The 53058-nt window shown below is 66.2% G+C and carries 46 protein-coding genes (1 of these 46 running past the window's edge); 18 read left to right on the top strand and 28 right to left on the bottom strand.

Annotated elements, in window-relative coordinates; translation table 11 throughout:
- The 4 genes from FM104_RS08895 to FM104_RS08910 form a co-directional block, all read right to left on the bottom strand.
- Positions 1-683: the 5' portion of a DUF808 family protein gene (locus tag FM104_RS08895; RefSeq protein ID WP_087131481.1), read on the bottom strand. The gene continues 235 nt to the left of window position 1, outside the view; the window shows 683 of its 918 coding nt (coding positions 1-683); the start codon lies at positions 681-683; its stop codon lies off the left edge, out of view.
- Between the two features lie 106 nt (positions 684-789).
- On the bottom strand, positions 790-2568 hold the full coding sequence (locus FM104_RS08900) for a thioredoxin domain-containing protein (protein ID WP_087131483.1): 1779 nt from the start codon (positions 2566-2568) through the stop codon (positions 790-792).
- 166 nt (positions 2569-2734) lie between these two features.
- Entirely contained in the window at positions 2735-3571 is an 837-nt protein-coding gene (locus FM104_RS08905; RefSeq protein WP_087131486.1) for an aldo/keto reductase, read from the bottom strand.
- Entirely contained in the window at positions 3568-5010 is a 1443-nt protein-coding gene (locus tag FM104_RS08910; protein WP_256971589.1) for a DUF1624 domain-containing protein, read from the bottom strand. The genes FM104_RS08905 and FM104_RS08910 overlap by 4 nt, the downstream gene beginning before the upstream one ends.
- A gap of 50 nt (positions 5011-5060) precedes the next feature.
- Between FM104_RS08910 and hrpA the strand changes: the two genes are divergently transcribed.
- The 5 genes from hrpA (at position 5061) to FM104_RS08935 (ending at position 13604) form a co-directional block, all read left to right on the top strand.
- Positions 5061-9134 carry an ATP-dependent RNA helicase HrpA gene (gene hrpA, locus FM104_RS08915; RefSeq protein WP_087131488.1) on the top strand — a complete coding sequence of 1358 codons (4074 nt, stop codon included), beginning with the start codon at positions 5061-5063 and terminating at the stop codon, positions 9132-9134.
- Positions 9135-9158: 24 nt separating this feature from the next.
- Positions 9159-10103 (top strand): quinone oxidoreductase family protein, encoded by a 945-nt coding sequence (locus tag FM104_RS08920; RefSeq protein WP_087131490.1) that lies wholly within the window; start codon positions 9159-9161, stop codon positions 10101-10103.
- A gap of 144 nt (positions 10104-10247) precedes the next feature.
- Positions 10248-11564 carry an O-acetylhomoserine aminocarboxypropyltransferase/cysteine synthase family protein gene (locus FM104_RS08925; protein ID WP_087131493.1) on the top strand — a complete coding sequence of 439 codons (1317 nt, stop codon included), beginning with the start codon at positions 10248-10250 and terminating at the stop codon, positions 11562-11564.
- On the top strand, positions 11561-12553 hold the full coding sequence (locus FM104_RS08930) for a Gfo/Idh/MocA family protein (protein WP_087131496.1): 993 nt from the start codon (positions 11561-11563) through the stop codon (positions 12551-12553). Before FM104_RS08925 ends, FM104_RS08930 begins: the two co-directional genes overlap by 4 nt.
- Positions 12554-12578: 25 nt before the next feature.
- Complete coding sequence (locus tag FM104_RS08935) at positions 12579-13604, top strand: NYN domain-containing protein (protein ID WP_087131499.1); 1026 nt, start codon at positions 12579-12581, stop codon at positions 13602-13604.
- 29 nt (positions 13605-13633) lie between these two features.
- Here FM104_RS08935 and FM104_RS08940 read toward each other — a convergent pair whose 3' ends face one another.
- Genes FM104_RS08940 through FM104_RS08975 form a run of 8 tightly spaced genes read right to left on the bottom strand, consistent with a single transcriptional unit; the run spans position 13634 to position 22707 of the window.
- Positions 13634-14887, bottom strand: a complete 1254-nt coding sequence (locus tag FM104_RS08940) for an MFS transporter (RefSeq protein WP_179206733.1) — start codon at positions 14885-14887, stop codon at positions 13634-13636.
- A gap of 46 nt (positions 14888-14933) precedes the next feature.
- Positions 14934-15941: a sugar phosphate isomerase/epimerase family protein gene (locus FM104_RS08945; RefSeq protein WP_087131504.1), complete on the bottom strand. Its 1008-nt coding sequence runs from the start codon at positions 15939-15941 to the stop codon at positions 14934-14936.
- Positions 15942-15959: 18 nt separating this feature from the next.
- A complete protein-coding gene (locus tag FM104_RS08950; protein ID WP_087131506.1) occupies positions 15960-16904 on the bottom strand; it encodes a sugar phosphate isomerase/epimerase family protein in 945 nt (314 codons plus the stop codon).
- An 18-nt stretch (positions 16905-16922) separates the two neighbouring features.
- Positions 16923-17750: a carbohydrate ABC transporter permease gene (locus FM104_RS08955; RefSeq protein ID WP_256971590.1), complete on the bottom strand. Its 828-nt coding sequence runs from the start codon at positions 17748-17750 to the stop codon at positions 16923-16925.
- The gene (locus FM104_RS08960) at positions 17747-18700 is read right to left on the bottom strand and encodes a carbohydrate ABC transporter permease (protein ID WP_087131509.1); all 954 of its coding nucleotides are present in this window, start codon (positions 18698-18700) and stop codon (positions 17747-17749) included. The genes FM104_RS08955 and FM104_RS08960 overlap by 4 nt, the downstream gene beginning before the upstream one ends.
- Before the next feature lie 4 nt (positions 18701-18704).
- The gene (locus FM104_RS08965) at positions 18705-20021 is read right to left on the bottom strand and encodes a sugar ABC transporter substrate-binding protein (protein ID WP_179206734.1); all 1317 of its coding nucleotides are present in this window, start codon (positions 20019-20021) and stop codon (positions 18705-18707) included.
- A gap of 50 nt (positions 20022-20071) precedes the next feature.
- A complete protein-coding gene (locus FM104_RS08970; RefSeq protein ID WP_179206735.1) occupies positions 20072-21565 on the bottom strand; it encodes a GMC oxidoreductase in 1494 nt (497 codons plus the stop codon).
- A 29-nt stretch (positions 21566-21594) separates the two neighbouring features.
- Entirely contained in the window at positions 21595-22707 is a 1113-nt protein-coding gene (locus FM104_RS08975; RefSeq protein ID WP_087131517.1) for a Gfo/Idh/MocA family protein, read from the bottom strand.
- Between the two features lie 116 nt (positions 22708-22823).
- Here FM104_RS08975 and FM104_RS08980 point away from each other — a divergent pair, with 116 nt between their 5' ends.
- Genes FM104_RS08980 through FM104_RS08990 form a run of 3 tightly spaced genes read left to right on the top strand, consistent with a single transcriptional unit; the run spans position 22824 to position 25659 of the window.
- Positions 22824-24029 carry an ROK family transcriptional regulator gene (locus FM104_RS08980; protein WP_087131519.1) on the top strand — a complete coding sequence of 402 codons (1206 nt, stop codon included), beginning with the start codon at positions 22824-22826 and terminating at the stop codon, positions 24027-24029.
- Positions 24030-24088: 59 nt separating this feature from the next.
- On the top strand, positions 24089-24706 hold the full coding sequence (locus FM104_RS08985) for a DUF4166 domain-containing protein (protein ID WP_087131522.1): 618 nt from the start codon (positions 24089-24091) through the stop codon (positions 24704-24706).
- A complete protein-coding gene (locus FM104_RS08990; protein ID WP_179206736.1) occupies positions 24706-25659 on the top strand; it encodes an epimerase in 954 nt (317 codons plus the stop codon). The genes FM104_RS08985 and FM104_RS08990 overlap by 1 nt, the downstream gene beginning before the upstream one ends.
- Here the strand turns inward: FM104_RS08990 and FM104_RS08995 are convergent.
- From FM104_RS08995 to FM104_RS09005, 3 genes are read right to left on the bottom strand one after another with little or no spacing between them, the layout of a single operon-like run.
- Entirely contained in the window at positions 25656-26045 is a 390-nt protein-coding gene (locus tag FM104_RS08995) for a PLD nuclease N-terminal domain-containing protein (protein ID WP_087131527.1), read from the bottom strand. The genes FM104_RS08990 and FM104_RS08995 overlap by 4 nt on opposite strands.
- Positions 26046-26088: 43 nt before the next feature.
- A complete protein-coding gene (locus FM104_RS09000; protein ID WP_087131530.1) occupies positions 26089-26925 on the bottom strand; it encodes a sulfurtransferase in 837 nt (278 codons plus the stop codon).
- Positions 26922-27851, bottom strand: coding sequence for an aldo/keto reductase (locus FM104_RS09005; RefSeq protein WP_087131532.1), 930 nt, complete (start codon positions 27849-27851; stop codon positions 26922-26924). The genes FM104_RS09000 and FM104_RS09005 overlap by 4 nt, the downstream gene beginning before the upstream one ends.
- A 34-nt stretch (positions 27852-27885) precedes the next feature.
- Between FM104_RS09005 and FM104_RS09010 the strand changes: the two genes are divergently transcribed.
- Together FM104_RS09010 and pgi are read left to right on the top strand one after the other, a co-directional pair.
- Positions 27886-28488, top strand: coding sequence for a GNAT family N-acetyltransferase (locus FM104_RS09010; RefSeq protein ID WP_087131535.1), 603 nt, complete (start codon positions 27886-27888; stop codon positions 28486-28488).
- A gap of 26 nt (positions 28489-28514) precedes the next feature.
- Entirely contained in the window at positions 28515-30194 is a 1680-nt protein-coding gene (gene pgi, locus FM104_RS09015; RefSeq protein ID WP_179206737.1) for a glucose-6-phosphate isomerase, read from the top strand.
- Positions 30195-30326: 132 nt separating this feature from the next.
- On the opposite strand, the gene FM104_RS09020 is transcribed toward pgi, so the two are convergent.
- A complete protein-coding gene (locus FM104_RS09020) occupies positions 30327-31439 on the bottom strand; it encodes a fatty acid desaturase family protein (protein ID WP_256971592.1) in 1113 nt (370 codons plus the stop codon).
- 222 nt (positions 31440-31661) lie between these two features.
- On the opposite strand from FM104_RS09020, the gene FM104_RS09025 reads away from it, so the two are divergent.
- Positions 31662-32237 carry a hypothetical protein gene (locus tag FM104_RS09025; protein ID WP_087131540.1) on the top strand — a complete coding sequence of 192 codons (576 nt, stop codon included), beginning with the start codon at positions 31662-31664 and terminating at the stop codon, positions 32235-32237.
- A 45-nt stretch (positions 32238-32282) separates the two neighbouring features.
- Here the strand turns inward: FM104_RS09025 and FM104_RS09030 are convergent, their stop codons facing one another.
- The 5 genes from FM104_RS09030 to nrdH form a co-directional block, all read right to left on the bottom strand.
- Positions 32283-33914: an FAD-dependent oxidoreductase gene (locus FM104_RS09030; RefSeq protein WP_087131543.1), complete on the bottom strand. Its 1632-nt coding sequence runs from the start codon at positions 33912-33914 to the stop codon at positions 32283-32285.
- Positions 33915-34091: 177 nt separating this feature from the next.
- Positions 34092-35072 carry a class 1b ribonucleoside-diphosphate reductase subunit beta gene (gene nrdF / locus FM104_RS09035; RefSeq protein WP_087131547.1) on the bottom strand — a complete coding sequence of 327 codons (981 nt, stop codon included), beginning with the start codon at positions 35070-35072 and terminating at the stop codon, positions 34092-34094.
- Positions 35073-35108: 36 nt separating this feature from the next.
- Complete coding sequence (gene nrdE, locus FM104_RS09040; RefSeq protein WP_087131550.1) at positions 35109-37268, bottom strand: class 1b ribonucleoside-diphosphate reductase subunit alpha; 2160 nt, start codon at positions 37266-37268, stop codon at positions 35109-35111.
- Positions 37250-37684, bottom strand: a complete 435-nt coding sequence (nrdI, locus tag FM104_RS09045) for a class Ib ribonucleoside-diphosphate reductase assembly flavoprotein NrdI (RefSeq protein ID WP_087131552.1) — start codon at positions 37682-37684, stop codon at positions 37250-37252. Before nrdI ends, nrdE begins: the two co-directional genes overlap by 19 nt.
- A 45-nt stretch (positions 37685-37729) precedes the next feature.
- Positions 37730-37963 carry a glutaredoxin-like protein NrdH gene (gene nrdH, locus FM104_RS09050; RefSeq protein ID WP_087131555.1) on the bottom strand — a complete coding sequence of 78 codons (234 nt, stop codon included), beginning with the start codon at positions 37961-37963 and terminating at the stop codon, positions 37730-37732.
- Positions 37964-38338: 375 nt separating this feature from the next.
- Here nrdH and FM104_RS09055 point away from each other — a divergent pair, with 375 nt between their 5' ends.
- Genes FM104_RS09055 through FM104_RS09065 form a run of 3 tightly spaced genes read left to right on the top strand, consistent with a single transcriptional unit; the run spans position 38339 to position 41505 of the window.
- Positions 38339-39547 (top strand): MFS transporter, encoded by a 1209-nt coding sequence (locus FM104_RS09055; RefSeq protein WP_179206738.1) that lies wholly within the window; start codon positions 38339-38341, stop codon positions 39545-39547.
- A 27-nt stretch (positions 39548-39574) separates the two neighbouring features.
- Complete coding sequence (locus FM104_RS09060; RefSeq protein WP_087131561.1) at positions 39575-40348, top strand: alpha/beta fold hydrolase; 774 nt, start codon at positions 39575-39577, stop codon at positions 40346-40348.
- A complete protein-coding gene (locus FM104_RS09065; protein ID WP_087131564.1) occupies positions 40345-41505 on the top strand; it encodes an acyl-CoA dehydrogenase family protein in 1161 nt (386 codons plus the stop codon). Before FM104_RS09060 ends, FM104_RS09065 begins: the two co-directional genes overlap by 4 nt.
- 6 nt (positions 41506-41511) lie before the next feature.
- Here FM104_RS09065 and FM104_RS09070 read toward each other — a convergent pair whose 3' ends face one another.
- On the bottom strand, positions 41512-41784 hold the full coding sequence (locus tag FM104_RS09070) for a metal-sensitive transcriptional regulator (RefSeq protein ID WP_087131626.1): 273 nt from the start codon (positions 41782-41784) through the stop codon (positions 41512-41514).
- Between the two features lie 34 nt (positions 41785-41818).
- Here FM104_RS09070 and FM104_RS09075 point away from each other — a divergent pair, with 34 nt between their 5' ends.
- Positions 41819-43096, top strand: coding sequence for a DUF445 domain-containing protein (locus FM104_RS09075; RefSeq protein WP_087131567.1), 1278 nt, complete (start codon positions 41819-41821; stop codon positions 43094-43096).
- Between the two features lies 1 nt (position 43097).
- A complete protein-coding gene (locus tag FM104_RS09080; RefSeq protein ID WP_087131570.1) occupies positions 43098-43991 on the top strand; it encodes an agmatinase family protein in 894 nt (297 codons plus the stop codon).
- A gap of 28 nt (positions 43992-44019) precedes the next feature.
- Here FM104_RS09080 and FM104_RS09085 read toward each other — a convergent pair whose 3' ends face one another.
- Positions 44020-44697, bottom strand: a complete 678-nt coding sequence (locus tag FM104_RS09085) for a response regulator transcription factor (protein WP_087131572.1) — start codon at positions 44695-44697, stop codon at positions 44020-44022.
- Positions 44684-45853: a sensor histidine kinase gene (locus FM104_RS09090; protein ID WP_179206739.1), complete on the bottom strand. Its 1170-nt coding sequence runs from the start codon at positions 45851-45853 to the stop codon at positions 44684-44686. The genes FM104_RS09085 and FM104_RS09090 overlap by 14 nt, the downstream gene beginning before the upstream one ends.
- A 193-nt stretch (positions 45854-46046) precedes the next feature.
- On the opposite strand from FM104_RS09090, the gene FM104_RS09095 reads away from it, so the two are divergent.
- Positions 46047-46685 carry a hypothetical protein gene (locus FM104_RS09095; RefSeq protein WP_143738308.1) on the top strand — a complete coding sequence of 213 codons (639 nt, stop codon included), beginning with the start codon at positions 46047-46049 and terminating at the stop codon, positions 46683-46685.
- Here FM104_RS09095 and FM104_RS09100 read toward each other — a convergent pair.
- From FM104_RS09100 to hutH, 4 genes are read right to left on the bottom strand one after another with little or no spacing between them, the layout of a single operon-like run.
- Positions 46642-47286, bottom strand: coding sequence for an SDR family oxidoreductase (locus tag FM104_RS09100; protein WP_087131579.1), 645 nt, complete (start codon positions 47284-47286; stop codon positions 46642-46644). The genes FM104_RS09095 and FM104_RS09100 overlap by 44 nt on opposite strands.
- A gap of 45 nt (positions 47287-47331) precedes the next feature.
- A complete protein-coding gene (hutI, locus tag FM104_RS09105) occupies positions 47332-48507 on the bottom strand; it encodes an imidazolonepropionase (protein WP_087131582.1) in 1176 nt (391 codons plus the stop codon).
- Positions 48508-48557: 50 nt separating this feature from the next.
- A complete protein-coding gene (gene hutU, locus FM104_RS09110) occupies positions 48558-50225 on the bottom strand; it encodes a urocanate hydratase (RefSeq protein ID WP_087131584.1) in 1668 nt (555 codons plus the stop codon).
- The gene (hutH, locus tag FM104_RS09115) at positions 50218-51813 is read right to left on the bottom strand and encodes a histidine ammonia-lyase (protein WP_087131587.1); all 1596 of its coding nucleotides are present in this window, start codon (positions 51811-51813) and stop codon (positions 50218-50220) included. The genes hutU and hutH overlap by 8 nt, the downstream gene beginning before the upstream one ends.
- Positions 51814-51882: 69 nt before the next feature.
- Here hutH and FM104_RS09120 point away from each other — a divergent pair, with 69 nt between their 5' ends.
- Positions 51883-52659 carry an IclR family transcriptional regulator gene (locus tag FM104_RS09120; protein WP_087131590.1) on the top strand — a complete coding sequence of 259 codons (777 nt, stop codon included), beginning with the start codon at positions 51883-51885 and terminating at the stop codon, positions 52657-52659.
- The last annotated feature ends 399 nt before the right edge of the window (positions 52660-53058 follow it).

Genomic DNA, 53058 nt, shown 5'->3' on the forward strand with positions numbered 1-53058 from the left:
ACGATCACGAGGTGTCCGCCGACCCACAGCATCGCGACGGTGCCGATGACGCTGATCACGCGGAACACCGCTGGCATCGAGCGCACGATGCGCGTGCCCGTGTGGCGCACCCGTCGCACCGGGCTCTTGGCCATCTTCAGACCGACATCGTCGATCTTCACCAGCAGCGCGACGACGCCGTACACGGCCGCAGTCATCAGCACAGCGATCACCGAGAGCACGCCCAGCGTCTGCCAGAACCCCATGTTCCGGTCGAGGCTCGCCATGGAGATGAGCATGATCTCGGTCGAGAGGATCAGGTCGGTGCGGATCGCGCCCCAGACGAGCCGCTTCTCGTCGCGCGCGCCGGCTTCGGCGTGTCCATGACTGAAGCCGAACCACTCCAGCACTTTTTCGGCGCCCTCGAAGCACAGATACGTGCCACCCACGATCAGCAGGAACGGCAGCGCCCACGGGGCGAATGCGGTCAGCAGCAGCGCGATCGGGATGATGATGAGGAACTTGTTCGCAATCGAGCCGAGCGCGATCCTGCCGACCACCGGCAGCTCTCGGGCTGGCGACAACCCCTGCACATACTGAGGCGTGACCGCCGCATCGTCGATGACGACACCGCCGGCCTTTGCCGACGCCTTCATCGCGGCGCTCAGGATGTCGTCGACGACCGCCAACAGACCAACCGACATGCGCTCTCCCCCGTGTCTGCATCCGTCGCTCGGCGAGCGGATCGGATGAGGCTTGCGGATGCCGTCGATGCGCCGGCCCCGTCAGGCAACGCTACTGGGTACGAGGTCAGCGCGTTCGCTGCACAGCCGCAGCATCCGACACCGGCAGCTGACACACGAACGCACGGCAGTCGTACACGGCGCCGTCGACGGCATCCTTCCCGTCGAACAGTTCGAATCCGGCATCGGCGAAGCCTTTGGCCTGCATCGGCGTCACCACGGTCACGATGTCGGCTTCGACTTTTCGCGCGACCTCAGCGAGTGTGCTTGTCGGGTCGGATGTCACGGCTATGACCTGCCGCGGCGGCTCGGCGATCCCGGCCAACACGCGCAGCAGCGCGCCGAACGCCAGCGGCTGCGCGAGCGCCCGCGACGCGAGCCCCGCCGCGATGTCTTCGGCCTGCACCCGATGCGCATCGCCCGCTCCGAGTCGCCAGGCTGTCAGATGCGCGGATGCCCGGGCTGCCGCACCCGAGGGCAGATCGCCATCGCTGTCATCGCCGGCCTGCGGGATGCCGTGCGCCACCAGCACCGGGTCAGGCGTGACGTCTTCAGCCAGCAAGCTGACCGCAGTCGATGCCCACGACACGTCACCGGTGGCGAGCGCGAGTGCCAGCAGTCCTTCTGCGAACAGCCCCAGGTCGGCCACGGTCGCGACAGCCGTCGCCGCGACTCCATCCAGTGACGAGCGCACCAGCGATCCGTCCGCACCGCGATTCCTTGTCAGCACGGCGTTGGCTGCTGCGGCGGCAGCATCCACCCACTCCGTCTCACCCAGCTGCGCACCCGCCCGCGCGAGCGCACCGATCGCCATGCCGTTCCAGCCGGTGAGCACCTTGCCGTCAACCGTCGGCGGCTCCAGTTCCGCACGTCCGGCAGCATCCCGCCGGTAGTACCCGCCCTCGTTTCGCTCCCCGTCGATCCACGACTCCGAGTCCTGTGCCGCACCGAAGCCGCCGCCGTCGCGGCGGAGAACCGTGAGCAGGAAGCCGGCGATGCCGCGCACGATGTCCTCGCCCCCGGCGTCGAGCGCAACGTCCATCAGTTGCGCGTTGTCGGTCAGCATCCGCTCATAGTGCGGCACGGTCCAGTCGCGCTGGGTCGCGTAGCGGAAGAACCCGCCGTCGACGTCGTCGCGCAGCTCTGCATCGGCCATGGCGGTGAGGGCACGGCTGGCGGCGTCAGCAGCCCCCGCGAGCGGATGCTGCAGAAACCGCAGCGTCGTCGCCATCGGGAACTTCGGAGCGCCGCCGAACCCGCCGAACTGACGATCCTCGCGATCAGTGATCGACGCGGCCGCGGTCTGCAGCAGCTCCGCGTCCGGCAGCGGAGAGACGGTGCGGATCGCCGCTTCCTGCAGAGCCTCGGCGACAGCATCCGCCGAGGCGAGCACCTCATCGTGACGTGCTGTCCACGCGTCGCGCACGGCCGCGAGCACCTCACCGAACGCGGGCATCCCGCCGCGGGCCTCCGGCGGCCAGTAGGTTCCGGCATAGAAAGCGCGACCCGCAGGCGTCGTGAAGACGGTCAGCGGCCAGCCCAGGCTCGGAGTGAAGGCGGATGCCGCCGCCATGAACGCAGCATCCACATCGGGGTGCTCTTCGCGATCAATCTTCACCGGCACGAAGCCGGCGTTGATCTCTGCTGCCGTTGCCGGATCGGAGAACGACTCGCGCGCCATCACGTGACACCAGTGACAGGTGGAATAGCCGATGGAGATGAGCAGCGGCACGCCGCGCTCACGCGCCTCGTCGAAGGCCGCCTGCCCCCACGGATGCCAGTCGACAGGATTGTCGGCGTGCGCGCGGAGGTAGGGACTGAGCGTCTGTGCCAGCCGGTTCGTCATGCCTTCACGCTACCCGGCGGGTCCGACACTCGACACGACGCCCACACCCCTACTTAGCGCCGAGACCCCCAGCTACGGGCGTCCCCATCCGGGGGTGTCGACGACAGCTGGGGGTCTCGGCGAAGGGGGTCTCGTCGAAGGAGGCCTCCGCGAAAGCGGCGTGGGCTCAGTTGAACTCGTTCGGGTGCGTGCCGACGCGGCCCGAACCGTCGAGCGGGTCGAGTGCGTCGATCGCCGCGATCTCGGCATCCGTCAGCGTGAAGCCGAACACGTCGAGGTTCTCGCGCAGACGCTCGGTATGCACCGACTTCGGGAACACGATGTTGCCCTTCTGCAGGTGCCAGCGCAGCACGACCTGCGCGGGGGTCTGACCGTGGGCGGATGCCGCGTCAGCGACCGCGGGGGTGCCGAACAGGTCGTACTTGCCCTGCCCGAGGGGGCCCCAGGCCTCAGTGCGCACGCCGTGCTCGGTGCCCCAGGCGACGACCTCGCGCTGCTGGTAGGCCGGGTGCAGTTCGATCTGGTTGACCGTTGGCACGACGCCGGTCTCGGCGACGATGCGCTCCAGGTGCTCGACGAGGTGGTTCGAGACGCCGATGCTCTTGGTGAGGCCGGCCTCGCGCAGCTCGATGAGCTTCGACCAGGCGTGCACGTAGTTGTCCTTCGCGGGAGTGGGCCAGTGCACGAGGTACAGGTCCACCTGCTCCAGGCCGAGCTTCTGCAGGCTCTCGGCGATCGCCGCACGCGGCTCATCGCCGTCGTGGCGGTCGTTCCACAGCTTCGTGGTGATGAACAGCTCTTCGCGCGCGATACCGCTCTTGGCGATCGCGGCGCCGACGCCTTCTTCATTGCCGTAGATCGCGGCCGTGTCGATGTGCCGATAACCGACTTCGAGCGCTTCGCTGACCGCGCGCTCAGCGTCGTCAGCGGGCACGAGGAAGACGCCGTAGCCGAGCTGAGGGATGCTGTTTCCGTCGTTGAGTTCGAGAGTGGGGATCGTCATGTATCCACCCTAGAGCCTGTCATGACAGGCGTGGGCCCCGAGTCGCCGCTTGGGCGCGGCTCCGCCGCCCGGCGCGCGGCTGACGCGGCCACTTGCTCCAACGGCCCCTTCCCGATCAGCATCGACCACACTGTGGCCAGCACGACGAAAGCGATGGCCGACCACGCCCACAACTCCCCCGAGGCCGGCATGGAACCAATCGGCCCGACGAGCACCCAGTACGAGATGACATGAAGGCTGTACACGGTCAGCGGCATCGATCCGACCGCAGCCAGTGGCAGCAATAGAGCGCGAAGTGGGCGAGCGGCCAGCAGGCACAGCCCGATGACGGCGATGGCGAAACCTCCCGAACCCACGATCTCCGCTGATCCACCGGAGTGCGGCTGCACGCTCACGACGGCGTCGAGCATGCCCGCCAATGGCTCGAAGCCACGCACCTGCTCGAGATACGACTCCCATCCGCCCTCGGGATCGGCATCGTCCCAGGACCCCTCGTTATCGCTGCCAGGAATCACGCCGTCCTCGGGATAGCAGGTGATGTACCCGTCGCGGAAGTCATCGCAAACCATGCCGCTGAAGTCAATGTCATCAGATGGAACGCCCAGATCAGCGGCACTGCCGCCGTTTCCGCTGGCAGAGGCAATCGACGACGATGACCATGACGATGACCAGGACCCCTCGTCACCCATACCCCCGAGTGCGGCAGTTGCAGCGGAGCCGGCTCCGTATCCGACTGCGGCGAGCGCGATGCCGATCAGCAGCAGCAGCGCAGCGGTGCGCACCTCGGTGAGTCGCATTCTGCCGATGACCAGCCCGGCCAGCATGAGCGCGAACCACACGGTGATCGGATAGGTGCCGAACAGCACGAGGGTGACGCCGGGCCCCTGTGGTCCGAGCAGAACCGCGTAGAGGCCCGCAAGAACGACCGGCGCCACGAGCGCAACGGCGCCGGCGACGATGAGAATCCGGGTGGTGCTCCAACGCACACAGGGCACGGCCACGATGTAAAGAATCCCGTACAGGGTGAGCACGACCGCTATCGGCGTGTTCAGCAGCTCGAGAAGCAGCCCGATGGCGAAGATCACTCCGCCGCGTCCGAGCAGCTGCAGCCGGATTCGCGGGAGCGACTCCGCTGCTGCGCGGGCACGGCCTGTCATCAACGAGATCGACACCCCGGCGAGTACGGCGAACAGCAATGAGGAGCGACCGTGCACGAGAGCGCCCCACGTCTCAGGTCGCAGGAGCTCCAACTCCGAAGCTGCACCGAAATGTGCCGCCATCATGCCGAACACGGCGAGGGCGCGAGCGACGTCGATGCCCATCAGCCGCGGCGCGCGACCGAAGTCGCGCCACCACGCGCGCGCACGCAAAAGCGCTGGCGGGTTGCGCCGATCCGAGCGAGGGATGCCAGTCGCACCGGGTGCGGCGTCAGTCTTCACGGATAGATCCTAAGCTCATCCCCGCGCGCAGACACGTACGATGAAGGGCTATGTCTTCGCCGGTCATCACCTACCCGCCCGAGCTGCCAGTATCCGCCGCTCGCGGCGAGATCGCCGACGCCATCCGTGATCACCAGGTCGTGATCGTCGCCGGCGCCACGGGATCGGGCAAGACCACGCAGCTGCCGAAGATCTGCCTCGAACTCGGGCGCACGAACATCGCGCACACGCAGCCGCGCCGACTCGCCGCCCGCACGATCGCCGAGCGCGTGGCGGAAGAGCTGCACGTCGAACTGGGCGGGCTCGTCGGCTACAAGGTGCGCTTCACCGACCAGGTATCGGCCGACACGAAGATCGCGCTGATGACCGACGGCATCCTGCTCAATGAGGTCCATCGCGACCGGCTGCTGCGCCGCTACGACACGATCATCATCGACGAGGCGCACGAGCGCTCACTCAACGTCGACTTCCTGCTCGGCTACCTGCGGCGCATCTTGCCGGAGCGCCCGGAGCTGAAGGTCATCATCACCTCGGCCACCATCGATCCGGCGAGCTTCGCGGCGCACTTCGCCGACGCCGATGGTGAACCGGCACCGATCATCGAGGTCTCCGGCCGTACCTTCCCGGTCGAGATCCGCTACCGTCCGCTGATCGACGATGACGCTGGGCCGAAGGGTGCCGGGTCGAAGCATGCTGGACCGGTGAGCCCGTCGAACGGACCCGAAGACGAGGTCTCAGCGATCGTCGCAGCGCTGCGCGAACTCGACCGCGAAGCACCGGGCGATGTGCTCGTGTTCCTACCCGGAGAGGCCGAGATCCGGGATGCCGCCGACGCGGTACGCGGCGCCTATCCGTCGACGACTGCGCCGGTCGAGGTGCTTCCCCTCTACGGCCGTCTCTCGGCCGCCGAACAGCATCGTGTGTTCGAGCGCCCGTCGAAGGGACAGGGCAGTCTGCGCTCATCCCGTCGCGTGGTGCTGGCCACCAACGTCGCCGAGACCAGCCTCACCGTGCCCGGCATCAAGTACGTCATCGACACCGGAACCGCCCGGATCTCGCGCTACAGCAGTCGCTCCAAAGTGCAGCGACTGCCGATCGAGCCGGTCTCGCAGGCGTCGGCGAATCAGCGGTCGGGCCGCGCCGGACGCACGAGCGACGGCATCGCGATCCGGCTCTACAGCGAAGACGACTTCGAACGCCGCCTGGAGTTCACCGAGCCGGAAGTGCTGCGCACATCACTGGCATCCGTCGTGCTGCAGATGCTCTCGCTCGGTTTCGGCGACATCAGCGAGTTCCCGTTCCTCACCCCACCGGACTCACGCGGCATCAAGGCCGCATTCGACCTGCTCGGCGAACTCGGCGCAGTCACGATGCAGCGCGGCGCGGGCTCGAAGCTCACCCGCATCGGGCGCGACCTGGTGCGGATGCCGATGGACCCGCGTTTCGCGCGCATGCTGGTGGAGGCGGCTCGTCCTTCGGCTGGCACAGGCACCCACGGCGGCGGTCAGGTGCTGGAAGACGTCATGGCGATCGTCGCGGGGCTGTCGATTCAAGATGTCCGCGAGCGCCCCTCGGCCGAAGCACCCCAGTCGGTGCGTGATGAGGCCGAACGCTCGCATGCGCGGTTCACCGACCCGACCAGCGACTTCCTGGCACTGCTGAACCTCTGGAACCACCTCCGCGAGCAGCAGCGCGATCTGGGTTCCAGCGCCTTTCGACGGATGTGCCGCAGCGAGCATCTGAACTACGTGCGCGTGCGCGAATGGTTCGACGTGCATCGCCAGTTGCGCTCGCTCACCAAGGGGCTCGGCGAGAAGCGCGACAAGAGCGAGAAGCAGGACAAAAGCGAGAAGAGCGGCGACGCGCGCTCCTCCGGCGCCGCGGATCCGGATGCCATCCATCGCTCGATCCTGGCCGGGCTGCTCTCGCAGATCGGCATCCTCGACGAGCGCACCACGGCGAAGGGCGTGAACAAGACGCCCTCCAAGGAGCAGAAGCGACGCATCGCCGAGTATCGGGGCGCGCGCGGCATCCGCTTCTCGATTTTCCCGGGTTCCGGGCTGCGCAAGAAGTCTCCACAGGCGGTGATGGCCGCCGAGATCGTCGAGACCTCGCGCACGTTCGCGCGCACGGTCGCAGCGATCGACCCGGCCTGGGCCGAAGCGCTTGCCGGCGACCTTGCCAAGCGTCAGGTCACCGAGCCGCACTGGTCGAAGGATGCCAGCGCCGCTGTCGCCTACGAGAAGGTGACGCTGTTCGGGGTGGAGATCATTCCCAAGCGCCGCGTGCAGTTTGCACGAATCGACCGGCCGGGCGCACGCGAGCTGTTTCTGCGTCACGCCCTCGTCGAAGGCGAGTGGGACCCGCAGCGCATCGACAAGCGCGTCAGCGCGTTCTGGCGCGCCAATGCCGAACTGCGCCGCCGGCTGGAGAAGCTCGAGGAGCGCGAGCGCCGTCGAGATATCCTCGCCGGCGACGAAGCGGTGTTCGCGTTCTACGACGAGCGCATCCCGCACGAGGTGTTCGACGTGCGCTCGTTCGAGAAGTGGTGGCGGGATGCTCTGCAGCAGACCCCGAAACTGCTCATCATGCGCGAGAGCGACCTCATCGACGATGAGGGGCGGGCAGACCAGAGCGAGTTCCCCACGCGCTGGACCCAGGGCGATCAGGTGCTCGGCCTTGCATACCGGTTCGAACCCGGCGCGGAGGACGACGGCGTCAGCGTGGTGATGCCGTTGGCCCTGCTGCAGCAGGTGCGCGACACCGGCTTCGACTGGCAGGTGCCGGGGCTGCGCGCCGAGCTCGTCACCGCGCTGCTGCGCGCTCTGCCCAAGGCCATCCGCCGTCATGTCGTGCCCGCGGCCGACTGGGCGGACCGGTTCGGTCAGGAGCTCGCCGACGAAGGTCCGGAACGACACGGTGGCGTGCCAGCGCTATCACTGAAAGAGGCACTGGCAAAGCGCATCCAGCCGCTGGCCAACCAGCGCGTCTCCGCCGACGATTTCGATGACGAACGGGTGCCCGGTCACCTGCGCGTCAACTTCCGCGCGGTGGATGAGCGCGGCCGCGTGGCGGGGTCGGCCCGCGATCTCACCGAGCTGCAGCAGACCCTGTCGGGTCGCTCGCGCGAGAGCGTCGCGCGGTCGCTGCGGCCGTCGCTCTCTGGCGCTCCTGCCGCGAACCCGCTGCAGGGCCCGGCTAAGCTCGCGGAGCTGCGCGCGCCGAAGGGCCCCGCCCTCGAACAGGACGACCTCACCGACTGGACGTTCGGCGACCTCCCCGAGCTCCTCGACACGAAGGTCGCCGGCGGAACCGTGCGCGGCTACCCGGCGATCGTCGACCGCGGCAAGACCGTCTCGGTGCGGGTGGAGGCGACGGCGGATGCTGCCGCATCCGCCACCCGTGACGGTGTGCTGCGCCTGGTGCTGCTGAACGTCCCCTCACCCTCGTCATACGTGCAGAGCCACCTCACAGCTCCCGAGAAGCTCGCATTGGCGGCATCGCCCTACGCAAATGTCGCAACTCTTATCGAAGATGCCCGCACCGCGGTGGTGCGCGCACTGATCGAGGAGGCGGCGGGCCCTTCGACGAGCGCAGCGACCCAGGTGCGCACCCGAGCCGACTTCGAGCGGGTGCGCGATGCCGTCAGCACCGCACTCGTCGATCGCCTGTTCGCCTATGTCTCGCTGGTCGCCCGCATCCTCACGAAGAGCCGCGACGTGGAGCGCGGCATCAAGTCGCAGAACTCGCTCGCGCTGCTCGGCCCGCTGAACGACATCCGCACGCAGCTCGGCGGTCTCATCCGTCCCGGCTTCATCTCGGCCACCGGAACCGAGCGCCTCGCGCATCTCCCCCGCTATCTGGACGGCATACTCGACCGGCTGAAGACGCTGGAGAACGATCCGGGCAAGGACCGCACGCGGATGACCGAGTACGAGCGCATGGCGACGGCGTTCGCGGATGCCGGAGGCACGATCCCCCTCGCCCCCGATGCTCCCGCATATCTGGTCGACGTGCGCTGGCTGCTGGAGGAATACCGGGTGAGCATGTTCGCGCAACGACTCGGCACCGCTCAGCCCGTCTCGCCGCAGCGCATCATGAAAGCCCTCGCGGCCCGCGCCTGACACGGATGCCGATAGCCTGGCCGCATGGCTCGCGCAATTGCTTATACAGAAATCGGGACGCCTGACGTCCTCCAGCTCATCAACATTCCCGTGCCGGTTGCCGGCCCGGGTGAGGTCGTCGTGGGCATCAACGCTGCGGGCGTCAACCCGCTCGATGCGAAGCTGCGCCGCGGCGCACGTCCCTCAGCGCCGATCACGGAGCCCCGCCGCGTCGGATTCGACGGCGCCGGAGTGGTGACCGAGCTCGGCGAAGGCGTCACCGGCTTCGCGATCGGCGACCGCGTCGCGATCAACAACGTTCTGGGCACCTACGCCACGGCCCTCGCCGTGCCCGTGGAGCGTCTGGTCAGGCTCAGCGACGGCGTGACGATGGCCGAGGGCGCCGCTCTCGGCATCCCGATCGGCACGGCCTATCAGTGCCTGCGCTCGCTGAACGTGAGCAAGGGCGACACCCTGCTCGTGCACGCCGGCTCCGGGGCGGTCGGCCAGGCTGCCGTGCAGTACGCCACGCTGTGGGGCGCGACGGTCATCGCTACGGGCAGCCCCGCGCGTTTCGAGCAGCTGCGCGCACTCGGCGCCATTCCGGTCGCTTACGGCGACGGCCTCGCCGACCGGGTCCGCGAAGCCGCCCCGGAAGGCGTCACAGTCGCGCTGGACTGCATCGGCACGGACGAGGCCATCCAGGCCTCGCTCGAGCTCGTCGAGGACCGCGACCGCATCGCCACGATCGTGCGCGGCCCGGATGCTGCCGAATTCGGCATCCGCGCTTTCTCCGGCGGCAGCCCGATCCCCCTCACCGATGAGGAAGTCGCATGGCGCGACGAGGCGATCGCTCTCACCGTCAACCTCATCGAGGCGGGCGATTTCCAGATCGAACTCGGTCCGGAGCTGCCGCTCGCCGAAGCCGCACGCGCTCACGAGCTGATCGAGCAGAACGGGGCCCGCGGGAAGATCGTTCTGGTTCCCTGAGTAGCGGGCGCGAGCCGCGGGCACGCGGGGAAACACGGCGCAACAGTTCGACACATCCGACGCATCGACTCGCGAGCATCCGCATGATGGTCACATGTCCTTTGCTCCTGATGATCTGTACGCCGTCGCCTGCGGCTCACGCGCATGACCGGCTTCGCAACGGCGCAGGTGCAGGCCGGTCACAGCGTCTCCTCGGCAGCGATCGGCGCCATCCCGCCGATCCATCAGACGGCGGCGTACGAGTTCGCCTCTCTCGCCGAGGCCGCTGACCTGTTCTCGCTACGCAAGCCGGGCATCATCTACGGCCGCAACGCCAATCCCACGCAGCAGATCCTCGAAGAGCGCGTCGCCCGTCTGGAAGGCGGCGCGAGCGCGGTTGCCGTGGCCTCGGGGCAGGCAGCGGTCGCGATGACGCTGCTTGCGCTGGCGCACCGCGGTGGGCACATCGTCGCCGCACGCCAGCTCTACGGGGGCACGGTCGATCTGCTGCAGGAGACACTCGACGACTTCGGCATCGGAGTCACCTTCGTCGACCAGGACGACATCGATGCCTGGCGCACCGCGATCACTCCGCAGACGCGCGCATTCTTCGCCGAGTCCATCGCGAATCCGATCGCGCAGGTGCTCGACATCCGCGCGGTCGCCGACATCGCGCATGGCGCCGGCGTGCCGCTGGTGATCGACAGCACCGTCGGCACTCCGTATCTGATCCGGCCGGGCGAGCACGGCGCCGACTTCGTCGTGCACTCGGCGACGAAGTTCCTCGCCGGGCACGGCAGCTCGCTCGGCGGTGTCGTCGTTGATCAGGGGACGTTCGATTTCGGAGCGGATGCTACCCGCTGGCCTCAGTTCACGCAGCCGTACACGCGCTTCGGCGATCTGGTGCTCTGGGAGCGCTTCGGTCAGGGGCAGGCGTTCGCCGTGCTGGTGAAATCGAAGTACGTGCACGACCTCGGCCCATCGATTTCGCCGTTCAACGCCTGGCAGATCCTGCAGGGCATCGAAACCCTCGATCTGCGGGTCGCCAGGCAGAGCGCCACGGCGCTGCGCATCGCGGAGCATCTTGCGCAGCATCCGGCCGTCTCCCGCGTGCACCATCCTGCACTCGCTGGCAACCCTTGGCACGACCTCGCCGCACGGTACCTGCCCCGCGGCGCGCCGTCGGTGTTCTCCTTCGATCTCGCCGGCCCCGACGACACCGCCTTCGAGCGTGTGGCGGCGGTCGTCGATCGACTTGAGGTTTTCCGCTTGGTGGCGAATATCGGCGATGCGCGCAGTCTCGTCGCACACCCTGCATCCATGACTCATTCGCACTTCACGGCGACTCAGCGGGCCGACGCCGGGATCTCGCTGAGCACGATTCGCCTGTCGGCTGGTCTCGAAGACCCGGCCGATCTCCTCGCAGACCTCGACCATGCGCTCGCGCACGCTGACGTTCGCCCCGATACGCTGGAGACATGACCGGACTTCGCTGGGGCATCCTCGCCACGGGCGGCATCGCCGCTTCTTTCGCATCAGATCTGCGCACCGCTGGTCTCGACCTCGTCGCCGTGGGCTCGCGATCGCAGGAAGCTGCGGATGAGTTCGCCGCCCGGTTCGACATTCCGCGCGCGCACGGCTCGTACGAAGACCTGGTCGAAGACCCTGAGGTCGACATCATCTACGTGTCAACCCCGCATCCGATGCACCACGAAGGCGCCCGTCTCGCCCTGCAGAACGGCAAGCATGCACTGGTTGAGAAGGCTTTCACTCTCAACCAGGCCCAGGCCGAAGACCTGCAGCAGCTCGCGAAGAAGAACGGCCTGCTGGTGATGGAGGCGATGTGGACGCGCTACTTGCCGCATATGATGCGCCTGCGCGAAATCATCGCCGAAGGAGTGCTCGGCGAGATCCGCGCCGTGACGGCCGATCACACCCAGCTGCTCCCCTCTGACCCGACGCATCGCCTGAACGCACTGGATCTCGGTGGCGGCGCACTGCTCGACCTGGGCATCTACCCGATCTCGTTCATCTGGGACGTACTGGGAGCACCGACGTCGGTCCAAGCCACCGCCCGGATCATCGAGACCGGAGCCGATTCCGAGGTCGCCACGGTGATGATGCACGAGGGCGGGGCGATCTCCACGAGCCTGTCGTCGTCGAGGGCCGCGGGGCCCAACACCGCCACCGTGATCGGCACGAAGGCGCGGGTGGAAATCGATCGCTTCTTCTGGGCGCCGAGCGTGCTCCGTGTATTCGACCCCGACGGTGAACTCGTCGAAGAGTTCGATGGACGGATGCGTGACGGAGAGGCTCGAGGCATGCACCTCGAGGCGCTCGCGGCAGAGCGTCTGGTGCGCAATGGCGTCCTCGAAGGTGACATCCTGCCCATCGCAGAGAGCGTCGCGATCATGGGCACCCTCGACGAGATCCGCCGCCAGATCGGCGTCGTCTACCCCAGCGAGAGCTGATCATTTTTCACGTGAGGAAGCACTGATGACCGAGAGCAACACGGGCCGCGTCGCCGTCTACCTCGACTTCGACAACATCGTCATCTCCTGGTACGACCGAGTGCACGGCCGAAACGCCTACGGCAAGGATCGCCAGCGGATCACGGACAACCCGCATGACACCGAGGTCGCCGAGCGGCTGAGCCGAGCGATGATCGAGGTCGGCGCGATCATCGACTACGCCTCCTCGTTCGGCACGCTGGTGCTGACTCGGGCGTATGCCGACTGGTCTTCGCCGGTGAACGCCGTGTATCGCTCGCAGCTGGTCGCCCGCGCCGTCGATCTGGTGCAGCTGTTTCCCGCTGCGGCTTACGCGAAGAACGGCGCCGACATCCGGCTTGCGGTGGATGCCGTGGAAGACATGTTCCGTCTGCCCGACCTCACGCACGTGGTGATCGTCGCCGGCGACAGTGACTATGTCCCGCTCGCGCAGCGCTGCAAGCGACTCGGCCGCTACGTGATCGGCGTGGGCGTCGCGGGGTCGACGGCGAAGTCGCTGGCTGCCGCATGCGACGAATTCGAATCTTACGATTCACTGCCGGGTGTCGTGCGTCCGCCGAAGCAGCAAGCTGCGGCACCGGCAGTCGCCGCGACTGCACCCCCGGCCAAAGCGCCCAAGGACTCCCCCGAGACCAAGGATGCCAAGGACACCAAGGACAAGCCGGAGCCGAAGCGCGCGACCAAGACTCGCAAAGCACCGACCGCGAAGGCCGAAGAGAGCAAAGCAGACGAGAGCAGGCCGGACGACAGCAAGGCGGACGAGGCTTCCACCGAGCAGAGCGAAGCGACGCAGCTGCTGGAGCGCGCCCTGCGCCTCGGCCACGACAAAGCAGGCGCCGACGAGTGGTTGCACGCCTCTGCGGTGAAGACCCAGATGCGCCGGATGGACCCGTCGTTCAGCGAGAAGGCGCTCGCCTACCGGTCGTTCAACGACTTCCTGCGCTCACGCGATGAGATCGCGGAGCTTGAGGAGAGCGGGCACGAGCGGCTCGTCCGGCTGCGCGAGACCTGAGTGTAGTTGTACATCACAACGAGCGTGGGTCACCGCGAGCGGAGTGTTCGCCATGAGATCGAGACTACGAACGCCGTGCAGACTCCGACGATGCCGTAAGCGAAGCGTGGATCTGTGGCATCGGCAAGAATCCCGGTGAGCAGGCCGGTGATGACGCTGGACCCGGGCAGCGCCATCGCCCAGATACCCATGACGCGCCCGCGGATGCCGTTCGGCGTTGTCAACATGACGAAGGCGTTTGCCCGAGCGATGAACCACATCGATGCGCCGCCGACCAGGGCCATTCCAGCGAAAAGCAGAGGTAGCGTTGGCGCAGCCGCGGCGGCGATGACGGCGATCGCCAACCCGACCGCGAGCGCTCGCACTTCACCGGCACGTGGCACCAGCGGCCCGGTCGCGGAGAAGACGGCACCGGGCAGCGCGCCAAGCCCGAAAGCTACCGCCAACGCGCCGTACGTGCCTCCATCAGCATGAAACACATCGGCCACTACCAGCGGGATCACAACCGCTATGTTGAACGATGCGGCGGCGCCCACCGCCAGCAGGAGCGTTGACCGGACCGCACCGGTGCGCACGACGAACTGCCACGGGCTCAGAAGTTCGGTTGCAGGGGCCCGATGCGCGTCAGCACCAGCACCAGCTCCTGGGGTGTGGAACGGGCTACTCACCGCACTTGCGGGCTCCTGCACGTTCGGCAGATAACGCAGCCTGGTGAGCACGACCATCGACGGAATGAACATCAGTGCGTTGAAGGCGAAGCACCAGCCAGGGCCAGCGACGACCAGCAGAGCGCCCGCGACGGCCGGGCCGAGCACGCGGGAGCCGTTGATGATGACCTCGTTCATGCTGACCGCACTGGTGATGCGGGCACGCCCGACGAGGTCCAGCACGAACAGCTGACGAGCCGGATTATCGACGGAGAACGCCAGCCCGTGTGCTAAGGAGAGAGCGAAGAGCAGAACTAGAGTCTCCGCCCCGGCGAGGGTCACCGCGGCGAGCGTGGTCGCCACAGCCATCTGCGTGGTCGCCGTCACCAGTAGCACCGACCGACGTGAGAACCGATCCACAAAGGTTCCGGCGAAAGAGCCCAGCAGCAGCGTGGGCAGCATCATCGCCGATGTGACCACTCCCAGCGCAAGGCCGTCACCGCCGAGATCGACCACCAGCCAGGCCAGCGCGACGATCGAGGCCGCCCCTCCCGAACCGGAAAGCAGCTGCGCGAGACTCCACTGCCGGTACGGCACGATCTGAAGGGAGCGGAACGAGCGTGTCAACGCTTCCACCGAGAATCGCGATCGCAGCTCGCGCCGCCACCCGTCGGGCTCTGAGCTACTGATTGCTGAATGCCGCGTCGAAGGACGCTGTCGGCTTAGGCCACAGCAGTGAGCGAACGTATTCGACAGCCTGGCCAGCGCCATGCAGGCGGTCCATTCCGGCGTCTTCCCATTCGATCGAGATGGGACCGGAATAGCCGATCGCATCCAGTGCGCGGAAGGCGTCTTCCCAGGGCACGTCGCCGTGTCCGGTCGAGACGAAGTCCCATCCGCGTCGCGGGTCACCCCACGGCAGGTGCGATCCGAGCACTCCGGCGCGGCCGTTCTGCGGGCGCATCCGTGTGTCCTTGCAATCAACGTGGTAGATGCGGTCCTTGAAGTCCCAGATGAATCCGACCGGATCGATGTTCTGCCACATCATGTGCGAGGGATCCCAGTTGAATCCGAAGGCCTCACGATGGTCGATCGCTTCAAGTGCACGGATGCTGGACCAGTAGTCGTAAGCGATCTCGGACGGGTGCACCTCATGCGCGAACCGCACGCCCTCACCGTCGAAGACGTCGAGGATGGGGTTCCAGCGTGCAGCGAAGTCGTCGAAGCCGTCCTCGATGACAGATGCCGGAACCGGCGGGAACATCGCGATGTACTGCCAGATCGAAGAACCCGTGAAGCCGACGACCGTCTCGACGCCCAGCTTGCGGGCGACCCGCGCTGATCGCTTCATGTCCTCCGCAGCACGCTGGCGCACGCCTTCGGCGTCGCCATCGCCCCACACATAGTCGCGCACGATCGCCCGGTGCCGGAAGTCGATCGGCGAATCGCACACCGCTTGCCCGGCGAGGTGGTTGGAGATCGCGAAAACCTGCAGGCCGTGCCGGTCGAGGATCTCTCTCCTGGACGCGACGTAGGCATCGTCTTCATCGGCACGCTTCAGATCGAGATGGTCGCCGGATGCTGCGATCTCCAACCCGTCGTAGCCCCATGAGGCGGCGAGCCTGGCCACTTCCTCAAACGGAAGGTCGGCCCACTGGCCGGTGAAAAGCGTGACGGGATGGGTGCTCATGTCGTGCTCCTTCGCGATCTATGCCGTGACTTCGGAGAGCCAGCGGGCGGTGTGCTGCGCGCTGGCGACCGGGTCCATGCTGGCACGGTCCACCTCGATGATGACCCATCCGTCAAATCCATCGGGCAATGCCTGGAGCGTGCCGACTAGATCGAGGTGGCCGAGTCCAGGCTCGAGGTACAATCCGAGGTCAGTCGCCTGCGCATAGGTAAGACCCTCCTGGCGGGTACGGCGGGCGATATCCAGGTCGAGGTCCTTCAGGTGCAGGTCCTGCACGCGATCGGACCATTTGGTGATGGCATCGATCGCGCTGATGCCCGCCCACTCCAGATGTCCGATATCGAAGGACGCGCCCAGCCGTTCGGCGCCGATGCTGTTGAGGACATGCTCGTACTCGTGCTCGGTCTCGATCCAGGTGCCGACGTGGTTGTGCAGGCCGGGGCGGACGCCTTCGACGTTGAGCACGTCGACGGCTTCGTCGATCAGGTCAGTCAGCTCGTCCAGCCGGGCCTCCGAGAAGTCGTGTCCGATCGCTGGCTTCTCCCAACGGCTGGCGAGGTAGTTGACCTCGGCGGCGAGGAAGATCGTGTTCAGCCCGAAGTAGTTCGATTCCTCGGCGCGGCGGCGTACGCCGTCGAACCAATGCGCGCGCTCGAATGAGCCCTTCTCGAAACGGTCGCCGTGATCGCTCATCAACGGCACCTGCACATAACCAGGTGCGAGCTTCAGGCCGGACTTCTCGATCATCGCTGCGAAGTTCTGCAGCGTCTGGGTCGCGAGTACTTCCATCATCGTCGCGTCGAAGCCTGCGGCCCGGATCTCGCCCAGTACCTCGGGGTAGTCGGCCACGAAAGTCGGGTCCGCGAAGCGCCAGAGGCTCGCGCTGTTCGGGTCGCTCGGGTCTTCTTTGATGTTGATCCACTGGATGGCGTTCAGTGCGAAGCGGAGGTCTTTGATCTGCATGTCAGAACCTTTCGGGAATCACTTCAGGCCCGCTGTCGCGACGCCCTGGATGAAGTACTTCTGGAGGAAGAGGAAGAGGATGAGAATCGGCAGCAGCACGACGAGTGCTCCGGCCAGCAGCATCCCGAACGAAATGCTGTTGGATGCCTGCGAAGCCACCGAGAGTCCCACCGGTGCGGTGTACGTGCTCTGCGACTGCGCCACGACCAGTGGCCACAGGAAGTTGTTCCATGAGGCCAGGAACGACAGAATGCCGACCGTGGCCAGTGCCGGGCCGGATAGCGGTAGGAAGATGCGGAAGAAGATCCGCGGCTCACTGGCTCCGTCGATACGCGCCGCTTCCATCAGCTCGAACGGTACGGAGTAGGCGAACTGCCGCATGATGAACACCGACAGCGGTGCGATCAGCACCGGCAGGATGATAGCGGTCAGCGTGTCGACCAGTCCCATCTGCACGATGATCACGAACTGCGGTACGAACAGCGCCACATACGGGATGATCATCGCGACGATCACCAGCGGGAAGATCGCGCCGCGACCACGGAAGCGGAGCTTGGCGAGCGCATAACCGGCCATCGCGCTGAAGAGCACGTTGCCCAGCACTGCGGCGACCGACACGATGATGCTGTTGAGCATGTACGTGCCGAAGCCTCGCTCTGCGAAGAGTTGAACGTAGTTGCCGATCTGTAGCGATTCCGGCAACCATGCTCCCGGATTCGAGAGGAACTCGGCCTGAGTCTTGAAGGATCCGGAGATCACCCAGACGAACGGCAACAGCATGAAGATCGTGATCACGGCCAGAATCGCATACAGCACGGCCTGACGAACCGTAGATGTGGTCTTCACTCTTTCGGCCTCAGCATTCTGAACTGAATGATCGCAACAAATCCGACGAGAATCAGCAACAGCACCGATCCCGCCATGGATGCTGCGACATTGCCGAATCCGAACTGCTCGTATACCCACAGCGCCATTGAGCGTGTGGATCCGAGCGGCCCTCCTCGTGTGAGGAGATACGGCTCCTCGAAGATGTTCAGAAACATCACCGTCATGAGCACCGTGACCAGCAGTGACGTGGGACGCAGCAGCGGCAGCACGATGGACCAGAGTCGACGGATGGCGCCTGCCCCATCGGTGGAAGCGGCCTCGAGCACTTCTTCGGGGACTGCTTGGAGACCGGCGAGGAACAGGATCATCGCGGTACCCGCCGTCCGCCAGATGCCCATCATTACCACCGTCGTCACGGCCCAGGCCGGGTCCCCCAGCCAGTTCGGCTGTGGCAGACCGATCGAGCCCAATGAGCTGTTCACCGGCCCACTGATCGAGAACGCGTACTGCCAGATGACCGCGGCCGCCACGATATTCGTGATGACCGGGATGTACACGGCGGCGCGGAACATCGCGCGGAGCTTACGGATGCCGTTGTTCAGCATCAGCGCGAGGGACAGCCCGAGTGCCATGCTGAGCGGCACGCACAGCACGACGAAGAGGATCGTGTTGAGGAAGGACGACTGGAAAGTTGCGTCTCCAAGCACACGGGCGATGGTGTCAAGGCCGACGAAGTTGACATCGAAGGGGTTACGAATGTCCTTCGCCTTCATGTCCGTCATGCTTGCCCCGACCGCCAGCACAGCCGGAATCGCAGTGAACACGGCGAAGATCAGCAGGAAGGGGACGAGGAACAGCCACCCCGTGACCGCTTCAGCTCGCGTCCCCTCGCTGACGCGGCGGCCATCGCCGCGAGGGCGCTTGCGCGCCCCCGGGACGATGACTATTCGAGTGGATGTGGTGGACATCGGACTAGTTGCCCGTTCCGATCTGCTCCGCCTGCTTCTGCGCGTCTGCCAGAGCATCCTTCGCGGATACACCCCCACGAACGACCTTCTCCATCTGCTGACCGATCATGTTGCCCACCTGGGTCCAGGTGGAGACAGGAGGACGGTTCACACCGGATTCCAGCGACTCGCGAACGACATCAAGCAGATCACCCTGCAGCGCGGGGTCGTCCCAGGCGGCCTTCACTGCTGGCATGTTCTTGAAAATCTTGTACCACTGCACCTGCTGGGCCGGTTCGGACATCCAACGCGTGAACTTCCAGGCAGCATCCTTGTTGGCACTGTCGGACGGCACCATCCAGCTGCCGCCGCCCATGCTGGAACCGGAGTCACCGCCGGGGCCGACGGGGTTCAGAGCGTAACCGATGTGCTCCGCACCCCAGCCCTCGCCATTCGCATCATCGAACCAGGAAGCGAACCAGGGGCCGGCATCCCAGATCGCAGCGTTCTTGCCCTGCGTCATCCACGGCACGGTATCGAGGAACGCGGGCCCATCCTGCGAGGCGTAGCCGTCCTTCATGAGACCCGCCCAGAAGTCGAGCGCCTCGACGTTCTCGGGGGAATCGATGGTCCACGTCGACAGATCATCGCTGATCATCGCGCCGCCGTTCTGCGCCGCGATGACCGCGAGCTGTTGTGCGGTGTACTGGTCGTAATTGGCCGAGAGCGAGAGCGGGTACTCCACTCCGCTGGCCTTGAGCTTCTCGGCGAAATCGATGACGCCGTCCCAGTCCTTCGGCACTTCCGCGCCCGCGGTCTCGACGAGGTCGGTCCGGTACATGAAGACGTTCGCGTAGGCGTACCACGGCACGGCGTACGCGACGCCATCGACCACGGAGTTGTTCCACATCGAATCGTAGAAGTCGCTGGCTTCGACCAGACCGTCAGGAACGGTGTCGAACCCATCTGTGGCGATCAATGCCGACTGCGTCTCGGTGAACGCGTACAGCAGGTCGGGTGTCGTTCCCGCGGTGATCGCCGCAGTGAGCTTCGACTGGAACTCCGCCTCGGGGACCTCCGTCATCTTGATCTCGACGTCGGGGTTGTCCTTCTTGAACTCCGCGAACATGTCGGGCAGCTTCGCCCCATCGGCGCCCTGGGTCCAGACGTCGAGGTTTCCGGTCGCAGGCTTGGTGTCGATGGCAGCGGTGTCGCCTCCTCCGGTGCCGCCGGGGCCGGGGTCAGCGCTGCGACCGCAGCCGGTCAGTAGCAGTGCGCTGGATGCGACCAGTGCGATTCCGAGCAGCGTTGCACGGCGTCGCGAGGAAAAGGGTGTGGACATCGCGATCATCTCCTTGGTGGTGTGGTGGTGCAGGTGGTGGATATTGCAGGTCAGATTTCCGCGCTGATGGCTCGCGCGATGCGGACAGAGAGGATGGCACCTGTCAACGTCGAGTTGCAGGTCAACGCGGTGGGCACGACGCCGTTTCCAGCGAGGAACAGGTTGGTGAAACCCCAGACGCGCCCGTCTGTGTCAACGACACTGGTGCCGTCATCGGCGACACCCATCCGGACGGTGCCGGTGTAGTGCAGAGATGCGCCAGGAGGCTGCACCTCGCGATACTCCTGCGGGAACGTGCCTAGCGCGTTCGCAGCAGCCTGTTGAACATCCTGCATCCGCCGGATCTCGTCCAGGTCGTTGTCCGAATACGAGAAGTGCACGGTCATGTGCGGCATGCCCAGCTCGTCGACGAGGTCGTCCGAGAACTCGATGCGGTTCTCCGGGCGAATCTCCGTCGAGCAGTACCAGCCGACGCTGAGCATGTGCTTGCCCTCGAACTCGCGCTCCATGAGCTGGCCATGCATCGGCCGGGCCGCACCGATGGACGGGCTCCAGAGCGAATCGATGAACGGCTCACCGGCTGGGGGCTGCAGCACGTCAGCATCGCTCAGACCGAAACGTGCGGCATCGATCTCCACCTCGCCGTCGATCGACGCGTGCTCGTTCAGCCGCACCCCGAGAGCATCAGGACGGATGCGGGATGCCCAGAGCAGCTGCGGCGTGCGCAGCGCATCCGCTGCGATCAGGAACCGGTCGGCGCGCACCACTTCGTCCACGCCGGTAGCGAGGTCGCGCAGTGCAAGACCCGTGACAGTCGAACCGTCGTGTTCGATCTTCGTGACCAGCAGCCCCGTTCGCAGCTCGACCGCGGGCGCGCCGCCGTCGAAGACGAAGGGCGCGATGTCGCGAGGCCCGGTGCGCGCGAAGGGCTTCCCGGCACGTGCGACACCGCCCATCGGCATGTATCCGAACGAGCGCTCCGGGTCGGGACTGGGCACGACTTCGCGCAGGGCATCGAAGATCGGCTGCGTGAAGGGATTCTCCACATCGGGGATCAGCGGGCCCACTGAGGTGCGCAGCAGCCGGCGAGCCGTCTCCTGATCAGCATCCCATTCTTCACGCGGCAGGAAGTCTGGAATCTCCGCTTCATAGGGCCATGGCGTCGCCGCGGTCCAGTGCACGCCCATGCCGCCGACATTCCACGACACGGATCCGCCCGGGAACTCCGCGAAGTTATGTCCGAAGAATGCGGCGGGGAACACGCCGGTGGACTGCGGGTTCCAGGCGTCGCCATCGATGGCGTTCATCGACGCTGCGCCCTTGACGTACTCGATCTGGCGCGCACGACGCATCAGGTCGTTGTACGAGGCGTTCATCGCAGACTCATCTGCTTCGACGAGGTGCTCGCCGGCAACGTCGGTGATCGCGCTGCCGGCTTCGATGACTAGGATCTTCGCCGAAGGCGAATGCGTGTGCACCTGTTCGGCGATGATGGCGCCGTTCGGCCCGGAGCCGACGATGACGAGATCGAAGTTTTCGGCCATCTCATGTCCTTCTTCATGTGCGTTCATGGTTAGTCAGTGCCAGGAGTCGTGTCGACCCAGCGCTCCTCATCGGCGGCAAGAAGCACGGCCTCGGTCAGCGCAACGGCGCGAAGTCCGTCGGCAAATGTGGGGAGACCGTCGGGCTGCTCGCCCTGAATGGCCGCATAGACGTCGGCGACGAAAGAGTTGAATGCATCCTGATATCCCTGTGCATGGCCGGCAGGCACATTCGAGAATCGAGCGACTCCCGGGTGCGCGGTCTGCGGGTCGCGGAAGATCTGACGGTTGCCGTTGCGCTGACCGACCCAGAGTTCCTCCGGGCGCTCCTGATCGAAGCGAATGCTCTGATGCGCGCCATGCAGTTCCAGCGTGAGCGCGTTCTTGCGACCCGCGGCCATCTGCGAGATCAGCAGAGTGCCGATCGCACCGGATGCCAGCTCGGCGAGGATTGCGACCGCATCCTCATTCGCCACGGCATGTCCACCGCGCTCGTCGTATACGCGTCGTGTTCGCGCGGTCAGTCGCACGATCCGCTCCCCCGACACGAACTCCAACAGGTCGCACAGGTGCGAACCGATGTCGGCGAACGCGCGTGAAGGTCCGCCATCGGCCGACGTGGCGCGCCAGTCGTCATCTCCGGGAAGCAGCATCCAGTCCTGCAGATATCCGCAGTCGATCGTCAGCAGCGCACCGATCTCGCCCGCGGCGACGCGTGCACGCGCTTCACGGACCATCGGGTGGTATCGGTACACGAAAGGAACAGCTGCGACGATGTTCTGCGCATCAGCCGCAGCGACAAGCGCACGAGCATCGACGAGCGTCGTTGCCAGCGGCTTCTCGCAGATGACATGTCGACCAGAGGCGATCACCTGCAGAGCAAGGTCCGCATGCGTGGCGTTAGGCGTGCAGATGTGCACGACATCGCTGGCATCCATGAGCAGTTCAGCCACGTCGTCGACCGACCGCGCGATTCCCAACGCATGCGCCGCCCGTTCTGCGCGCTCCGGCGAGGAACTGGCGAGAAGCTCCAGAGTCGCACCTGCGGCCCGCGCGGCGCGGCTGTGCACTTGAGCCATGAAGCCTCCGCCGAGGAAGCTGGATCGGATGATTCCGACCGCGGTGTCTGTGACGTCCGTTGTCATGTCAACGATTCTGACACAGATCGACCTACTTTTGCTAGACCAAAATCATAAGTTGTTCGTTGACACGCGAATGTCTGGACCAGTAGAAGCGAAAGCACCTGTGATTTACTGACTGCATGAGCGACGCCGAACGACTTTCCGCGGGTGCATCTCCGGGAGCTGGGGACATCGTGCAGCTTCTGCTGGACGGGCACGCACATACGAAGGCTGATCTCGTCCACCTGACCGGCCTCGCCCGCTCCACCGTCTCCTCGCGGGTGGATGCGCTCGTCGAATCGGGCCTGGTTTCATTCGCCGGAGAGGGTGCATCGACCGGAGGGCGTCCGCCGTCGCGCGTCGCGTTCAATCCCCGTGCCGGCTTGATCCTCGCGGCTGATCTCGGCGCCTCCCACGGCACAGTGGCCATCGCCGATCTCAGCGGGCATATCCTGGCGGCGCGGCGCGACGAGATCGATATCGCGGCAGGCCCGCTCGTCGTGCTCGATACAATCCTCGACGAATGGCGTCGCCTACTCGCAGACAATAATTTGAGCAGCATCCGCGTCGCTGGTGTGGGAATCGGCGTGCCAGGGCCTGTCGAGCATTCCACCGGGCGTCCGTACAACCCGCCGATCATGCCCGGCTGGGACCGGTTCGACGTGCCGGAGTACGTGCGCCGCAGCTTTGATGTGCCCGTTCTCGTGGACAATGACGTCAACATCCTCGCGCTTGGAGAGCAGGCGACCACTTTCCCCGACGCCACAAATCTTGTCTTCGTCAAGGTGGCAACGGGCATCGGCGCCGGCATCATCGTCGGCGGCCACTTGCAACGTGGTGCGCAGGGGTCTGCCGGCGACATGGGCCACGTGCGGGTTCCCCATTCTGCGGAATCGTCGCATGCGCCGGGCGAAGAGCGCGATCTCGAGGCCCTGGCCAGCGGCTCGGCGATCGCCGAATCCCTACGCGCACAGGGCCTGCCGGCTGAGAACAGCTCAGACGTGGTCGACCTGGTGCGCGCAGGAAACTCCACTGCCATCGACGCCACCCGACAGGCCGGCAGGGATGTCGGCGAGGTGCTGGCCACTGTCGTCAGCCTGCTCAATCCGTCGATCATCGTGCTGGGTGGCAGCATTGCCGGTGCCGGTGAGCATCTGCTTGCTGGCGTGCGTGAAGTCGTCTATCGACGGTCGATCCCGCTTGCCACCCAGCACCTGTCAATCGTTCAGACGCAGGCCGGAGAACGCGCCGGTGTCTTGGGCGCAGCCATCATGGTTATCCGCGAAGTGCTATCGCCCGCCACGATCGATGCAGCGATCGCCGCCGGTGAGCGTTGGAGCCGCTGAACAACGCGGCATCCGCACGGCCCACCGACCTTATGCTCCGCGAGGGATAGTCTCGAAGCATGGATCATGTGCCCCAGTCCCCGTACCTTCGGGCCCTGGGCCAGCAGCGGACGCTCCTGCATCCGGCGCTCCGCGCCTACTTCTCTGCGGTGCCGCGCGGCCAGGTCGGCATCGGTGAGGGCGTCTTCCACCGGATCGGCACTCCGCGACGCTGGCTCTGGCCGATTCTGCGACTGTTTCAGAACCGCGGCGTCGTCCACGCCGGCTGGCACGAGGACGTGCCGTTCACGGTGCGCAACCGCACGATCGCGAGCACAGCGATCGGTGTGCGCACCCTGCACCTGCCCGACGGCGATTGGACCATGAAGGATGCCGTCAGCGCGCATCCTCGCGGCACGGTCGTCGATCAGCTCGGCGAGCCGACCACGCTCGCCGTCTCGTTCGAGGTCTTCGTCGACGGCGACGCTCTGGCATTGCGCAGCAAAGCGGTCGGCATCAGGTGGGGTTGGCTGCGGATCCGCCTTCCGCGACTGATCGCACCGGTCGTCCGGCTGCGCGAGAGCGCCGAGAAGCAGTCCGGCCGCCAGCGTGTGGTGCTGACCGTCGATATGCCGCTCATCGGCCGTCTGTATGAATACGACGGCACCTTCGAGTACCGAGTGCAGGCGGGAGTCTGATGTCCAGGGTCGTCATCGGCGGTTCGACGGGGTTCATCGGGCGCCACCTGCAGCAGAAGTATCGAGCTGAGGGTCGTGAGGTCGTGACGGTCTCGCGCTCGGGCGCCAACCTGTCCTGGAACGATCAGGACGGCATCGGTGCGGCTGTCGACGGCGCCGGGCTCGTGATCGGCCTGGCAGGCAAGAGTGTCAGCTGCCGTTACACCCCGGAGAACAGAGCCGAGATCTTCCGCTCACGGCTCGACACCACGGCCGCACTCAGCACCGCCATCGCCCGTGCGAGCACCCCACCGCCGCTGTGGGTGAACTCATCGACCGCGACCATCTACCGGCACGCAGAAGATCGGCCGATGACCGAATCGACCGGAGAGCTCGGCACCGGGTTCTCGGTGGAAGTCGCCAAGGCGTGGGAGCGAGCGCTGTTCGCCGATGAGCTCCCTGAGACACGTCGCGTGGCATTGCGCACCGCGATCGTGCTCGGCGACGACGGAGTGCTCGGACCATTGCGCGGGCTAGCCCGGATCGGGCTCGGCGGCACGCAGCTCGACGGCTGGTGGCCGGTGACGAAGTCGCGTCGCGAGGCCGGTACCGCGCACTTCCCTGGTGCGCGCGGCGGTCGTCAGCGCTTCAGCTGGATCCACGTCGACGACGTCGTCGGGATCATCGACTTTCTGGAACAGCATCCGGAGTTGGCGAATGCCGTGAACGCGGCGACCCCGAACCCGGTCGACAACAGAGAGTTCATGGCGACAGTGCGTCGAGCGCTCGGGGTGCGGTTCGGCCCGCCGATGCCGCGGTGGATGCTGGAGATCGGTGCACTCGGCATCCGCACCGAAACGGAACTCATTCTGAAGAGCCGATGGGTCCTGCCCGAAAAGCTCGTCGACGCCGGCTACGAATTCCGGTATCCGACGCTGGGCGAGGCCATCCGCGCGTCGCTGGCTGTCGTCTAACCCGCAGAGCCCGCTGAAGACTCGCCGTTCTCCCGCTTGCGCTTCTCGATCTCCTGCCGCAGACGCCATTCTTCGATCTCGCGGTCGAGGTCGGCGATCTGCTCCTCAGTAGTGCGTGTGTCTGCCGGCACGGTCGGCACCATCGGCGCAGCCGTGCGCGTCGGCTCGGTATCACGGCTTCTCGCGGGCCGTCCGATCTGCAGGCCGCCCTGCGGATATTCGCGCCCGAGCGCGAACCACAGCGCCGCCCCGATGAACGGCAGCAGAATCACCAGCAGCAGCCAGACGAATTTCGGCATGTAGCGCACCTGCGAATCATCGCGACGGATGATGTCCACCAGGGCGAACACCATCAGGGCGATGACGAGTACAGACAGGAACGGCATGCTCTCAGAGTAGACGACCGCGCGGGCCGTCGGGCATCGTGGACTACTCCGCGCCGGTCGCGACCGGGAGCCCGGGCGTATTCGACCACGCGCTCCATGACCCGGGATAGACAGTCACGTCTTTGCCGATGATCGCTCCGGCGAGCGCGAGCTGCGCCGCGGTGATGCCCGACCCGCAGTAGGCGGCGACGGAGGCATCGGCATCCGCGCCGATGTCGTCGAAAGCCGCAGCGATGTCGGATGCTGAGACGAAGCGCCCATCATCGGTCAGCAGCCGCGCAATGGGCAGGTTCCGCGCCCCGGGGATGTGCCCCGCGATCGGGTCGAGCGGTTCGGTCTCGCCGCGGTATCGCTCCGCCGCTCGCGCGTCCACGAGCACACCCGACTCGGTCCACGCTCCGGCAGCCGACGTGTCGATGATCCCCCGGTCACCGGGAGACTCGAGCACGACGTCGCCAGCCGGAACAGCTGTCTCTCCGGTCTCACTCGCGCCACCCGCCGCGAGCCATGCCTGCCACCCGCCATCGAGCACGCGGACATCTTTCAGACCGGCGCGGCGCAGCGCCCACCATGCGCGGGATGCCGCCAGCATCCCGGCGCCGTCGTAGACGACGACAGACGCACCCTGGCGGATTCCCCACCGCTGCGCCGCTGCGGCGAGCGCATCGTGGTCGGGAAGCGGATGCCGCCCCTCGTGCGGTTCACCGTGCCGTGTGAGGTCGCTTTCGACATCGACGAAGACGGCACCAGGGATGTGTCCGGCGAGGTACTGCTCCCGCCCGTCGTCACGGCCGAGCTGCCAGCGCACATCGAGCAGGTGCACGTCGTCCAGGCGCTCGCTCAGCTCGGCGACCGAGATCAGAGGATTGCTGTCGCTCATGGCAGCAGGTGTCCTGCCGTGCGGAACAGCTCGTACCATTCCGGGCGTGTGAGCACGACGTCGGCTCCGGCCGCGGCATCCGCCACTCGCTGCGGCGTGGTCGTGCCGAGCACGACCTGCATCTGGGCGGGGTGCCGAGTGATCCAGGCGGTCGCGATCGCGATCGGAGCGACGTCGTACTTCGCCGCGAGCCGATCGATCACCGCGTTCAACTCGGCGTGCTTCGGATTGCCGAGGAAAACGCCATCGAAGAATCCTGCCTGGAACGGCGACCAGGCCTGAATGGTGATCCCGTTGATGCGGCAGTATTCGAGGATGCCGCCGCCGTCGCGAACAATGCCCTGATCCTCCCCCGCCATGTTCATCGTCACGCCTTGCGCGATGATCGGCGAGTGCGTGATCGACAGCTGCAGCTGGTTGGCGATCAGCGGCTGGGTGACAGCCGTGCGCAGCAGGTCGATCTGACGCGGCGTGTGGTTCGAGACGCCGAACGCCCGCACCTTGCCCGCTGCATCCAGCTCGTCGAAGGCGCGCGCGACCTCGTCGGGCTCGACCAGCGAATCCGGGCGATGCAGCAGCAGCACGTCGATGTAGTCGGTGCGCAGCGCCTTCAGCGAGCCCTCGACCTGCGTCATGATGTGCTCGTACGAGAAGTCGAACATCTGCTCTGTGGGAACGATGCCGCATTTGGTCTGCAGCGTGATCTCGCCTCGTTCCGCCGCGCTGAGCCCCAGCGCCGACGCGAAGCGGTCTTCGCAGACGTGCATGGCGCCGCCGTAGATGTCGGCGTGGTCGAAGAAGTCGATGCCCGCGGCACGAGCGGTGTCGTAGAGCTCGCGCACCTCGGCATCCGTCTTGTCAGGGATGCGCATCATGCCGGAGATGACGGCGGGGGCTGTGCTCTGCCCGAAGGCCACGTTCTTCATGTGCTCCACGGTAGCGCGCTGTCAGAATGACGGCATGCGCTTTCTCACCACTCCCGGCCCGGTCGTGCTCACAGGACGCCTCGTCGAACTCCGCCCGCTAGCCCGCGAGCACGTCGATGGCCTGATCGAGGCAGTGCAGGAGGGCGATCTGCATGAGACCGCCTGGTACACGTCCGTGCCCGCACCCGACGATGTCGCCGCCGAGATCGAGCGGCGCCTCGGACTGCTCGAGAAGGCTGAGATGGTGCCGTTCACCGCGTTCGATGCCGCCGGGCGCATCATCGGGATGACGACGTTCTACGATTTCGACGCCAGTGTGCCGCGCCTGCACATCGGCTACACCTGGAATCGCCCATCGGCCCATGGCACCGGCGCCAACGCGGAATCGAAGCTCCTGCTGCTGCAGCACGCCTTCGAGACTCTCGGCGTCTACCGCGTCGGACTCACCACGCAATGGGTGAACTTCCAGTCGCGCACGGCGATCGAGCGGCTCGGTGCGAAGCAGGACGGGGTGATGCGCGCGATCAGCCGGTACCGCAACGGCGCGCTGCGAGACAGCGTCGAGTACTCGATCATCGAGCCCGAGTGGCCCGCGGTGAAAGCGAACCTCGAGGCGCGACTTGCACGTCGCCGATAGCTCTCTCGAGCGCTAACGTGGGGATCATGAGCGCTCCGATCGATCCCACCACCACCACTGCCTGGACCGAGCTGTCGACCATCCGCGACACGTTCTCGCCTGATCTGCGAGCCTGGTTCGCCGACGATCCGACGCGTGTGGAGCGCCTGTCGCTGCCGGTCGCCGACCTGCATGTCGATCTGTCGAAGAACCTCGTCACCGATGAGATCGTCGCTGCCCTCGTGCGGCTCGCCGAGCAGACCGGAGTGGCAGAACGGTACGCATCGATGCTGACCGGCGCCCACATCAACACGACCGAGGACCGCGCGGTGCTGCACACGGCGCTGCGCCGCCCGGCTGGCGCCTCGCCCGCGCTTGTCGTCGATGGGCAGGACATCGATCATGACGTGCACGAGGTGCTGGATGCCCTCTCCGCCTTCGCCGATCGCGTGCGTGCGGGCGACTGGCTGGGTGTGACGGGCAAGAAGGTCACCCACGTCGTGAACATCGGCATCGGCGGATCGGATCTCGGTCCGGTGATGGTCCACGAGGCGCTCAAGCCCTACGCGGATGCGGGAATCGAAGCGCGCTTCGTGTCGAACATCGATCCGACCGACATCGCCCAGAAGACAGCCGACCTCGACCCCGAGACGACGCTGTTCATCGTGGCATCCAAGACCTTCACCACGCTTGAGACGCTCACCAACGCTCGGCTCGCACGCGAGTGGCTGTGGGCGGGGCTGGCAGCATCCGGCGCCATCGGCGATGACGACAAGAGCCGGACGGATGCCGTCGCGCACCACTTCGCCGCCGTCTCGACCGCGCTCGACAAGGTCGCCGACTTCGGCATCGACACGAAGAATGCGTTCGGCTTCTGGGACTGGGTCGGAGGGCGCTACTCCGTCGACTCGGCTATCGGCCTGTCGCTGGCGATCACGCTCGGCCCTGACCGATTCCGTGAGCTGCTCACCGGCTTCCACGCTGTCGACGAGCACGCGCGCACGACCCCGCTGGCGCAGAACGTGCCGGTGATGATGGGGCTGCTGAACGTCTGGTACACGAACTTCCTCGGTGCGCAGTCGCACGCCGTGCTTCCCTATGCGCAGCAGCTGAGCCGCTTCCCGGCGTACCTGCAGCAGCTCACCATGGAATCCAACGGCAAGTCTGTGCGCTGGGACGGCACCCCGGTCACGACCGACACCGGCGAGATCTTCTGGGGCGAGCCCGGCACCAACGGTCAGCACGCGTTCTACCAGCTGATCCACCAGGGCACGCGGCTCATCCCCGCCGATTTCATCGCCTTCGCGAACCCGGCCTATCCGCTGCAGGACGGCGACCGCGACGTGCACGGGCTGTTCCTCGCGAACTTCCTCGCCCAGACGAAGGCACTCGCCTTCGGCAAGACGGCGGAAGAGGTGGAGGCAGAGGGAACGACTGGCGCCCTCGTTGCCGCTCGCACGTTCAGCGGCAACCGTCCGACGACGTCGATCTTCGCCCCGGCGCTCACTCCGGCAGTGCTCGGCCAGCTGATCGCGCTGTACGAGCACATCACGTTCACGCAGGGCACCATCTGGGGCATCAACTCGTTCGACCAGTGGGGTGTCGAGCTCGGCAAGCAGCTGGCTCTGCAGATCGCCCCGGCGATCGACGGCGACGCCGATGCCATCGACGCGCAGGACGCTTCGACGAAGGCGCTGCTGGCGTACTACGCGGCGCACCGGGCGTAGCATCCGCCCGCGTGGCCAACTGATCCCCACCTAACGAGAAACCACTTCTCGCTCGAGAAACCACGTCTGAGGTGGTTTCTCGTGCAGGAAGTGGTTTCTCGCGGTGGGGCGCTGCGCGTCACGAGGCGGATGCTAGGCGCGGCGGAACTCCGACACCATCGGGCAGTCGAACGGGTCGCGCGCAGCGAGTCCGACCTCGTTCAGGTACTTGATGACGATCGCGTAGGAACGCAGCACCGTCGTCTCGGTGTACGGCACGTCGTTCGCGAGGCAGTAGTCGCGCACGACCTCGCGGGCGCGCGACAGGTTCAGGCGCGACATGCTGGGGAACAGGTGGTGCTCGACCTGGTAGTTGAGGCCGCCGAAGAGCGACGTCGCCCACCAGCCACCGGTCACGTTGCGTGAGGTGCGCACCTGCTTCGAGAAGAAGTCCAGTCGAGCATCGGGGGCGATGATCGGCATCCCCTTGTGGTTGGGTGCGAACGACGCGCCCATGTACACGCCGAACACGGCGAACTGCACGCCGAGGAAGGCGAATGCCATACCCAGCGGGAGCATCAGGAATACCGGCACGAGGAGAACGGCAAAACGTGCGGCGATGATGCTGATCTCTGCCCAGCGACCCTTCACTGGCTTGCGCTGAGCCAGGTGCATGAAACTCAGTCGGTGCAGGTTCAGCCCCTCGAGCGTCAGCAGCGGGAAGAACAGCCAGCCCTGACGCTGCGTGATCCAGCGGATGACTCCGCGAGCCTTCGCAGCATCCTCATCGAGGAACGAGATCGTGTCGATCTCGATGTCGGGGTCCTTGCCCACCATATTCGGGTTGCCGTGGTGCTTGGTGTGCTTCGAGTCCCACCAGGAATAGCTCATGCCGATCAGCGCGGCCAGCACCAGCGCGAGCTTGAAGTTCTTGGGTCCCGACGAGAGGATCTGGCGGTGCGCCGCCTCGTGCGCGAGGAACGCTATCTGGGTGAAGATGAGGCCGAGCGCGGCAGCGATGAGCAGCTGGAACCAGCTGTCGCCGAGCAGAATGAAACCGGTCACGCATCCGCCGAGAGCGAGCAGGATGCCGACCCCGATCAGCGAATAGAAAACGGGAGTGCGGCGCAGCAGCCCCATCTCGCGGATGACATGCAGTACGTCCTTGTAGGCACGTGCCATCGGGGGGAAATCAGCGTTGCCGGAATACGTCTGGCGAACCGGTCCGTAGTTTTCGGTGGTCGTGTCAACCTGAGTGAGGGAGATGGTGCTCTCCTATCGGTCGGAAGCCCTTGAGCCATGAGAAGCCAAGGGCAGTTGCCGATCGCTGATTTCAGCGTACGCGGGGGGACATGCGGCGTACGGCATACATCGAAGGCACCAATGCCGCACCTGTGGCAATCGTGTGAGCATTGTGTGAGAGTCGTCGTGTAGACCCTTTGTCGGCACGGTTGTGCCCTCGTTTCAGCGGCAGAGAACAGGAACACAATGACTCATCTTCACTCCCCGGTTCGGTGGGCCACCCTGGTCGGGGCTGTTGCCGTCGCCCTCGCGCTCAGCGGCTGCGGCCCGCTGCCGGCATCCGACAAACCCACGATGCCTGCGGCAGCAGACACACCGGCGCCGGCCCCGGAATCGGAGCCCGCGGTCGAGGACGAGCCTGAGGAGCAACCCGAGACCGTTCAGTCGCAAGAAGAGACCTGCGACTGGGACTCCCCGAAGCTCACAGGGGCAGCCGATGCCCCCGCTTCGCAGGAAGGCGAGCTGACGGATGTGCTCGTGGGAGCGTGGCAGCACACGCACACCGACGAGGGTGCGGGCTTCGAGCCGGTGACGAACGATCACCGGTACGTTTTCCCGGCCCCCGAGCGGATGCTGTACTGCCAGCATGTTCCCGGTGCCACTGACCATGCCGAGAACGCAGCGAACGTGGTCCTCAACGGCACGACGATCGAGCTTCCGGGCGGCAAATACGGATACACCGTCACGGCGTGGGACCAGGACACCATGGTCTGGGACAACCCTGTCGGCGGCGGATACATCTACCTGCTGCAGCGGCGCTAGGAGCGTTAACCAGGCACGGAGGCGCCACCGCGAGAGCGTCGGCCGTCAGCGATTGTTCGCGCGCAGTGCGAGGTACTGGTGGGCGAAGGCGATCGCCATGCCGCCTTCGCCCACTCCGGCGGCGACGCGCTTCACCGACCCCGATCGCACGTCGCCGATCGCGAAGACGCCCGGGATGCTGGTCTCCAGATCGAACGGTCGGCGGCTCTCCGCCCACCCCTCCGGCATCGCCGCATCCCCTCCGGTGAGGATGAATCCGTGACTGTCGCGGGCGATCGAAGACGGCAGCCACTCGGTGACCGCGTCCGCGCCGATCATCACGAACAGCACCGGCAGCGACCTCCGGACGGTCGCTCCGGTGGCCGTATTGGTCACGCCGACCGCTTCCAGATGGGTCTCGCCGTAGAGGGCGGTGATCCGGCTGTGTGTTTCGACATGAATGTCTTGGGTGTGCTCGATCTGGTCGATCAGATACCGAGACATGCTCGCTGCCAGTGACTCGCCGCGCACCAGGATGGTGACCGAGCGCGCGTGGCGCGAGAAGAACACGGCAGCCTGGCCAGCGGAGTTCCCACCCCCGATGATGATGATGTCCTGCCCCTGCGCGAGCGCAGCATCGCTGCGGGCGGCGCCGTAGTAGACGCCGTTGCCGAGGAACCGATCGACGCCTTCTACAGGCAGTGTTCGCCACTGCACGCCCGTCGCCATGATCACGACCGCAGCGCTGAGCGTGTCCTCGTCATCAAGGGTGATCGTGTGCACGGCGCCCGGGTCGAGGCACTCGGCGATGCGGGTGACGACGATCTCGGCGCCGAGCCGCTTCGCCTGAGTGAGTGCGCGACTGGCCAAGTCATCGCCGGAGATGCCGAACGGGAATCCGGTGTAGTTCTCGATGCGCGTCGATGTGCCGGCCTGCCCGCCGGGCGCGAATCCTTCGAGAACGAGCGTGCTCAGTCCTTCGGCTGCGGCATTCACCGCGGCGGTGAGTCCGGCGGGGCCCGCGCCCAGGATGACGACGTCGTACTCGCTTGCGGTCGGCTCGACGGCGAGGCCGACAGCCTCTGCGACCTCACGCATCGACGGTGAGGAGCGCCTTGTGCCATCGCGCAATTCGAGGATCGGGTAGGCGCTCGGGTGCGCGCCGGGCTCCGGCACGACGCGCTCGAACGTCACGTGGTTGCGCGTGAGAAATCCTGCCAGCTCGCGGACTGCGGCATCCACTCGCGGTCCGATCAGCGTCGCATCAGGGGTCGGCTGCTCGGATGCCATCTGCTGGAGCGAGTCCAGATAGCGCCGCGCGAGGCTCGCGATGAACGCTGGCACTGACGGCGCCATTGCCGCGAGTGTGTAGAACACCTTCGCATCGAGGCGCAGTATGCGCGTCGCACCCATCGCCCGGCCGCTGGCCGGAAAGTTCGTGCTCAGCGTCATCGGCACCTCGCCGAAGAACTGTCCGGGCTTGCGGCTGCCGATGACTCGCTCTTCGCCATTGACGACCTTGGTCAACTCAGCACGGCCCTCGACGACCACGAAGAGTGCTCGCTCATCACCCTCGTGCACGAAGTACTCCGAGGGGAGCAGATGGATGTCTTCGACGGTACTGGCGAGATATCCCAACGGCTCGGGCTCAAGGTCATGAAACGCGGGGATGCCGCGCAACTCGGTGATGGAGATCACATCATGAAGGTATCCCCGCGGATCAGGAGCGTCAATGGGATCCGCAGGCCAAGGACGGATGCTGCGCTGCCCCGCACCATCACAGTAGCGGCGACGCAGGGAAGAGGCCCGGATCTGCGCGAGTTCGCGGATCCGGGCCTCTGATCAGCTGGTCGCTGAAACTTCAGAGAGAGGCTCTTAGAAGTCCCAGTCGTCGTCTTCCGTTGCCTCGGCCTTGCCGATGACGTACGACGAACCCGATCCGGAGAAGAAATCGTGGTTCTCGTCGGAGTTCGGCGACAGGGCCGACAGGATCGCCGGGTTCACATTGGTGACCGTCGAGGGGAACATCGACTCGTAGCCCAGGTTCATCAGAGCCTTGTTGGCGTTGTAGTGCAGGAACTTCTTGACGTCTTCGGTCAGACCGACGCCGTCATAGAGGTCCTGCGTGTACTGCACCTCGTTCTCGTACAGCTCATACAGCAGGTTGAAGGTGTACTCCTTGAGCTCTTCGCGACGCTCGGGCGTCTCGTTCTCGAGTCCGCGCTGGTACTTGTATCCGATGTAGTAGCCGTGCACGGCCTCGTCGCGGATGATGAGCCGGATGAGGTCGGCGGTGTTCGTCAGCTTCGCCTTCGACGACCAGTAGATCGGCAGATAGAAGCCCGAGTAGAACAGGAACGACTCCAACAGGGTCGAGGCGACCTTGCGCTTGAGCGGGTCATCACCGCGGTAGTAGTCGACGATGATCTGCGCCTTCTTCTGCAGATTCTGGTTCTCGACCGACCAGCGGAAAGCCTCGTCGATCTCCTTCGTCGACGCGAGCGTCGAGAAGATCGACGAGTAGCTCTTCGCGTGCACCGACTCCATGAACGCGATGTTCGTGTACACCGCCTCTTCGTGCGGAGTGAGCGCGTCGGGAATCAGGGAGACAGCGCCCACCGTGCCCTGGATGGTGTCGAGCAGGGTGAGGCCCGTGAACACGCGCATCGTCATCAGCTGCTCGTCAGGGGTGAGCGTGTTCCACGACTGGATGTCGTTCGACAGCGGCACCTTCTCAGGCAGCCAGAAGTTGCCGGTCAGACGGTGCCAGACCTCAAGGTCTTTCTCGTCTTCGATGCGGTTCCAGTTGATCGCCTGCACGTTGTCGACCAGCTGGAGTTTCGGAGCGGGAGTCATGCGTTCGTCCTTTTCTAAGAATTCTCGATCAGAGAGTCACAGCATGCAGCTGACGCACTCCGACATGTCCGTGCCCTCGAGCGCCATCTGACGCAGACGGATGTAGTAGATCGTCTTGATGCCCTTGCGCCAGGCGTAGATCTGCGCGCGGTTGATGTCGCGCGTGGTGGCGGTGTCCTTGAAGAACAGCGTCAGCGACAAGCCCTGGTCGACGTGCTGGGTGGCAGCGGCGTACGTGTCGATGACCTTCTCGTAGCCGATCTCGTAGGCGTCCTGGTAGTACTCCAGGTTGTCGTTCGTCATGAACGGCGCCGGGTAGTACACGCGACCGAGCTTGCCTTCCTTGCGGATCTCGACCTTCGATGCGATCGGGTGGATCGACGACGTCGAGTTGTTGATGTACGAGATAGATCCGGTCGGCGGCACCGCCTGCAGGTTCTGGTTGAAGATGCCGTGCTGCTGGATGCTGTCCTTCAGCGCACTCCAGTCCTGCTGGGTGGGGATGTGCTGGCCCGCGAAGAGCTCCTTGACCTTGTCGGTCGCCGGCACCCACGCCTGCTCGATGTACTTGTCGAAGAACTCCCCCGACGCGTACGTCGAGTCCTCGAAGCCGTCGAAGGTCTCGCCACGCTCGATGGCGAGTCGGTTCGACGCGCGCAGCGCGTGGTAGAGCACCGTGTAGAAGTAGACGTTCGTGAAGTCGAGGCCCTCTTCTGACCCGTAGAACACCCGCTCACGAGCGAGGTAGCCGTGCAGGTTCATCTGCCCGAGACCGATCGCGTGGGTGCGATCGTTGCCGTCCTCGATCGAGCGCACCGATCCGATGTGGCTCTGCGTGCTGACCGCGGTCAGCGCCCGAATCGCCATCTCGACGGTTTTGCCGAGGTCGTTGGAATCCATCGCCAGTGCGATGTTCATCGAACCCAGGTTGCACGAGATGTCCTTGCCGATCTGGTCGTAGGACAGGTCGGTGTTGTACGTCGTCGGCGTGTTCACCTGCAGGATCTCGCTGCAGAGGTTCGACATGTTGATGCGGCCCTTGATCGGGTTGGCCTTGTTCACCGTGTCCTCGAACATGATGTACGGGTAACCCGACTCGAACTGGATCTCCGCGAGGGTCTGGAAGAACTCGCGCGCGTTGATCTTCGTCTTCTTGATCCGCGAGTCGTCGACCATCTCGTGGTACTTCTCGGTGACAGAGATGTCGCCGAACGGCACGCCGTAGACCTTCTCGACGTCGTACGGCGAGAACAGGTACATGTCCTCGCCCTTCTTCGCCAGGTCGAAGGTGATGTCGGGCACGACGACACCCAAGGAGAGCGTCTTGATGCGGATCTTCTCGTCGGCGTTCTCGCGCTTGGTGTCGAGGAAGCGCATGATGTCGGGGTGGTGCGCGTTCAGGTAGACGGCACCGGCACCCTGACGTGCACCGAGCTGGTTGGCGTAGCTGAAGCTGTCTTCGAGGAGCTTCATCACCGGGATGATGCCCGACGACTGGTTCTCGATCTGCTTGATCGGCGCACCCGACTCACGGATGTTGCTGAGCAGGAGCGCGACGCCGCCGCCGCGCTTGGAGAGCTGCAGCGAGGAGTTGATGCCGCGGGCGATCGACTCCATGTTGTCTTCGATGCGCAGCAGGAAGCAGCTGACGAGCTCTCCGCGCTGCGCCTTGCCTGCGTTGAGGAAGGTGGGCGTCGCCGGCTGGAAGCGCCCCGAGATGATCTCGTCGACGAGGTCGAGTGCGACCTGCTCATCGCCTTCGGCGAGCGCCAGAGCGGTCATGACGACGCGGTCCTCGAAGCGTTCGAGGTAGCGCTTGCCGTCGAAGGTCTTCAGCGTGTAGCTGGTGTAGTACTTGAACGCGCCGAGAAACGTCTCGAAGCGGAACTTCTTCGAGTAGGCGAAGTCGTTGATCTTCTGGATGAACTCGAACGGGTACTGGTCGATGACCGCGCCCTCGTAGTACTCCTTCTCGACGAGGTAGTCGAGCCGCTCCTTCAGCGAGTGGAAGAACACCGTGTTCTGGTTCACGTGCTGCAGGAAGTACTCCCGTGCGGCGCGCTTATCGGCGTCGAACTGGATCTTGCCGTCTGCGTCGTACAAGTTCAGCATCGCGTTGAGGGCGTGATAATCAAGCCCTTCAAACGCGGGGTTGGCCTTGAACTCGACCTGGTCTGTCACTGTCGATTCCACCATTGTTCCAATCCGTCGCTTACGCGATCGACGTCGTCCTGCGTGCCGAATACTTCGAACCGATACAAGTGCGGCACGTCGCACTTGCGGCTGATGATCTCTCCGGCGAGGCAGAAAGCATCGCCGAAGTTGGTGTTTCCTGCGGAGATCACTCCGCGAATGTGACGCCGGTTGCGCTCATCGTTGAGGAACCTGATCACTTGCTTGGGCACGGAGCCCTTCTCTTCACCACGGCCCTGACCGCCCCCGTATGTGGGGGTGACGAGAACGAAAGGCTCATCGATGAGGAGCGGCTCCTCTGACCGATACAGCGGGATGCGCCGTGCGGGCAGTCCGAGCTTCTCGATGAACCGTGCGGTGTTCCCGGAAATACTCGAGAAGTAGACCAGCAGCGGAACATCTACCGCAACCGCCCGCATGATTCCTCCCTCAGAGTTCCGTGAGTCCTTGAGTGCGCCCGCCGGCTAGGACAGCCGAGCGGCGAGTTCGTCGATCTTGTCGGGGCGGAAGCCCGACCAGTGGCCCTCATCGGTGACGACGACAGGAGCCGACATGTAGCCGAGCGCCTTCACCTGCTCGAGAGCGCCCGCGTCCTCAGAGAGGTCGTGGATCTCGTATTCGATGCCCTTCGCATCGAGCGCGCGGTAGGTCGCGTTGCACTGCACGCAGGAAGGCTTGGTATAGACCGTGATCGACATGATTCTGTCTGATTCCCCTCAAATTCGAGATGTTGCCGGCAGACCCCCACCGGGAGTTCAATACTACATATGGGGACGGACATTGGGTGGGACCACAAGGTCTAGTAGTTACATCCGTGTAGTTTTCCACCGCTCTCCCTAGGTTCAACACAGGTTGTCCACCGTTTCTTCCACAGGTCGGGCCCCACGAGAAAGCTCCCCGAACCGCGTATTCTCGCGGCTGTCAGGACCCCGTTTCGAATCCATCCACAGGCAGCACGCTAGACCCGACCTCCGACATCGATTTTCCTGTGGACAACCCCCTTCGGCGTGTCGCGGCGTGTCCCGGCATCCGCTCTGTCGCGCCAGCCTCCGGACTGTCGGTAATGTGCTCTCGTGGCGGGATATCGGGACCTCTTTCGCACGCCGGGCGTAGCGCGCATGATGGGCGCGCAACTGGTGGCGCGCTTTCCCAACGGGATGATCAGCCTGGCGATTCTGCTGCACGTCGAGCGGCAGACCGGGTCGTACGGCGCGGCGGGACTCGTGCTGGCCGCGGCCTCCGTCGGGCAGGCCATCGCAGGACCGGTGACCAGCCGATGGATGGGCGCGTGGGGCATGCGCCGCGTACTGACCCTCACCCTCAGCGTGTGCGTCATCGCGGTGCTCTCCCTCGCACTTCTGCCCTTGGCCGTTCCCGGCTATATGACACTGGCGCTGCTCGCCGGTCTCGCCACCCCTCCCGTGCAGTCGGCGGTGCGCACCATCTACCCGAAGCTGGTGAATGCCGGTCAGCTCACGCCGCTGTTCTCGCTGGATGCCTCACTGCAGGAGATCATCTGGATCGTCGCTCCCGTCGTCATCACCGTCGTATCGACCCAGGTCGGCACCGTGTACGGACTGCTGCTGGTGGCCGTCATCCTCGTCGGCGGCGGGGCATGGTTCATCCTGTCTCCGCAGGTCGGGCAGGTGCGCATCCCACGCAGTCGTCGGGCGTTCGGGCGCGTGGTGATGAAGCCGCCTGTCCTGCTGGCGACCGTGGTCGGCTTCCTGCTGATCGGCGCCTGCTCGGCGGTCGAGGTGGGTGTCGTCGCCACATTCGGGCACGGCGGCCTGGAAGCGGGACTGGTCTTGGCCGTGTTCGCGGTGGGAAGCCTCGGCGGCGGGCTCGCATTCGGGCATCGTCTGATCGGACCGTGGGCGATGGCGCGCCGGCTGCTGATCGTGACCGTGGGCCTCAGCCTCACGATGGTGTCGCTGAACGTGTTCTGGATCGGCGGCACCCTCGTGCTCGCCGGCATCGGCATCGCGCCCGCCCTCGCCGTGCTCTTCGCGATCACGACCGCGAGCGTGAAGTTCAGTGAGACGGCCGAGGCCTTCGGCTGGGCGGGCACCGGTCAGCTGATCGGCGCGGCAGCAGGATCCGCCGTCGCCGGCATCCTGATCGATCAGAGCGGTCCGAGCGGCGCCTACCTCGCGGGGGTGGTCTTCGCCATCGCCGGGCTACTCGTCGCCGTGGCATTCGTACGGTTCTTCCCCGATCTGCGCCACCGCGACCCCGCACCGTATCCGGACACCGAGCCGATCACGACCGCACTGCCCTGAGCACGCCCCGACATCTAGGCTGGATCCGTGCCCGCACCACTCGCCCTCCCCCGCCTGACCTGGGGTGATGGACCGCGGCGAGCGCTGCTCGTTCACGGCCTCGGTTCATCGGCGGCGCTCATGTGGCGCATCGGAACGGCGTTGGCGGATGCCGGATGGCAGGCAACCGCCGTCGATCTGCGCGGGCACGGCAATGCACCTCGCGCACTGGACTATTCGATGAACGCCTACGCCGCCGACCTCGCGGCGGTGCGTCCGGCAGAGATCCGGAACAGCTCCGCGCCGACCACCGCGCCGTGGGATGCCGTGATCGGTCACTCCCTCGGCGGAGCAGCGAGCACCGTGGCGGCAGCATCCGATCCTGCCTGGACGCGAAGACTCGTGCTCATCGACCCGGCGATCCGCGTCACCGGCCGCGATGCCGGCATCATCCGCCGCAGTCAGGAGCGCGCCTTCACCCGACCCAGCGTCGCCGCCGTCCGCGACGAGCACCCGCAGTGGCACCCGCAGGACATCGAACTCAAAGTCGATGCTGTGCTTCGTGCGAGCCGATGGGCTGTGGAGCAGACGAGCGCGCAGAACGACCCGTGGGATGTGCGCGAGCAGGCAGCCCGCCTGGCGACGCCCACGCACATCATCGGCGCCGACCCGAAGGTGTACAGCCTGTTCACCGGCGAGCTTGCGGCATCCGTACTCGCCAACCCGCACGCGACCATGTCGATCGTCCGCGGTGCGGGCCACTCCCCGCACCGCGATGATCCGCACGAGACGATCCGGCAGATTCTGGAGGCCCTGATATGACCGCATTCGACCCGACCGACTATCTTCCCGACGATCTGCTCGAACGCATCCGTGACCGCGCGGTCGTGCACGACCGCGAGAACACCTTCCCGCAGGACGACCTCGACGAGCTGCGCGCAGCCGGCTACCTGGCTGTTCTCGTGCCGACCGAGCGCGGCGGCGCCGGGCTCGGCCTCGAGCAGGCTGCACTCCTGCAGCAGCGCCTGGCCACGGCATCCCCCGCGACCGCACTGGCGATCAACATGCACCTGGTCTGGACGGGCGTGGCGAAGGTGTTCTCCGACCGCGGCGTGACCGGCATGGAGTTCGTGCAGGATGGCGCCGCCGCCGGCGAGGTGTTCGCCTTCGGCATCAGCGAAGGCGGCAACGACCTCGTGCTGTTCGGCAGCGATACGGATGCTGTGCCGCAGCCCGATGGCGGCTATTCCTTCACCGGCACGAAGATCTTCACCTCGCTCGCGCCGGTGTGGACCCGGCTCGGGCTCCATGGGCTCGACACGACCAGCGAAGACGCTCCGAAACTGGTGTTCGCCTTCATCGAGCGCACGGATGCTGTCGTCACGAGCGACGACTGGGACACCCTGGGCATGCGCGGCACGCAGAGCCGCACCACTCGGCTGAATGGCGCCATGGCCTCGGCGGAGCATGTCGTGCGCCGCATCGACCCGGGGCCGAACCCCGACCCGATCGTGTTCGGAATCTTCAGCGTGTTCGAGATCCTGCTGGCCTCGGTGTACACCGGCATCGCTCGGCGTGCGCTGGAGCTCGCGGTGGCGACCGCGCAGACGAGGCGATCGAAGAAGAGCGGCACCAGCTACAGTCAGGACCCCGACATCCGCTGGCGGATCGCCGAGATGGCACTCGCCTACGACGCGCTCCCGCCGCAGATCTCGGTCCTCTCCCGAGATGTCGACGACCTCGCCGATCACGGCCCGCGATGGTTCCCCCTGCTGTCGGGGGTGAAGCACCGCGCTGTGGTCATGGCCAAGCAGGTGGTCGACGAGGCGATGCTCGTCGCGGGCGGCGGCTCGTACTTCACGTCGAACGAACTGTCGCGCCTGTACCGCGATGTGCTCGCGGGGATGTTCCATCCCTCTGACCCGGAGTCCGCGCACTCGACCTCGGCCAGCGCCTGGCTCGGGCCCCTGGAGTCGTAGGCGCGACTACTTCCGATCGAAGTCGAACGCCTTCAGCAGTTCGTCGACCGCCTTGTCGCGCTCGTCGCCGCCGTGCTCGAACATGTCGGTGACGTGGGTGCGCAGGTGGTTCTCGAGCAGCAGCCGGTTGAGCGACTCGAGTGAGCGCTGCACGGCACGCGATTGCGTGATGATGTCCATGCAGTACTCCTCGCTCTCGATCATCCGCGCGATGCCGCGCAGCTGTCCTTCGAGGATGCTGGTGCGGTGCAGAGCACGCTTCTTGATGTCTTCGATCACACGTCGAGCGTAGTCGGCGTGAAAGGATGGCGGCATGCCGCGAACACCGATGGCGCTGCTCTCTCCCGCCGATCAAGAGCGCATGCGAGGGCTCCGCCGGATGAAGGCGGTCGCGCTGGGCGCGCTGCTGTTCATAGCGGCCGTGTTCGTCGTCGCCTTCTGGCAGCAGAGCAGCTTCCCCTGGCTCGGGTATGTGCGGGCGGCGGCAGAGGGCGGCATGGTCGGTGCACTGGCCGACTGGTTCGCCGTGACCGCGCTGTTCCGCCGACCGCTGGGCCTGCCGATACCGCACACGGCGATCATCCCGAATCGCAAGGACGAGATCGGCCGCACTCTCGGAGAGTTCGTCGAGACGAATTTCCTCGCCGCCGATGTCGTGCGCACGAAGCTGAGCAGCACCCCCATCGCACAGCGCGCCGGCGAATGGCTGCAGCAGACGCCGAACGCCCAGCGCGTCGCCGCAGAGGGCGCCTCCATCGCGGCAGGCGTGCTCAAAGCGCTCAGCGATGACGATGTGCGCGATCTCATCACTGACCTCGCCCGCGAGCACCTGGTGGCACCGGAGTGGGGGCCACCGGCGGGTGCCTGGCTGGAGAAGATCGTCGAGGCCGACGCGCACCACGGCGCGGTGGATCTCGCGGCGGACAGCATCGCGGGCTGGCTGCAGGCGAACGCAGCCTCCTTCACCGGGTTGGTCTCGCGGCGGCTGCCCGGCTGGGTGCCGAAACTCGCGCACCGCTTCGTCGACGACACTGTGTACCACGAGGCGGTCAAGTTCGTGCATGCTGTGCAGGCCGATCCCCGGCATCCGGCACGGCTCGCGATCGACGGCTACCTGGGTCGGCTGGCCGACAGCCTGCAGAACGATCCCGAGACGCGGGCGAAGCTGGAGAATGCCAAGGCGTCGCTCTTCGACAGTCCCCGGGTGGGTGCGCTGGCGGCGGAAGCATGGAACACGGCCAAGGCGGGTCTGCTGACCGCGCTGGCGGATCCGACGAGCGGATTGCGGATGCGGGCGGCGCAGGCGGTGCAGGAGATCGGCGAGCGGCTGACGACGGATGCTGCGCTGCAGAAGCGGGTCGATGTCTGGGTGTCGGATGCCGCTGTCTTCCTCGTCGACCGCTATCGCCATGACATCGCCTCGATCATCACCGACACCGTCGAGCGCTGGGATCCGGCCGAGACGACCGAGAAGATCGAGCTCATGGTCGGAAGAGACCTGCAGTACATCCGCCTGAACGGCACGGTCGTGGGCGCCCTCGCGGGCCTTGCGATCTACACCGTCGCCCACGCCCTGATCCCTGGAGTCTGACATGACGCTCTCACAAGATCCGCTCTGGCCCCGCGCAGGCGGATGGCCCGCTTTCGATAAGACGGCGGATGCCGTGCTGCTGGGCATTCCCACGTGGCAGACGTCGCTGTCGCCGACGGGAGCACATGCGACTCCGGCGGCGATCCGCGAAGCGCTGGCTCGCTACAGCACGACGCTGATGGGACCGCCGATCATCGATCTGAACGAGCAGCTGCGCATCGCGGATGCGGGCGATGTGGCGGACTGCGATTCCGCCGACGGGATCGAGGCCGCCGTGGCGCGCATCCGCGAACTGATACCCGCCTTCGTCATCGCACTGGGTGGCGACAACTCGCTGACATATCCTGCGGCGCGCGGCAGCGGCGCGACCGGACTCATCACCTTCGACGCGCACTTCGATCTGCGCGAGGGCGTCTCCAACGGCTCGCCGGTCAGGCGACTCGTGCAGGACGCTCCCACCGACGAGCAGGTCGACCCCGCGCGCATCGTGCAGATCGGCGTCACCGACTTCGCGAACTCGGCGGCCTACGCGCAGCGCGCACAGGACTGGGGCATCCGTGTGATCACACTCGACGAGGTGCGTCGCCGCGGCATCGCCGACGTCGTCACCGAGGCGCTCGAGGTCGCGGGTGCTGGCGCGAAGCCCCGCATCCATCTCGACATCGACGTCGACGTGTGCGACCGGGCGGTGGCCCCCGGCTGCCCGGCCAGCGTGCCCGGCGGCCTGCAGGCGTGGGAGCTGCGTGCCCTCACCCGCGCGGTCGCCGCCGACCCGCGCGTCGTCGGCGCTGACATCGCCGAGGTGGATGCGACCGTCGATTCCTCCGATGCGCGCACCGTTCGGCTCGCCGCGCTGTGTGTGCTCGAGTTGCTGGCAGGCCTCGCATCGCGGTGAGCATCCGGCCCGCGTGCTGCATCGCGGTTCAGTCCTGCGGATCACCGACCCGGACGAGTCCCGCTTCGTAGGCGAACACCGCGATCTGCACCCGGTCTCGCAGATCGAGCTTCGTGAGCAGACGCGATACGTATGACTTCACCGTGGCAGGGCTGAGGAACATGCGGGATGCGATCTCTGCGTTCGGCCAGCCGCGCGCGACGAGCCGCGCTACATCTATCTCCCGTTCGGTGAGTGCCCGCACTGCGGCTGGCGGCTGCGCAGGATCAGGGATGGTGCCGTGCCGCTCGACGATACGACCGATCACCGAAGGCGCGAGCATCGCCTCCCCGGCAGCGATCACTCGCACTCCCTGCACGAGACCCTCCGGAGAGACGTCCTTGAGTAGGAAGCCCGATGCGCCGGCCCGAATGGCGCCGTAGACGTACTCATCGAGATCGAACGTGGTCAGCACCAGCACCTTGGGCGGGTTCTCGCCCCCGACGATGCGTCGGGTCGCCTCGATCCCGTCCAGGCGCGGCATCCGGATATCCATCACCACGACGTCTGGTAGCGATGCGCGCACGATCTCGATGGCCTCGATGCCGTCTGCCGCCTCGCCCACCACTTCGATGCCGGCACGCTCCAGAATCAGCCGGAACCCGGTGCGCACCAGCTCCTGGTCGTCGACGACCAGCACTCGCAATGCGGAGTCAGCGGTGGTCATGGCTCACCACCGAGGTGGGCAGACGCGCGCTGACGCGGTACCCGGAATCCATGCGGCCGGCAATGAGCGTGCCGCCATAGAGGGCCGTGCGTTCCTGCATGCCGATAAGACCGTGCCCGACGCGATCGGATCTGGCCGTACGTGTGCCGTTATCGGTCACGTCGACTTCGATGCCTTCGGCTGTGATGCGCACGCGCACGTCCGCCCGGGTGGCGGCAGAGTGCTTGCGCACGTTCGTCAGCGATTCCTGCACGATGCGATAGACAGCAAGGCTCAGCCCAGCGGGCACAGCGGTGATCTCGCCCGCGAGGTCGAGCCGGGTGCGAAGATGCTCGTTGGCGGAGGCGTCGACCAGGCCCTGCAGCCCATGAATCCCTGGCTGGGGATCCGTCGAGACGTCGTCGTCGGGGTCGCGCAGCATCGCTACGACCCTGCGAACTTCCTCGAGGGATGTCGTACCGGTTGCACGGATGCTCTGCAGCGCGCGACGCACGAAAACTGGATCGTCCTCGACGACCTGCTCGGCTGCACCCGCCTGCACCACCATCACGCTGACGGAGTGGGCGAGGATGTCATGCAATTCGCGGGCGATCCGAGAGCGCTCGGCCGCCACAGCAGCGGTGGTCTCTTCGCGGGATTCCTGTTCCAAGGCGTTCAGCCGCACAGCAGCGGTCACGGCTCTGTGCTCGGATGCACGCAGTCCCCACCCGATCACGAAGGCGATGGCGAACACCGTCCAGTGGAAGATGAGCTGTTCGATTCCGTGCAGCGCGTCGATGAAGATGTCGCCGAAGATCAGCGTGACCGCCGCCACGCCCGCGCCGATCCATGGCGTGCGGCCTTGACCGTGCCGGGCCAGTGAGTACAGCGCGATCATGAACGGCAGCACCTGACCGAAGAACAGCGCGTGCATCGCCCCCAGCGAGACGATGCCGATCGCGAGCCAGATCAAGAACACGCCGATGGAGGCGGGCACCCACCGTCTGCGCACGGCCAGGAGAAGGCCGACAAGAATCACCCCGATGGCGCTGAGCACGGGGTCGCCGTCGCCGTTCACCGACGCGAATGGCACCCGCAGTTCAGCGAGACCGAGCGCCACGACGGCGAGCGCGAGCACGGCATCCTGCACCGCGATCCAGAGCCGTCGTCGCCTCATGCCGCTCACCATACTCTGGTGTCCGCACAGCGCCGTCATCCTGCAGGCTATCCATGCATCGACCGTGGGCTATGGGTGTCCACCTGGTGTTGGGTCGGCCGCACCCCTGGACCGATGCCAGCGAGGACAGACATCCGTAGCGTCGCTGAAACCGCGGCGGATCGTCCGCCCCGGTTTCGGAGCGGATCGGCACATGTCGAACATGGCTCGTTTTTATCGAATGCTGACCGTGGTGAGCCTCGGGGCATATCCGCTGGCCGCCACGATCTTCGCGGTGACCGCAGGCATCGGCACCGCCCCGGACGCCGCTACGCTGTCGGCACTGGCGTTCTGGTGCGCTCAGGTCGCTCTCGGCATCGCTGCCGTCGGCCTCGGGCATCTGCTGCGCACCCGCACCCCGATCCTCGCGCCCCTCGCCGCGGGGCTGCTGCTGCTCAGCGCGTTCGCGCACGCGGCGTCCGCGGGCCTCATGCTCGGACGCGCTGCAGGTCAGGGTGCAGCAGATGCCTGGGGCGCGAACGCCCTCGCGATGCTCGCGCTGGTGTCGCTGTCTCTCGGGACGATCCTGTTGGCGGTGGCGCTGTTCCGGTCGAAGCTCAGCATCGGCTGGGTGGGAATCGTGCTGCTCGGATGGATGGTCGTGGAGTTCGGGCTGTCGGGCATGGGTCTGTGGGCGATGCTGGCCGGTGCAGCGATGCTGTTCACCGGGTTCTTCGTCCTCGCGATCGTGACCGCGCGCAGCAACCTGGCAGTGTGGACGACTGCAGCGGAGATGGCTACACAGCCGGTCAGGCGCGAACAGCCTCGGCGATCGGCGTCGATCCGTCGTTGAACGTGATGGTTCGGCCGATCGTCGACGAGTCTGCGAGCGCCTGCGCGATGACCTGGGCGACGTTCGCGCGCGACGCCGCAGTCGACTCGGTGGCGGTTGTGTCGATGCGACCGGTCGCTTCGTCGAGGGTGAGGCTGCTCGGCCCCAGCACCGTCCATTCCAGCGATGATGCCCGCAGGTGCTCGTCGGCTGCCGCCTTGGCCTCTGCATAGGCGAAGAAAGAATTCGACGGGTCGACGCCGTGGTTCGGCGAGGCGCCGAAGTACGACACCATGATGTAGCGGTGCACACCGGCGTCGGCTGCGGCATCCATCGACCGGATCGCGGCGTCACGGTCGACGGCCGCGGTGCGCTCTGCGCTTCCGCCTCCCGCACCGGCGGACCACACGACCGCATCGTGGCCGGCGATCAGCTGAGCGAATGCGTCGCGGCTCTCGTGCTCCACGTCGAAGACGGCGGGAGCAGCCCCTGACGCGCGCACCTCGTCGGCATGATCTTCACTGCGGATGACAGCGGTGACGTCGTCGCCGCGCGCGGCGAGGATCGGGGAGAGCAGAAGGGCGACCTTGCCGTGGCCGCCGACGATGAGAATTCGAGCCATGCCCTCACGCTACCCGTCGACGGCGACGATGGGGCCGGTTGGTGCTCAGTGCGTGAGCACACCATCCTTCCAGACATGCCTGACAAGAGGAACGCCCGGGCGGTACGCGAGGTGCACGCGCGTAGCAGCACCGAGCAGCACGAGATCGGCCCGCTTGCCGGGGGCGATGACACCGATATCCTCGCGTCGCAGCGCCGCGGCTCCCCCCGCGGTCGCCGCCCATACGGCCTCGGCCGTAGTCATGCCCATTTCGCGCACCGCGACGGCGATGCAGAACGGCATCGACGAGGTGAAGCTCGATCCGGGATTGGTGTCGCAGGCGATGGCGACGGTGACGCCGGCGTCGATCAGCCGGCGGGCATCCGGATACGGCTGCCGGGTCGAGAACTCGACGCCGGGCAGAAGCGTCAGCACGGTGTCGCTGGCGGCGAGCGCGGCGATGTCGTCATCGGTCACGTAGGTGCCGTGATCGACGGATGCCGCGCCGAGCTCGACGGCGAGCTGCACGCCCTCCCCCGGGCCGAGCTGGCTGGCGTGCACTCGCGGGTGGAGCCCCCGCGCGATGCCTGCTTCGAGCACGCGACGCGATTGCGCCACCGTGAATGCACCCCTTTCGCAGAACACGTCGATCCACTTCGCGTGCGGGGCGCACGCCTCGAGCATCTCGCCGACGACGAGATCGACGTAGGCGTCGGATCGGTCGGCGAACTCGGCGGGCACCACGTGCGCACCGAGGTAGGTGACCTCCTCGGTGACTTCGGCCGCGAGCCGCAGCAGTCGCGCCTCCGTCTCGACGTCGAGCCCGTACCCGCTCTTGATCTCGACGGTCGTGGTGCCCTGCGCAGCCATCTCGTCGATGAACCCGCTGAGGCGCGCACGCAGTTCCTCGTCGGTCGCGGCACGCGTGGCGGCGACCGTCGATCGGATGCCGCCAGCGGCATACTTCTGGCCGGCCATCCGCGCTTCGAACTCGGCCGCCCGGTCACCGCCGAAGACGATGTGGCTGTGACTGTCAACGAATCCAGGGAGGACAGCGCCCCCGTGGGCATTCACCTCTTCGAAGCCCTCCGCATCAGCGGGAACCTCATCTGCCGGTCCCACCCACTCGATGCGGCCGTGGTCGATGAGCACGGCCGCATCGTGCAGGGTGCCGCACGCGTCTTCGCCGACGGCCGGGTCGTTCGTGGTCAGCTCGCCGATGTTGGTGATCAGTGTCCGCATCGCTTCTCCTTCGCCCAGCGGTGCCGAGTGCTTCAGTGGTGCCGAGTGATTCAGAGCATAGGTATGTTCAGCCCGCGCTCACGGGCGACATCCTGCGCGTGTTCGTAACCGGCATCCACATGCCGCATCACGCCCGTTCCGGGGTCGTTCGTCAGCACCCGCTCGAGCTTCTGCGCGGCCAGTTCCGACCCGTCGGCGACGGTGACCTGGCCGGCATGGATGCTGCGGCCGATACCCACGCCACCGCCGTGGTGCAGCGAGACCCACGACGCACCTGATGCGGTGTTCAGCAGTGCGTTCAGCAGCGGCCAGTCGGCAATGGCATCCGAGCCGTCCCGCATCGCCTCGGTCTCACGATACGGAGAGGCTACGGATCCGGCGTCGAGGTGATCGCGGCCGATGACGATCGGCGCCTTCAGCTCGCCCGAGGCCACCATCTCGTTGAACTTGAGCCCGGCGAGATGGCGCTCCTGGTATCCGAGCCAGCAGATGCGCGCCGGCAGCCCTTCGAAGTGCACGGACTCGCCGGCCTTCTCCAGCCAGCGATGCAGCGCCTTGTCCTCGGGGAAAAGTTCGGCAATGGCGCGGTCTGTGGCGTAGATGTCTTCCGGGTCGCCGGAGAGCGCAGCCCAGCGGAAGGGCCCGCGGCCCTCTTCGAACTGCGGGCGGATGTAGGCCGGCACGAAGCCGGGGAACTCGAACGCGCGGTCGCACCCACCCAGCTTCGCCTCGGCACGGATCGAATTGCCATAGTCGAATACTGCGGCTCCGCCGTCTTGAAAGGCCACCATCGCCGAGACGTGCGCGGCCATCGACTCGCGCGAGCGCTCCGTGAAGCCTTCCGGGTCACGGGCGGCTTCCGCTTTCCACTCGTCGACACTGACGCCGACCGGCAGGTACGCGAGCGGGTCGTGCGCGCTGGTCTGGTCGGTGACGATATCGATCGGCACGCCTCGCCGCAGCAGCTCGGGGAAGACCTCGGCGGCGTTTCCGACCACACCCACCGAGAGCGCTTCGCCGTTCTGCTTCGCAGCGACGACGCGGTCGATCGCGGCATCGAGGTCAGCGGTGTACTCGTCGAGATAGCCGTGATCGACGCGACGCGCCAGCCGCGACTCGTCGACATCGACGATGAGCACCGCTCCCTCGTTCAGGGTCACGGCGAGCGGCTGCGCGCCGCCCATGCCGCCCGCACCGCCGGTGAGGGTCAGTGTGCCCTTCAGCGACTCTCGACCGAGTGACCGGGCGACGGCGGCGAAGGTCTCGTAGGTGCCCTGGAGGATGCCCTGGGTGCCGATGTAGATCCATGAGCCAGCGGTCATCTGCCCGTACATCATGAGCCCGAGTGCCTCCAGCCGGCGGAACTCCGGCCAGGTCGCCCAGTCACCGACGAGGTTCGAGTTCGCGATGAGCACTCGCGGTGCCCACTCGTGGGTGCGGAACACTCCCACGGGCTTGCCCGACTGCACCAGCAGCGTCTCATCCGGCTCCAGCTCATCGAGGGTGCGCACGATCGCGTCGTAGGCCTCCCAGCTGCGCGCCGCCTTGCCGGTGCCGCCGTAGACGACGAGGTCTTCCGGGTGCTCGGCCACCTCGGGGTCGAGATTGTTCATCAGCATCCGCTTGGCGGCCTCGGCACCCCAGCTCTTCGCGGTGCGCTGATTGCCACGGGCGGCGCGGATCTTTCGATTCGGATCGTGGAGGGTGGGCTCAGACATCGGCGTGCTCCTTCGCAGTGCGTACGACAGCCCCCGAGCGCACGAGCTCGGTGACTGCCTCCATGTCGGGTGAGAGGAAGTGGTCGGGTCCAGGCCCGGCGGCGACAGTGCGCACCAGGTCGCGGACGGCGCCGGTGGCCGGCCCCGCCTGCAGCGGTGCGCGCAGGTCGAGAGCTCGCGCTCCGGTGATGATCTCGATGGCCAGCACACGGGTGAGCCCGTCGATCGCTCGGCGCAGCTTCCGCGCCCCCGCCCACCCCATCGACACATGGTCTTCCTGCATGGCGGAAGAGGGAATGGAATCGACGGATGCCGGCACCGCGAGACGCTTGAGTTCGGAGACGATTCCCGCAGCAGCATACTGAGCGATCATCAGGCCGGAGTCGACTCCGACCTCATGTGCCAGGAAGGGCGGCAGCCCATGATTGCGAGCCGGGTCGAGCGCGCGGTCAGTGCGGCGCTCGGCGACGGATGCCAGATCCGCGACAGAGATCGCGAGGAAGTCGAGCACAGCCGCGACAGGCGCACCATGGAAGTTGCCGTTGGACTGGATGCGACCATCCGAGGTGATGACCGGGTTGTCGACGACCGACGAGAGCTCGCGCTCGGCGATGGTCGTTGCATGCGCCATCGTGTCTCGTACCGCGCCGTGCACCTGCGGTGAGCAGCGCAGCGAATAGGCGTCCTGTACCCGCCCATCGTCGGGGCCCTTGTGGCTCGCCACCATGGGCGATGCGCCGAGAATGGCGCGCAGATTCGCCGCAGACGCTGCCTGCCCGTGCTGCGGACGCAGGGTCATGAGATCGGCGGCGAAGACGGCATCCGTGCCGAGCTGCGATTCGATCGACATGGCGGCGGAGATGTCCGCGGTGGTGACGAGGTTCTCCAGGTCGTGCAGAGCGAGCACGAGCATTCCCAGCATCCCGTCGGTGCCATTGATGAGCGCCAGCCCCTCTTTCTCCTCCAGAACCAGCGGTTCGATGGATGCTGCCCGCAGCGCATCCGCTGCGGTACACAGGTGGCCGGCCTGCTCGCCCGTCGAGGATGCTTCCGGTGACGCGATGGCGTCCGCTGCCGGATGCCACACGCGCACCTCGCCTTCGCCCATGGCCGCGAGCGCGATGTGCGCGAGGGGGGCGAGGTCTCCCGAGCAGCCCAGCGAGCCGTACTCGCGGACCACCGGCGTGATGCCAGCATTGAGCATGGCGACGTAGGTCTCGACGACGATCGGGCGGACGCCCGTATGGCCGGAGGCGAGTGTCTGCAACCGCAGCAGCTGCAGCGCCCGCACCACCTCGGTCTCCACTTCCGCACCGGTGCCTGCCGCGTGCGACCGGATGAGGCTGGCCTGCAGCTGACGGCGCCGCTCGGGTGCGATGAACGTCGTCGCGAGGGCGCCGAAGCCGGTCGAGACGCCGTAGTGCGGGTTCGGGTCGGCCGCGAGTCCTTCGATGACGGCGCGGGCGGCGGCCACGCGGTCGCGCGCGGCGGGGGTGATCTCGACGGAAGCCCCGGCACGAGCGACGGCGACGACTTCGGCGGGGCTGAGCGGCGCCGCACCGATCACAACGGAAGAAGATTGCTGCATAGTCCGATTCCACACTTTCGTAACGTCGAACGGGACGGATCCTGCCAGACTGTGTCTGTGATCCCAGACATGACGGATGCCGAACACAGCCGGCCCCAGGTCCCCGCCGCGGACCAGACCCTGCGCATTCTGCGCCACCTCGCCGGTCGGCCTTCGCCCGTCGCTGCCTCGGCCATCGCCAGAGACCTCGCAATACCGCGGTCGACGACGTACCATCTGCTCTCGACCCTCGAGACTCACGGCTTCGTCGTGCATCTGCCGCAGGAGCGTCGATGGGCACTGGGCACCAGCGCATTCGAACTCGCCGGCGGGTACACCAGGCAAGAGCCTCTGGCACGACTGGGGCGCCCGCTGATCGCCGCGCTCGCGGACCGGGTAGGCGAGAACGCCCATCTGGCGGTGATGAGCGGGCGCGACGTGCTGTACATCGTCGAGGAGCGCGCTGCGCGGCGACCAGCGCTGATCTCCGACGTCGGGGTCCGGCTCCCCTCTCATCTCACCGCGACCGGACGCGCGATGCTCGCGGCACTGCCTCGAAACCAGGTGCGCGCCCTGTATCCGGACGCTGGTGCGTTCACCGACCGCACCGGTCGCGGACCGGATCGCCCCTCGGAACTGCGCCGGCTTCTGCAAACCGTTCGCGCCACCGCCATCGCCACCGAGGATGGCGAGGTCACAGCGGGGTTCCGCTCGGTAGCGGCGGCGGTCTGCGACCACACCGGCTGGCCAGTGGCGGCCGTCGCGATCACCTGGGAGAGCGCGGCATCAACACGCGAACCGATCGACGCCGTGCGCGACGCTGCCCGGATGCTGGAGAGCCGGCTCGGGTACGACCGCCGACGCTGAGCACGTGCTGCCGACCCCCAACAGAACAGGGCGTCGCGGAAGCCGCTGATGCGGAAACCACGACGCCCGAGGAGGGGTGGAAACGTTCTGGGTCAGGAACTCGCGCCCTTGCGAGTCTTGATGAACGTCTCCGGCTCCTGCTTGGCGCGCTTCTCAGCGCGCTTTTCCTTCAATGAGAGCTTCGGCTCTTTCTTGGCTGACCTTGACTGCGGAGTCTTTCCAGACATCTGACTCGCTTCCCCTTCTTTCGGCTGGCGGGCTATAACCCTGACCATAGCCCGGGCCCGAGGGAAGTCAAATCACAAGCGCGTTAACGCAAAAGAGCCACCAACAATGGGTGGCTCTTTTGTTTAAGAGAAGTTCGGCGGTGTCCTACTCTCCCACAGGGTCCCCCCTGCA

It is taken from the genome of Microbacterium esteraromaticum (assembly GCF_900163815.1).
GTDB classification, from domain to species: Bacteria; Actinomycetota; Actinomycetes; order Actinomycetales; family Microbacteriaceae; genus Microbacterium; species Microbacterium esteraromaticum_B.

What these genes read in the sequence shown, in the direction of transcription:
- FM104_RS08900 (WP_087131483.1), bottom strand. Translation starts at nt 2,568, where the DNA reads ATGACGAACCGGCTGGCACAGACGCTCAGTCCCTACCTCCGCGCGCAC.
- FM104_RS08905 (WP_087131486.1), bottom strand. Translation starts at nt 3,571, where the DNA reads ATGACGATCCCCACTCTCGAACTCAACGACGGAAACAGCATCCCTCAG.
- hrpA (WP_087131488.1), top strand. Translation starts at nt 5,061, where the DNA reads ATGTCTTCGCCGGTCATCACCTACCCGCCCGAGCTGCCAGTATCCGCC.
- FM104_RS08920 (WP_087131490.1), top strand. Translation starts at nt 9,159, where the DNA reads ATGGCTCGCGCAATTGCTTATACAGAAATCGGGACGCCTGACGTCCTC.
- FM104_RS08925 (WP_087131493.1), top strand. Translation starts at nt 10,248, where the DNA reads ATGACCGGCTTCGCAACGGCGCAGGTGCAGGCCGGTCACAGCGTCTCC.
- FM104_RS08930 (WP_087131496.1), top strand. Translation starts at nt 11,561, where the DNA reads ATGACCGGACTTCGCTGGGGCATCCTCGCCACGGGCGGCATCGCCGCT.
- FM104_RS08935 (WP_087131499.1), top strand. Translation starts at nt 12,579, where the DNA reads ATGACCGAGAGCAACACGGGCCGCGTCGCCGTCTACCTCGACTTCGAC.
- FM104_RS08945 (WP_087131504.1), bottom strand. Translation starts at nt 15,941, where the DNA reads ATGAGCACCCATCCCGTCACGCTTTTCACCGGCCAGTGGGCCGACCTT.
- FM104_RS08950 (WP_087131506.1), bottom strand. Translation starts at nt 16,904, where the DNA reads ATGCAGATCAAAGACCTCCGCTTCGCACTGAACGCCATCCAGTGGATC.
- FM104_RS08960 (WP_087131509.1), bottom strand. Translation starts at nt 18,700, where the DNA reads ATGTCCACCACATCCACTCGAATAGTCATCGTCCCGGGGGCGCGCAAG.
- FM104_RS08965 (WP_179206734.1), bottom strand. Translation starts at nt 20,021, where the DNA reads ATGTCCACACCCTTTTCCTCGCGACGCCGTGCAACGCTGCTCGGAATC.
- FM104_RS08970 (WP_179206735.1), bottom strand. Translation starts at nt 21,565, where the DNA reads ATGGCCGAAAACTTCGATCTCGTCATCGTCGGCTCCGGGCCGAACGGC.
- FM104_RS08975 (WP_087131517.1), bottom strand. Translation starts at nt 22,707, where the DNA reads ATGACAACGGACGTCACAGACACCGCGGTCGGAATCATCCGATCCAGC.
- FM104_RS08980 (WP_087131519.1), top strand. Translation starts at nt 22,824, where the DNA reads ATGAGCGACGCCGAACGACTTTCCGCGGGTGCATCTCCGGGAGCTGGG.
- FM104_RS08985 (WP_087131522.1), top strand. Translation starts at nt 24,089, where the DNA reads ATGGATCATGTGCCCCAGTCCCCGTACCTTCGGGCCCTGGGCCAGCAG.
- FM104_RS08990 (WP_179206736.1), top strand. Translation starts at nt 24,706, where the DNA reads ATGTCCAGGGTCGTCATCGGCGGTTCGACGGGGTTCATCGGGCGCCAC.
- FM104_RS08995 (WP_087131527.1), bottom strand. Translation starts at nt 26,045, where the DNA reads ATGCCGTTCCTGTCTGTACTCGTCATCGCCCTGATGGTGTTCGCCCTG.
- FM104_RS09000 (WP_087131530.1), bottom strand. Translation starts at nt 26,925, where the DNA reads ATGAGCGACAGCAATCCTCTGATCTCGGTCGCCGAGCTGAGCGAGCGC.
- FM104_RS09005 (WP_087131532.1), bottom strand. Translation starts at nt 27,851, where the DNA reads ATGAAGAACGTGGCCTTCGGGCAGAGCACAGCCCCCGCCGTCATCTCC.
- FM104_RS09010 (WP_087131535.1), top strand. Translation starts at nt 27,886, where the DNA reads ATGCGCTTTCTCACCACTCCCGGCCCGGTCGTGCTCACAGGACGCCTC.
- pgi (WP_179206737.1), top strand. Translation starts at nt 28,515, where the DNA reads ATGAGCGCTCCGATCGATCCCACCACCACCACTGCCTGGACCGAGCTG.
- FM104_RS09025 (WP_087131540.1), top strand. Translation starts at nt 31,662, where the DNA reads ATGACTCATCTTCACTCCCCGGTTCGGTGGGCCACCCTGGTCGGGGCT.
- nrdF (WP_087131547.1), bottom strand. Translation starts at nt 35,072, where the DNA reads ATGACTCCCGCTCCGAAACTCCAGCTGGTCGACAACGTGCAGGCGATC.
- nrdE (WP_087131550.1), bottom strand. Translation starts at nt 37,268, where the DNA reads ATGGTGGAATCGACAGTGACAGACCAGGTCGAGTTCAAGGCCAACCCC.
- nrdI (WP_087131552.1), bottom strand. Translation starts at nt 37,684, where the DNA reads ATGCGGGCGGTTGCGGTAGATGTTCCGCTGCTGGTCTACTTCTCGAGT.
- nrdH (WP_087131555.1), bottom strand. Translation starts at nt 37,963, where the DNA reads ATGTCGATCACGGTCTATACCAAGCCTTCCTGCGTGCAGTGCAACGCG.
- FM104_RS09065 (WP_087131564.1), top strand. Translation starts at nt 40,345, where the DNA reads ATGACCGCATTCGACCCGACCGACTATCTTCCCGACGATCTGCTCGAA.
- FM104_RS09075 (WP_087131567.1), top strand. Translation starts at nt 41,819, where the DNA reads ATGCCGCGAACACCGATGGCGCTGCTCTCTCCCGCCGATCAAGAGCGC.
- FM104_RS09080 (WP_087131570.1), top strand. Translation starts at nt 43,098, where the DNA reads ATGACGCTCTCACAAGATCCGCTCTGGCCCCGCGCAGGCGGATGGCCC.
- FM104_RS09085 (WP_087131572.1), bottom strand. Translation starts at nt 44,697, where the DNA reads ATGACCACCGCTGACTCCGCATTGCGAGTGCTGGTCGTCGACGACCAG.
- FM104_RS09090 (WP_179206739.1), bottom strand. Translation starts at nt 45,853, where the DNA reads ATGAGGCGACGACGGCTCTGGATCGCGGTGCAGGATGCCGTGCTCGCG.
- FM104_RS09095 (WP_143738308.1), top strand. Translation starts at nt 46,047, where the DNA reads ATGTCGAACATGGCTCGTTTTTATCGAATGCTGACCGTGGTGAGCCTC.
- FM104_RS09100 (WP_087131579.1), bottom strand. Translation starts at nt 47,286, where the DNA reads ATGGCTCGAATTCTCATCGTCGGCGGCCACGGCAAGGTCGCCCTTCTG.
- hutI (WP_087131582.1), bottom strand. Translation starts at nt 48,507, where the DNA reads ATGCGGACACTGATCACCAACATCGGCGAGCTGACCACGAACGACCCG.
- hutU (WP_087131584.1), bottom strand. Translation starts at nt 50,225, where the DNA reads ATGTCTGAGCCCACCCTCCACGATCCGAATCGAAAGATCCGCGCCGCC.
- hutH (WP_087131587.1), bottom strand. Translation starts at nt 51,813, where the DNA reads ATGCAGCAATCTTCTTCCGTTGTGATCGGTGCGGCGCCGCTCAGCCCC.
- FM104_RS09120 (WP_087131590.1), top strand. Translation starts at nt 51,883, where the DNA reads ATGACGGATGCCGAACACAGCCGGCCCCAGGTCCCCGCCGCGGACCAG.